This is a genomic window from Halomonas sp. 18071143 (genome assembly GCF_019211725.1).
GTDB classification, from domain to species: Bacteria; Pseudomonadota; Gammaproteobacteria; order Pseudomonadales; family Halomonadaceae; genus Vreelandella; species Vreelandella stevensii.
Window position 1 is genome coordinate 964074 of the sequence record NZ_CP078120.1, and the last position, 57671, is coordinate 1021744.

General features: G+C 59.5%; 46 protein-coding genes, 2 pseudogenes and 1 riboswitch (2 of these 49 cut by a window edge). Of the genes and pseudogenes, 27 read left to right on the forward strand and 21 right to left on the reverse strand.

Features of this window, described 5'->3' with window-relative positions; all coding sequences use genetic code 11:
• From KVY02_RS04665 to KVY02_RS04675, 3 genes and pseudogenes are all read left to right on the forward strand, one after another.
• Window positions 1-384: pseudogene (locus tag KVY02_RS04665) on the forward strand (TniB family NTP-binding protein); it begins 419 nt to the left of the window's first position.
• A complete protein-coding gene (locus tag KVY02_RS18525) occupies window positions 384-1472 on the forward strand; it encodes a TniQ family protein (RefSeq protein WP_081139052.1) in 1089 nt (362 codons plus the stop codon). The pseudogene KVY02_RS04665 and the gene KVY02_RS18525 overlap by 1 nt, the downstream one beginning before the upstream one ends.
• Window positions 1473-1990: 518 nt before the next feature.
• Window positions 1991-2896, forward strand: a complete 906-nt coding sequence (locus KVY02_RS04675) for a hypothetical protein (RefSeq protein WP_016916423.1) — start codon at window positions 1991-1993, stop codon at window positions 2894-2896.
• A 126-nt stretch (window positions 2897-3022) separates the two neighbouring features.
• On the opposite strand, the gene KVY02_RS04680 is transcribed toward KVY02_RS04675, so the two are convergent.
• Genes KVY02_RS04680 through KVY02_RS04695 form a run of 4 tightly spaced genes read right to left on the reverse strand, consistent with a single transcriptional unit; the run spans window position 3023 to window position 8343 of the window.
• Entirely contained in the window at window positions 3023-4066 is a 1044-nt protein-coding gene (locus KVY02_RS04680; RefSeq protein WP_016916424.1) for a L,D-transpeptidase family protein, read from the reverse strand.
• Between the two features lie 53 nt (window positions 4067-4119).
• Window positions 4120-5652: an apolipoprotein N-acyltransferase gene (lnt, locus tag KVY02_RS04685; protein ID WP_016916425.1), complete on the reverse strand. Its 1533-nt coding sequence runs from the start codon at window positions 5650-5652 to the stop codon at window positions 4120-4122.
• Between the two features lie 4 nt (window positions 5653-5656).
• A complete protein-coding gene (gene lspA / locus KVY02_RS04690) occupies window positions 5657-6160 on the reverse strand; it encodes a signal peptidase II (RefSeq protein ID WP_016916426.1) in 504 nt (167 codons plus the stop codon).
• Window positions 6157-8343, reverse strand: coding sequence for a heavy metal translocating P-type ATPase (locus tag KVY02_RS04695; RefSeq protein WP_016916427.1), 2187 nt, complete (start codon window positions 8341-8343; stop codon window positions 6157-6159). The genes lspA and KVY02_RS04695 overlap by 4 nt, the downstream gene beginning before the upstream one ends.
• Window positions 8344-8429: 86 nt before the next feature.
• Here KVY02_RS04695 and KVY02_RS04700 point away from each other — a divergent pair, with 86 nt between their 5' ends.
• Window positions 8430-8888 carry a MerR family transcriptional regulator gene (locus KVY02_RS04700; protein WP_022521290.1) on the forward strand — a complete coding sequence of 153 codons (459 nt, stop codon included), beginning with the start codon at window positions 8430-8432 and terminating at the stop codon, window positions 8886-8888.
• Window positions 8889-8916: 28 nt separating this feature from the next.
• On the opposite strand, the gene KVY02_RS04705 is transcribed toward KVY02_RS04700, so the two are convergent.
• From KVY02_RS04705 to KVY02_RS04725, 5 genes and pseudogenes are all read right to left on the reverse strand, one after another.
• A complete protein-coding gene (locus KVY02_RS04705) occupies window positions 8917-9699 on the reverse strand; it encodes a ZIP family metal transporter (protein WP_035556053.1) in 783 nt (260 codons plus the stop codon).
• Between the two features lie 112 nt (window positions 9700-9811).
• Window positions 9812-10801, reverse strand: a complete 990-nt coding sequence (locus tag KVY02_RS04710; RefSeq protein WP_052196326.1) for a M23 family metallopeptidase — start codon at window positions 10799-10801, stop codon at window positions 9812-9814.
• Window positions 10801-11478 carry a DsbA family protein gene (locus KVY02_RS04715; RefSeq protein WP_022521292.1) on the reverse strand — a complete coding sequence of 226 codons (678 nt, stop codon included), beginning with the start codon at window positions 11476-11478 and terminating at the stop codon, window positions 10801-10803. The genes KVY02_RS04710 and KVY02_RS04715 overlap by 1 nt, the downstream gene beginning before the upstream one ends.
• Window positions 11479-11555: 77 nt before the next feature.
• Window positions 11556-12697 (reverse strand): IS3 family transposase gene (locus KVY02_RS04720; RefSeq protein ID WP_256357566.1). Its coding sequence is split into 2 segments (ribosomal slippage): window positions 11556-12436 and window positions 12436-12697, totalling 1143 coding nucleotides; the frame shifts between segments, so codons are not numbered across the junction.
• Between the two features lie 132 nt (window positions 12698-12829).
• Window positions 12830-13745 (reverse strand): annotated as a pseudogene (locus tag KVY02_RS04725) (cation diffusion facilitator family transporter).
• A gap of 205 nt (window positions 13746-13950) precedes the next feature.
• On the opposite strand from KVY02_RS04725, the gene KVY02_RS04730 reads away from it, so the two are divergent.
• On the forward strand, window positions 13951-14871 hold the full coding sequence (locus KVY02_RS04730) for a bile acid:sodium symporter family protein (RefSeq protein ID WP_039175778.1): 921 nt from the start codon (window positions 13951-13953) through the stop codon (window positions 14869-14871).
• 110 nt (window positions 14872-14981) lie between these two features.
• On the opposite strand, the gene KVY02_RS04735 is transcribed toward KVY02_RS04730, so the two are convergent.
• Complete coding sequence (locus KVY02_RS04735; protein ID WP_128082404.1) at window positions 14982-16751, reverse strand: hypothetical protein; 1770 nt, start codon at window positions 16749-16751, stop codon at window positions 14982-14984.
• A gap of 446 nt (window positions 16752-17197) precedes the next feature.
• Between KVY02_RS04735 and KVY02_RS04740 the strand changes: the two genes are divergently transcribed.
• A complete protein-coding gene (locus tag KVY02_RS04740; RefSeq protein ID WP_084123732.1) occupies window positions 17198-17620 on the forward strand; it encodes a CopM family metallochaperone in 423 nt (140 codons plus the stop codon).
• A gap of 88 nt (window positions 17621-17708) precedes the next feature.
• On the forward strand, window positions 17709-18443 hold the full coding sequence (locus KVY02_RS04745; RefSeq protein WP_218314546.1) for a trimeric intracellular cation channel family protein: 735 nt from the start codon (window positions 17709-17711) through the stop codon (window positions 18441-18443).
• A 14-nt stretch (window positions 18444-18457) separates the two neighbouring features.
• On the opposite strand, the gene KVY02_RS04750 is transcribed toward KVY02_RS04745, so the two are convergent.
• Window positions 18458-21415: a hypothetical protein gene (locus KVY02_RS04750; protein WP_218314547.1), complete on the reverse strand. Its 2958-nt coding sequence runs from the start codon at window positions 21413-21415 to the stop codon at window positions 18458-18460.
• 107 nt (window positions 21416-21522) lie between these two features.
• Between KVY02_RS04750 and KVY02_RS04755 the strand changes: the two genes are divergently transcribed.
• The 5 genes from KVY02_RS04755 (at window position 21523) to KVY02_RS04775 (ending at window position 26893) form a co-directional block, all read left to right on the forward strand.
• The gene (locus KVY02_RS04755; RefSeq protein ID WP_039175785.1) at window positions 21523-22230 is read left to right on the forward strand and encodes a DUF3581 family protein; all 708 of its coding nucleotides are present in this window, start codon (window positions 21523-21525) and stop codon (window positions 22228-22230) included.
• Window positions 22231-22626: 396 nt separating this feature from the next.
• Window positions 22627-23784: an RNA-guided endonuclease TnpB family protein gene (locus tag KVY02_RS04760; RefSeq protein WP_016916442.1), complete on the forward strand. Its 1158-nt coding sequence runs from the start codon at window positions 22627-22629 to the stop codon at window positions 23782-23784.
• Between the two features lie 297 nt (window positions 23785-24081).
• The gene (locus tag KVY02_RS04765) at window positions 24082-25068 is read left to right on the forward strand and encodes a TRAP transporter substrate-binding protein (protein ID WP_218314548.1); all 987 of its coding nucleotides are present in this window, start codon (window positions 24082-24084) and stop codon (window positions 25066-25068) included.
• Between the two features lie 20 nt (window positions 25069-25088).
• On the forward strand, window positions 25089-25631 hold the full coding sequence (locus KVY02_RS04770; protein ID WP_016916444.1) for a TRAP transporter small permease: 543 nt from the start codon (window positions 25089-25091) through the stop codon (window positions 25629-25631).
• Window positions 25628-26893 carry a TRAP transporter large permease gene (locus KVY02_RS04775; RefSeq protein WP_218314549.1) on the forward strand — a complete coding sequence of 422 codons (1266 nt, stop codon included), beginning with the start codon at window positions 25628-25630 and terminating at the stop codon, window positions 26891-26893. Before KVY02_RS04770 ends, KVY02_RS04775 begins: the two co-directional genes overlap by 4 nt.
• 38 nt (window positions 26894-26931) lie before the next feature.
• On the opposite strand, the gene KVY02_RS04780 is transcribed toward KVY02_RS04775, so the two are convergent.
• The 3 genes from KVY02_RS04780 to KVY02_RS04790 form a co-directional block, all read right to left on the reverse strand.
• Complete coding sequence (locus KVY02_RS04780) at window positions 26932-27810, reverse strand: transglutaminase-like domain-containing protein (RefSeq protein WP_218314550.1); 879 nt, start codon at window positions 27808-27810, stop codon at window positions 26932-26934.
• Entirely contained in the window at window positions 27807-30215 is a 2409-nt protein-coding gene (locus tag KVY02_RS04785) for a circularly permuted type 2 ATP-grasp protein (protein WP_218314552.1), read from the reverse strand. Before KVY02_RS04785 ends, KVY02_RS04780 begins: the two co-directional genes overlap by 4 nt.
• Window positions 30216-30287: 72 nt before the next feature.
• Window positions 30288-33641, reverse strand: coding sequence for a transglutaminase family protein (locus tag KVY02_RS04790; RefSeq protein ID WP_193461277.1), 3354 nt, complete (start codon window positions 33639-33641; stop codon window positions 30288-30290).
• Between the two features lie 429 nt (window positions 33642-34070).
• Between KVY02_RS04790 and KVY02_RS04795 the strand changes: the two genes are divergently transcribed.
• Both KVY02_RS04795 and KVY02_RS04800 read left to right on the forward strand, forming a co-directional pair.
• Entirely contained in the window at window positions 34071-35555 is a 1485-nt protein-coding gene (locus tag KVY02_RS04795) for a circularly permuted type 2 ATP-grasp protein (protein WP_081135171.1), read from the forward strand.
• A 4-nt stretch (window positions 35556-35559) separates the two neighbouring features.
• Entirely contained in the window at window positions 35560-36558 is a 999-nt protein-coding gene (locus KVY02_RS04800) for an alpha-E domain-containing protein (protein ID WP_016916450.1), read from the forward strand.
• On the opposite strand, the gene KVY02_RS04805 is transcribed toward KVY02_RS04800, so the two are convergent.
• Entirely contained in the window at window positions 36559-37620 is a 1062-nt protein-coding gene (locus KVY02_RS04805) for a zinc-binding metallopeptidase family protein (RefSeq protein WP_081135172.1), read from the reverse strand.
• A 223-nt stretch (window positions 37621-37843) separates the two neighbouring features.
• Between KVY02_RS04805 and KVY02_RS04810 the strand changes: the two genes are divergently transcribed.
• Window positions 37844-39340 (forward strand): CoA-acylating methylmalonate-semialdehyde dehydrogenase, encoded by a 1497-nt coding sequence (locus tag KVY02_RS04810; protein ID WP_081135174.1) that lies wholly within the window; start codon window positions 37844-37846, stop codon window positions 39338-39340.
• A gap of 60 nt (window positions 39341-39400) precedes the next feature.
• Here the strand turns inward: KVY02_RS04810 and KVY02_RS04815 are convergent, their stop codons facing one another.
• Window positions 39401-40090 (reverse strand): hypothetical protein, encoded by a 690-nt coding sequence (locus tag KVY02_RS04815; RefSeq protein ID WP_016916454.1) that lies wholly within the window; start codon window positions 40088-40090, stop codon window positions 39401-39403.
• Between the two features lie 174 nt (window positions 40091-40264).
• On the opposite strand from KVY02_RS04815, the gene KVY02_RS04820 reads away from it, so the two are divergent.
• The 4 genes from KVY02_RS04820 to KVY02_RS04835 all read left to right on the forward strand — a co-directional run bounded on the left by KVY02_RS04820 (window position 40265) and on the right by KVY02_RS04835 (window position 44906).
• Window positions 40265-40852 carry a peroxidase-related enzyme gene (locus tag KVY02_RS04820; RefSeq protein ID WP_081135175.1) on the forward strand — a complete coding sequence of 196 codons (588 nt, stop codon included), beginning with the start codon at window positions 40265-40267 and terminating at the stop codon, window positions 40850-40852.
• Window positions 40853-40920: 68 nt separating this feature from the next.
• A riboswitch (TPP riboswitch) is annotated at window positions 40921-41024 on the forward strand.
• Window positions 41014-42405 carry a sodium:solute symporter gene (locus KVY02_RS04825; RefSeq protein WP_016916456.1) on the forward strand — a complete coding sequence of 464 codons (1392 nt, stop codon included), beginning with the start codon at window positions 41014-41016 and terminating at the stop codon, window positions 42403-42405. Its footprint overlaps the riboswitch before it by 11 nt.
• Before the next feature lie 84 nt (window positions 42406-42489).
• Window positions 42490-43941, forward strand: coding sequence for a diguanylate cyclase domain-containing protein (locus KVY02_RS04830; RefSeq protein ID WP_081192332.1), 1452 nt, complete (start codon window positions 42490-42492; stop codon window positions 43939-43941).
• A complete protein-coding gene (locus KVY02_RS04835) occupies window positions 43938-44906 on the forward strand; it encodes a magnesium transporter CorA family protein (RefSeq protein ID WP_081135181.1) in 969 nt (322 codons plus the stop codon). The genes KVY02_RS04830 and KVY02_RS04835 overlap by 4 nt, the downstream gene beginning before the upstream one ends.
• A gap of 37 nt (window positions 44907-44943) precedes the next feature.
• Here KVY02_RS04835 and KVY02_RS04840 read toward each other — a convergent pair whose 3' ends face one another.
• The gene (locus KVY02_RS04840; RefSeq protein ID WP_218314553.1) at window positions 44944-46125 is read right to left on the reverse strand and encodes an MFS transporter; all 1182 of its coding nucleotides are present in this window, start codon (window positions 46123-46125) and stop codon (window positions 44944-44946) included.
• 307 nt (window positions 46126-46432) lie between these two features.
• Here KVY02_RS04840 and KVY02_RS04845 point away from each other — a divergent pair, with 307 nt between their 5' ends.
• Together KVY02_RS04845 and KVY02_RS04850 are read left to right on the forward strand one after the other, a co-directional pair.
• A complete protein-coding gene (locus KVY02_RS04845) occupies window positions 46433-47611 on the forward strand; it encodes an alcohol dehydrogenase catalytic domain-containing protein (RefSeq protein WP_218315043.1) in 1179 nt (392 codons plus the stop codon).
• Window positions 47608-48669, forward strand: coding sequence for a proline racemase family protein (locus KVY02_RS04850; protein WP_218314554.1), 1062 nt, complete (start codon window positions 47608-47610; stop codon window positions 48667-48669). The genes KVY02_RS04845 and KVY02_RS04850 overlap by 4 nt, the downstream gene beginning before the upstream one ends.
• Here KVY02_RS04850 and KVY02_RS04855 read toward each other — a convergent pair.
• Both KVY02_RS04855 and arfB read right to left on the reverse strand, forming a co-directional pair.
• The gene (locus KVY02_RS04855; RefSeq protein ID WP_218314555.1) at window positions 48659-48859 is read right to left on the reverse strand and encodes a DUF1289 domain-containing protein; all 201 of its coding nucleotides are present in this window, start codon (window positions 48857-48859) and stop codon (window positions 48659-48661) included. The two genes, KVY02_RS04850 and KVY02_RS04855, sit on opposite strands and share 11 nt — an antisense overlap.
• Window positions 48860-48907: 48 nt before the next feature.
• Window positions 48908-49321, reverse strand: a complete 414-nt coding sequence (arfB, locus tag KVY02_RS04860; RefSeq protein ID WP_016916463.1) for an alternative ribosome rescue aminoacyl-tRNA hydrolase ArfB — start codon at window positions 49319-49321, stop codon at window positions 48908-48910.
• A gap of 186 nt (window positions 49322-49507) precedes the next feature.
• Here arfB and KVY02_RS04865 point away from each other — a divergent pair, with 186 nt between their 5' ends.
• The 5 genes from KVY02_RS04865 to KVY02_RS04885 all read left to right on the forward strand — a co-directional run bounded on the left by KVY02_RS04865 (window position 49508) and on the right by KVY02_RS04885 (window position 54829).
• Entirely contained in the window at window positions 49508-50119 is a 612-nt protein-coding gene (locus KVY02_RS04865; protein ID WP_218314556.1) for a flavin reductase family protein, read from the forward strand.
• 78 nt (window positions 50120-50197) lie between these two features.
• Complete coding sequence (locus tag KVY02_RS04870; protein WP_218314558.1) at window positions 50198-51364, forward strand: ABC transporter substrate-binding protein; 1167 nt, start codon at window positions 50198-50200, stop codon at window positions 51362-51364.
• A 56-nt stretch (window positions 51365-51420) separates the two neighbouring features.
• On the forward strand, window positions 51421-53562 hold the full coding sequence (locus KVY02_RS04875; protein WP_256357567.1) for a methyl-accepting chemotaxis protein: 2142 nt from the start codon (window positions 51421-51423) through the stop codon (window positions 53560-53562).
• Window positions 53563-53686: 124 nt separating this feature from the next.
• Window positions 53687-54313, forward strand: a complete 627-nt coding sequence (locus tag KVY02_RS04880) for an SDR family oxidoreductase (protein WP_039175834.1) — start codon at window positions 53687-53689, stop codon at window positions 54311-54313.
• A 135-nt stretch (window positions 54314-54448) separates the two neighbouring features.
• Window positions 54449-54829 carry a hypothetical protein gene (locus tag KVY02_RS04885; RefSeq protein WP_218314567.1) on the forward strand — a complete coding sequence of 127 codons (381 nt, stop codon included), beginning with the start codon at window positions 54449-54451 and terminating at the stop codon, window positions 54827-54829.
• A gap of 1 nt (window position 54830) precedes the next feature.
• Here KVY02_RS04885 and KVY02_RS04890 read toward each other — a convergent pair whose 3' ends face one another.
• Window positions 54831-55043 carry a DUF3820 family protein gene (locus KVY02_RS04890; RefSeq protein WP_016916469.1) on the reverse strand — a complete coding sequence of 71 codons (213 nt, stop codon included), beginning with the start codon at window positions 55041-55043 and terminating at the stop codon, window positions 54831-54833.
• A gap of 147 nt (window positions 55044-55190) precedes the next feature.
• Between KVY02_RS04890 and mqo the strand changes: the two genes are divergently transcribed.
• The gene (gene mqo / locus KVY02_RS04895) at window positions 55191-56879 is read left to right on the forward strand and encodes a malate dehydrogenase (quinone) (RefSeq protein ID WP_218314568.1); all 1689 of its coding nucleotides are present in this window, start codon (window positions 55191-55193) and stop codon (window positions 56877-56879) included.
• A 61-nt stretch (window positions 56880-56940) separates the two neighbouring features.
• Here mqo and KVY02_RS04900 read toward each other — a convergent pair whose 3' ends face one another.
• Window positions 56941-57671: the 3' portion of a LysR family transcriptional regulator gene (locus KVY02_RS04900; RefSeq protein ID WP_218314569.1), read on the reverse strand. 142 nt of this gene lie beyond the right edge of the window; only the last 731 of its 873 coding nucleotides appear in the window; the start codon falls outside the window, past its right edge — the gene reads right to left on this strand; its stop codon occupies window positions 56941-56943.

Here is a 57671-nt window from a genome sequence, read left to right on the forward strand (position 1 = left end):
AAGCTTTTATGCAATGAGCTAATGATTCCCATCGTTGGTGTGGGGACGCAAGATGCTGTGCGTGTGCTGCATTCAGACCCACAGCATGCGAGTCGCTTTGATGTGGTCGCGTTACCAAAGTGGGAGCTCAATCAGGAGTTTCAGAAGCTGCTCGCTGGCTTTGAGAAGATATTACCTCTCAAACATCCTTCCCAACTGCATGAGCCCCAATTGGCGACCCAGCTCCACGCGATTTCTGGCGGTAATTTGGGTGACCTGCACCGGCTGCTGATTGAGTGTGCAAATGCCGCTATTTTGTCTGGAGCTGAGTGCATCGATGAGAAAATTATTCAGAGTAAATCATGGGTGCGGCCCACCCGTGGCATTAGGGAAGTGATGCTGTAATGACCTGGGCGCTGAGTGTGCCCCTGCTGCCTGAGGAGTCCCTTTCATCATGGCTCGTTCGGGCGGCGTTGCGACAGGGGTGTGATCCTTTGTCGCTCACCGGGGCTATTTGGCCAACATGGCGTATATGGACGAGGGACATTGATAGGGAAATACCCCTCGCAAGAATGCGCCCATTAGTGAATGCCTCGGGGATATCTTCCGCTAAGTTTCAGAAAGCGGGGATGCGGGACGATTGTGAGAAAGTGGTCGGTTACTCGTTACCGGAAACCCGGACTTGGCCCTGGTTGTTGGCACTCGGCAGCCGAAATCGAACCCGCCATGGAGGACAACAGGTATGCACGTTGTGCTTGGCAGAGGACTCAACCCCCTACTTGCGCCGGCACTGGCGATTCGCTTGGCACACTGGGTGCCGCTTTCATGGGGTGCAGCTGGTAGATGAGTGCCCAGCATGCAAGGCCCCTATAGAGCCCCATCGCCTGACAGCGGAAGATCAACATTTAGCTCAATGCAGCCGGTGTCATAACGATTTTAGAAAGGCGGTATGCACGTCGCCTTTACCTGAAGCGTTCAGTGTTCAAGTGATGGCTGATCGTGTGTTAGAACAGGATAAGGTGACGTTTAGGCAGGCCTCTATCGCACCCGCCGATTGGTTTTCTATGGTGGCCTTTTTTATTGGCGTTATACGGCGTGCAAGTCGGCGGCCTGTGTCACCCCTGGCCGATGCGCTTCTTTCATTGGGCATTTCGGTTACGGATTGCCGAATGCCTGTGTCTGGCCTGGCGTTTGAGCTGCTGGCTGTCAGCGAGCGTAGTGCCTTATTGGTAGCGTTGGAACGCTTGCTCAGTATGGGCCTTGAAGAAACGTTCAGCGTTCTGGTCGCGTGCAATGTCAAAACGAGCGCGCTTCATGATCCCCGAAGGTCGCCCCCCGTTGTGTTGTTGCCGCTGCTATCACGGTTATCTCACCACCCTCATGGGCCGCATCGCCGCCGTGTTCCCCCGGCTTGTCGCCCCATGTCGGAACGCGCTGTTAGAGCCTCATGGGCGCGTTTAAAACGCAGAATGAAAGCGGAGCCAACCTCTTGAATCAACACCAAACGGTCGACTGCGATGAGTGTGGCCGAGAAGTCTCCAAATTGTGGCGACGCCATAAAGGGCACGGCTACTGTTCAACTTGCTATGCTCGTGTGTTTAAGCGGCGGATGTGCCCACGATGTGGTGAGTTAGCCCGTCTGCCTAAGAATGACCCAGACGCCGTCTGTCGTCAGTGCAACGTTGACAAACCGTGTGCACGATGTGGAAAAGCCAGTTCAGACTACAACATCGGCAAGGTCACTCCCTACGGCCCTGTCTGTATCGCCTGCGCTCCCTATTTCAAAGAACCAGAGCCCTGCGAGGCGTGTGGGAAAGCATCTCAACGTCTTACCCGAGTGGCGCGTATGGGGCATGATCATCGCTTATGTCCACGCTGTTCGACAGCAGACCACGGTACCTGTTCTGCATGTCGTCGACATCGTTTATTGGTGGTGGCACCCAACGGGGATGCGTTGTGCAAAGCCTGTAATGAGCAAGGGGAAATTGCCTGCCCATCGTGTGGTAATCCCATGCCAGCGGGTCGAGGTGATGCCTGTGAGCCCTGCTATTGGACGCGAACATGCCGTAAACGCATCACCATTGGCCAAGCCGGTATCACTACCAAAGCGTTAAGTGAGGCCTTTGGGGAATTTGGTGAATGGCTGATTCGTATCACTGGGCCGCATAAGGCTGCCCTCAAGATCAATCATTTCTTCTCGTTCTTCCTTGAGCTCGACCAGGCATGGTCACGGATACCGAGCTATTCGGAGCTACTTCATCACTTCGGGGCGGAGGGCTTGCGGCGTGTGAGGCTTCCCATGCGATGGTTGCATGAAGAGCAAGGGGTAGAGCCGGATCACCAAGCAAAGCGGATCGACTCAGAGAAAAGACGTATTCAAGCGTGTCTCAGTTCTATGCCGTTCGCTTCGCTATCAGACCAAGTGCTGCAAGCCTATTGGCTGCAATTGGAAACCCGTATAGAGGCGGGCAAAACGTCCCACACCTCCGCACGACTTGCACTAAGAGCGGCAGCCGCATTGCTACTCGCTACTGACCGGGAGGGGCAGCGACTGCCTCAACAGGGCGATGTGGACAACTATTTGCATGCGGTGCCCGGACAAGCAGCCTCGGTCACGGGGTTTACTAATTTCTTAAATCGCCAACATGCCACCACGTTGGCTCCTCGGGTGGATGTAAAACGGGCAAGAAAGCGGCGAAAAGAAACACTAGCCCGCACCCTGATGACGATGGCCCGGTGTGCTGATCAAGGAGAGGCCTGGAGGGAGGCATGGATCGTTGCTGCCATGGAGTATTTCCATGACACAAAATTAACGCAGAAAATGCTTCGACAACAGACCGTAGAGCGGACGACAGACGGGATACAGGTGGTAGTGGGTGGCGTTACCTACTGGCTGCCTCTGGATATTGAGTGCTAAGACACTGATAGCGCGCAGTCACTTGGAGGGCCCCGCGACTCTGTAGGCGAATGTCGCCCCGCCGTTTGGACGGGGCTATGGCTCTCTACCTATATGCCAGGGCTCAACGGGGTGCCAAAAGGCGTGTCATGACCGTTGAGATGACGTCAAAACCAGGTCTTCATAAATGCCCTTGATAGCCTTCTCTTCTGGGCTGTGGCGCTGTGGCTCCTGTTCCTGCTTTGGATGTAGTGGGGTTATAAGCCCGTTAGAGAGTGACAGGACATCGCTGAGCTGCTCGTAATCGAGGTTTACGTTATCGACATTGTATTGGTTAAGGCGTGTCATGGTCTCTGTGAGTGCGGTCATACTGTGCTCTTCTTCTCCAAGCGGCGGAAAGGCTTGAATCAGCGGCTGACCGCCTTCCCAACCTATCTTGATCGGCTGATTGATGATGTTGACTTGGGTGCCGGGTGGAATGCGGTCAAATATAGATTCGATGTCTTTGGGTAACATGCGGATACAACCTCGGCTTGCGCGCATGCCAATGCCATCGGGCTGGTTGGTGCCGTGAATCAAATAGCCATCGAAGCCTAGGATGATGGCATGGTCTCCTAGCGGGTTATCGGGGCCGGGCGGTACAACGCTTGGTGCGGTTTCGCCGCGTGCTTCCGCTTCACGTTTTACCGACTCAGGCGGGTACCATGCGGGGTTTTTAATGTTCATGGTGGTCTCGGTCACACCAAGGGGTGTATCAAACCCTTCGCGACCGATGCCGATAGGATAGGTCTCAACGCGCGGTGTCTCACCGGTTTTGACATCTGGGTAGTAGTAAAGCCGCAGCTCGGCGATATTGATGACGACCCCAGTACGCTCGACATTCGGCAGGATGAAGCGTCCTGGAATGGTTACTTCAGTACCCACTCCGGGCACCCAAATACTGACCTCTGGGTTAGCACGTACAATCTCCTGGTAGCCAAGGTTGTGACGTCTGGCAATATCAATCAGAGTATCCTCGTAATTCTTCACGATGAAGGTGTCAGCCTCTCCGATAATATTGCCTTCCTCAGGTAGCGGGTAATGCCCCTTGGGCCATTCCGTCTCCTGGGCAGTGGAAGGTTGTGCCGCCATGGCGACAGGGAGCCATGCCAGAAACGAAACCATCACACTCACGATGAAGCCGATCTGCATTGGCCATGGGAGGAATCTCTTAAGTATTGCTGCGTTCTTTGCCAAGAGCATCGCTAGGTTCCTTTTTCATCTAATGCGTCGTTTTTTGATCGAGATAAGTTCAGTTGTAACCCGAGCAGTGTCAGCACCGCAGCGAGTATCCAAGCGGGGCCACTACCGGTGCGTGTGAAAGGAGTTAGGCCCTGCATCGGGGTCACCTCGCCCGTTAAACTGGCCTGTTCAAACTGTGGGGCACGGGCTGTGACGTGACCTTGTGAATCGATGATGGCCGTCACGCCATTACTGGTAGCTCGAAGTAGGTGACGACCATTTTCTAAGGCACGTAGACGCGCCATTTGAAGATGTTGGTGTGGGCCAATGGAGCGCCCAAACCACGTATCGTTGGAAACCGTTAATAGCAGCTCGGCATTACGCGCCTGTTGGGCGACATGGTCGGCAAAAATGATTTCGTAACAAATGGCATTGCCAATGGTGGCTCCAGCCACGTGTAACGGAGCCTGTTCGCCTGACCCTGGGGTCAGGCGAGGTACTGGCAAGTCGAAAAAAGCAAGGGTGCCAGCGAGGAGACTTTGGAATGGCAAATACTCGCCAAAGGGCACCAAGTGCGCCTTCTGGTATTCGCCCTGCACATCATTTAGCCCTATGACGCTGTTATAAGAGCGCCCTTCACTGTCGCGTTGCAAAATGCCGGTCAACAAGGCGGTGTCAGGCCCCAGGTCGGACGCTACTTGCTCAAGTATTTGCTGTGCTTCCTGCTCAAGCATGGGAAGGGCTGCCTCAGGCCAAACGATGAGATCGATATCCCTTGCTTGCTCCCGTGTCATCGTCGTGTAGATACTGATCGCTTCGCGCTGCCCTTGGGCAGTCCACTTAATGCGCTGGTCAAGATTCCCTTGCAGCAATGCCACCCGGATGGGCTTGCCAGCCGGGGTTGTCCATTGGGCGGGCAATAGGAATGGAACGATCCACAAGGCGGCCATTGGGACAAGGAAACTCCAGCGGCGACGCAGTACCTCTACCCCTAACGTACCTGTCAGCGCGGTCATGAGTGACAGCAAGTACACACCACCAACGGGCGCCCATGGGGCTAGTGGAGAATCAATCTGAGAGGTGCCCAGCAATAACCAGGGAAAGCCGGTGAGCATCCAAGTGCGTAGCCATTCGCTCACCACCCACATACCGGCAAAGCTAAGAAAGGCGAACCGTGGCCCCGTGATGCGTCGATAGAGCCCAAAGGGGACTGCAAAGAAGAGCGCCAGGACGCTGACAAAAAGAGTGGTGAGGAGCATCGCCACCAAGGCCCCGGTGCCACTGAAATCGTGAATAGCAACGAAGACCCACGACGTGCCTGAACCGAACAGGCCTACCCCATAGCACCACCCACGCAGGGTGGCCATGGCGGGCGTTAGCGACGCTATTCTCCAATAGACCAGTGCCACGCTCACTGGGCCAAGCCACCATAGGGAAAAGGGGGCGGCACTCAAGGTGGTCAGCACCCCAGCGGCGAGCGCTACAACGCAATCGACTATTGGTGAGGAGCGCCCAGCAAAAAGCGTATATTCTTTATCTTTATCGACCACATCCATAGCGTTACTCAGAGCGCTTAAAAGCAGGACTTTCACGCCATAACGCCACCGCGAACATCAATACACCGGCAAATAGCGCGATATCGGCCATGTTAAAGGCGGGCCAATGCCATTCGCCCCAGTAAATGTCCAGATAGTCGACGACGTACCCTCGCGCTAAGCGATCAACAGTATTACCGAGCGCGCCGCCAAGAATCAGGCTGTACGCACAGGCCTCCAAGCGCGACAGGGGTTTGCATAGCTGCACAACCAATACGACGACCACCACCAACGCTAAACCAAGAAAGAGGTAGCGCTGCCAACCCCCTGCTTCTGCGAGAAAGCTGAAAGCGGCTCCTGTGTTCCCGGTATAAACCCAGTTAAAAAACGGCGTTAGCGGAATGACTTGGCCAAACGACATCTGGGCATGCACAATTTCCTTGACCAGTTGATCGGCTAGAGCCATCACGCAAGCTAATGTGAACCATGGCCAGCGACGTGAAGGGCTATCGTTTGGCGCTGTTCTCATGACGTTGTTTTTCCTTGTGACAGGCCTGTCATTGCGGTACTGGGCGAAAAGCGGTAACCCAGCAGTCGCATGGCGTTCAACGTCACCAGGACGGTAGCACCGGTATCGGCCATCACCGCAATCCACATGCCGGTAATACCCAGCGCCGTTGTAACTAGGAAAATGGCTTTTAAGCCAAGGGCGAGAACAACGTTGGTTTTCACATTGCGCAGCGTGGCACGAGAGAGGTCTATCAGCTCAGCGATGCCGGTAACGCGGTTCTTGAGCAAGGCTGCATCGGCGGTTTCCAACGCCACATCCGTGCCACCCCCCATCGCGATACCCACATCGGCTGCCGCGAGTGCCGGTGCATCGTTGATGCCATCACCTACTTTACCGATGGGGCCACGGCCTGCCGCTTGCCAGTCTCGAACATACGCTGCCTTGTCTTCAGGCATTAGTTCGCCGTACGCTTCAATGCCTAAGCGACCCCCCGTGGCAGCGACGGTGCGGGCATTATCACCGCTGAGCATGACCGCCTGTACGCCTAAACGGGATAGCGCCGCTAGGCCTTCAATGGCATCTTCGCGTGGCTCATCGCGAACCGCGATCAAGCCCAGTAAACGCTCGCCTTCGACGAGGAGAGCGAGGCTCTTACCGGCTTCTTCTAACGCGACAATTCGAGCACTGAGACTTTCCTCAAGGATGACTTTCTCGTGAAGGTGACGAGGCGTCATTAAGCTCAGCTCGCGACCCTCCACCTGGCCGGAAACACCGCGCCCCGCCAGAGCGCGGCTGCCAGTGACGGTGGGGAGGTTGATGCCCGACTGTCGGGCATGCTCAACGATAGCCGTGGCGATAGGGTGACTGGAATCCCGCTCTATTGCGGCGGCGAGCCGCAATACGCTGTTATCGTCTTCCTCAGCAATCCAAGACTCCACATCTGTGACTCTTGGGGTACCCGCAGTGAGGGTGCCCGTTTTATCTAATGCCACCAAGCGAAGCTTACCTAACTGTTCAAGAACGGCTCCCCCTTTGATCAGTAGTCCGCGCCGAGCGCCCGCCGAGAGACCTGCGGCGATGGCGGCTGGGGTAGAAATGACCAACGCGCAGGGGCATGCGATTAACAGCAATGCTAACGCACGGTAAATCGACTCCGACCATGCCATGGTCGATACCAGCGGTGGCACTATCGCCATCAGTAGGGCGAGTAAGACGACGGCGGGCATATAGTAATACGCAAAACGATCAATAAAGCGTGCTATCGGTGCCTTGGCGGCCTGTGCTTCTTCAACCAGACGAATAACGCGAGCGATCGTATTGTCATCAGCGCCTCGTGTTACCTCCACCTCCAGGGCGGCATCAAGATTCACTGTGCCAGCAAAAATGTCATCACCAGGCGCTCGCGAACGGGGTATGGACTCGCCGTTTACCGGCGACTCGTCAATGTCGGAGGTGCCCACCAGGATGCGTCCATCGCAGGGTACGCGATCACCGGGCCGCACCAGCACACGCTGCCCGGGTTTAAGTGACTCCGCCGAGACGTCACGCAGCTGGCCATTGTCCATCAGCCTCGCCGTTGAGGGTGTTAAATTTGCCAAGGCTGAGATACTGCGGCGCGCTCGTGAAGCAGCTACCCCTTCGAGTAGCTCACCTACGGCGAACAAGAACACGACCATCGCAGCTTCAGCGGCAGCATTGATGGCCAATGCGCCAAGCGCAGCGATGCACATCAGCATCTCGATGGTAAAGGGATTGCGCATTTTGAGGGCGCCCCAGGCACTCTGCGCAATGGGTATTAAGCCGACTAGCGTGGCCAAAATGAAAGGCATATTACCCAGCGCAGGCCATGCTAAACGAAGCGCGAAGGCCACTATCAGCAGATTTCCTGTGATAATGACCAAGCGCCCTTTAGCGGTTTGCCACCAAGAGGATGAAGCACCAGATGCGCGTGTTTGGCCATCATGGGAAGCCACTTGATAGCCTAGTTCGTTCAGGATGCCCTCAATGGTCTTTCGCGAGGGGGCCCCGTGATCGTGGTGGTGAATCTTCACTGATCCCGTGACCGAGCTTGCCGTGACTTCCTCAATGCCTTCCAGTCGCTCTAGCGCCGATACAACCTTGCGCTCACAACCGCCGCAGTCCATGCCTTCAACACGCAGCGTCAAGGTGGTAGGCGCTGTTGTCGGCGTTGATGTTTTCATGGTGCCTCTCCTGCCAATGGGCTATGGTTTTTAAGTGTAAACCTTGTAGCAACTACAGCTTCAAGCCCTGCCTAAGGAGTTTTACCATGTCGATGATCGGCCAAAGTATCAGCATTGGTGAGTTAGCACGACGAGCCGATTGCAAACCTGAAACGGTTCGCTATTACGAGCGTATTGGGCTGTTGCGCGATGCGACACGAACCGGTGGGGGGCAGCGCCGCTATGGAGACGACGCTGTGCGGCGCTTGACCTTTATTCGTCATGCCCGAGACTTTGGCTTTTCGGTGGAGTCAGTGCGAGAGCTTTTGGCCATGTCAGATCAACCTGATATGCCTTGCCAAGAAGTCGATGCCATCGCCACGCATCACCTAAAGAAAGTGGAGTCCCGCCTTCAACGACTGTCCATACTGCGTGAGGAGCTTCAACGGATGGTCACGCAGTGTGCCGGTGGTAAAGTGGAAAGCTGCCGAATCATTGAGGTCATCAGTGATCATCAGCTCTGTATCACTGAAAAATCGCACGGAGGGGCTCACGACTTAGGTTAGCACTAACGCTACGCCCCACGCCCAATGGTTAGCCCAGCGAAACATCCAAAAACAGCATGAGTACCAATCCGATAGAGAGGCCCAGCGTGGCCTTTTTTTGGTGCCCGCTTCGATGAGTTTCGGGAATAATCTCATGACTGATCACATACAACATCGCCCCCGCTGCAAAGGCCAACCCCCAGGGCAGTAGCGCTTGTGACATGCTGATGACTCCAGCGCCTAATAAGCCACCCAACGGCTCAACAAGCCCCGTAAGGGCGGCAATCGTCCATGACCGCCAACGTGAATAGCCCACGCCTAGCAGTGATACTGCTACGGCCAGTCCTTCTGGGGCATTCTGAAGTCCAATGCCAATCGCTAGTGGAATGCCTCCTTCGCTTCCCCCTGCGCCGAAGGCCACGCCAACGGCCAGCCCTTCTGGCAGGTTGTGTATCGTAATGGCAATAATAAACAACCAGATACGACGTAGTGAGGCAGCCTCTGGCCCTTCTCGCCCCTGTTCGAAGTGCTCATGAGGTAAGAGTTCGTTCAGTAGTGCGACCATTCCAATCCCTAGCAAGATGGCCGCACAGGCAATGGCAGCAGGTACCACGCTACCTCCGTAACGCAGCTCCGAGGCTTCTAAGGAGGGTATGATCAGTGAGAAGAAAGAGGCCGCTAGCATGACGCCAGCGGCGAACCCCAACGCTAAATCGCGAACACCACGATTCGGTCTTTTGGTAAACAAGACAGGAAGCGCCCCGACAGCCGTCATCAAGCCCGCGGCAAGGCTTCCCAATACCCCCATGGTGACGAGAGAAACCTCTTCCATACCGATTACCTGTCTTGTGGTAGATGAGTGATCACAGCGCTAGGATTCCATAACGAGGCAAGCACACGTTCACGTTACTAACAATCCATGCAACGTTGCTAAGCACGGGTGGTTACGGCTCGTTAAACGAGATCAAGTCATAAATGGACGCCGTGCCGATAGCTTGTTCCAAGCGATCTCTTGCCTCGTAAAGTGACGCTTGATATTCACCTTGAGTCGGCTGCTCACCCAACATGATGCGTTGACCTTGACCAAGGGGATCAACAGGCTGGTTATTGACTCTCACTTCGTAATGCAGGTTGGGGCCCGTGGCGACCCCGGAGGAACCTACCTCTCCGAGCGACTCTCCCGCATTGACTAAATCCCCAACCACTAGCTGTGGGGAGAATCGGCTAAGGTGTGTGTAGCGACTAATGGCCCCTGTGTCGTGCTCCACCTCGATCACCTGCCCATATCCCCCTTGGCGACCCATAAAGAATACGCGCCCAGGTGCGGTGGCAATGACCGGCGTTCCTGTCGGCGCAGCCAAGTCAATTCCATTATGAGGACGCATCCCTCCATACACAGGATGTCGCCGATTCCCAAAGCGAGACGTTAAGCGGGCACTAAGCACGGGCAACCGCAACGTGCCTAGCAGTGTGTCGCTTTTGAAAAGAGCTACGTCCCCCTTTTGGGTGACCGGCCATATGACCTCCAAGGGCTCTGCCTGATCAGGCAGAGCGGCATAACTGAGGCGTGGTGGCCCAACACGGGCGCCGTCCTGGCGTCGATCTTCCTCCCACACTAATTGAATACGTTCACTGCCAGAAAACTCCAGCGGCGCTGCTATAAACTCGCTGAGCAGTGTTTCCAGTTTAGTGGCGAAACGCGTTGGGACACCTTCTGCTGCCAAGGCCTCGTAGAGAGTGGTATTAATGACGACATCACGCCCAAAGGTTAGGGTATCAACGCTATCGAGCGGTAATGTGCCTTCTTGCTCGCTAGCCGCCTGTAACTTGACAGGGCTAAGTTCAGACGGAGGCAATGACAGATGCGTTTGCCAATTGGCTTCGGCTAGCAAGGGGTAAAAGCCCACCAAGCCTAGTAACCACCAGCGCTGCATCACTGGCCATCCTCTTCCCCAGAGATCTCCGCTACTTCACTCTCGACGGCATCAATCAGCTCTTGCATACCAAAGGGGTCTAAAGGCTCGCCATTGACAAAAAAGGTAGGTGTTTGGCGAATCTGATTGGCTCTGACATCCGCCATGTCTTGGTCAATCACCGCCTGCACCTCAGCAGAAGTCAGTTGCTCTTCGGCAGCCGCTAAATCAAGGCCTCCTTGGCTCGCGATATCGAGGATAGCGGATTCATCAAAACTGCCATGTGAAGCCCATTGATCCTGGCGAGCCAGCAGCCTCTCCAGTACCGGTTCAAAGACGCCCTGACGACGAGCAACTTCTAATACCCGAATGGCCTTGTCCGATACGTCGCCGTGGAAAGGAGTGTAGCGCACGATGAGCCGCACTTTTTCTGGGTAGGTTTCCAGAATACTTTTTGTCAGGGGATAGAAAGCACGGCAGGCTTCGCAAGCCGGATCGAAGAATTCCACAATCGTCACCGGCGCGTCTTCTCGTCCCAAGATGGGGGAGTGTGAACGCACCAAGGAGTCCTCGGCCTGGACACCGCTCTCTTTTGCTGCCTGAGCTTGCATGTCTAAGAGGGCAGGCTTCGATACGGCGACGATCGCAGCGGTCAGCATTAACGTACCGGCCAATATAAAAGACGCTTTTTTGAACATGTTTCTCTCTCTGTCTCAACGATGGGGTGGAAAAGTAGGGTTGAAAATGTTCTGGTCAAGTCAGAGCGGACACATTTTCAAGCTGCAGCCGCCAACTCGATTTCCCTTGGCGTTTGGTAGCCCAGGGTCGAGTGGAGCCGGCAGCTGTTGTACTCCATCTCGATGTATTCGATCACGTCCCGCCGTGCGGCCTGTCGGCTTCCGTATCGCTGGCCAGCCAGCCACTCGCTTTTCAGTGAGCCGAAGAAGCGCTCCATGACGGCATTGTCCCAGCAGTTCCCTTTCCGGCTCATCGAGGCCTGGAACCCGTGCCGATCCAGCGTGGATCGATAGTCATGCGACGCGTACTGGCTGCCGCGGTCGCTGTGATGTATCAGTCCTTCCTCGGGCTGCCGGCGTCCCACGGCCATCTCCAGGGCGTCCAGGACCAACTGTGTGCGCATGTGCTCCGCCATTGCCCAGCCCACCAGCTGCCGGTCGTAGAGGTCGAGCACCGCCGCCAGATAGAGCCACCCTTCCAGCGTCCAGATCGCGGTGATATCGGCCACCCAGGCCCGGTTCGGTTCAGCCACCATGAATTGGCGGTTCAACAAGTTAGGCGCCACCGGTAGGCTATGCTCACTGTCGGTTGTATGACGCCAGCGGCGCCGCTGCCGTGCCTCTACACCAGCTTCCCGCATCAGGCTGCAAGCCTGGTAACGGCCGACATCGTGGCCTCGGCGTCGCAGTTCTCTGGCCATGCGGCGGCTGCCATAGCTGCCACGCTTCTGGAGATGAATCTCTCTGACTTCGTGGTACAGGGCCTGGCGCGCCTCATCAGGGCCACGTCGTCGCCAGTCATAGAAACCACTCCGGCTGACCTGCATAACCCGACACAGCACGGCCACGGGATAAGTGGCCTTCTCCGACTCGATGAACTGGTATCTCAGCTCGACTCTTTGGCGAAGAAGGCCGCCGCCTTTTTTAAAATATCCTTTTCAATCTGAAGCTTACGAACTTCTTCGCGGAGCTTCTTGATCTCGGCATCGCGATCGTCCTCCTGCCGCCCTGGGATGCCGGAGACCTGCTGACGGTGCTTGCGGCACCAGCGGTCCAGCACGCTGCGCTCCACGCCCAGGCGCCGGGCAGCCTCGGATACGGAATACCCCTGATCGATCACCAGGCTCACCGCATCCGCCTTGAATTCATCGGAAAACCGACGTCGAGTCTTCTTGGTCATGAACACCTCCATGGCCTCCATTATGAGGCTTATCGGGGTGTCCGCTCCAATTGGACCACTTCAAAAATAAGCCAATCGCTATGGGAGTAAGCTGCTCGCTATCTACCTGAGCTGGGAGCCGGCCTCGGTCTGTCACTCATGCCCATATAGATTGGCATTTTGATGCGCGTGGTCACTATGCTCAAACTCTAGGCTGGAATGAGCAATACTGAAGCGCATTTATAAGCTGCTCCTTGATCTCTGCTTTGACGGATTCAAGCTGCTGCCAGCCGGTTTCTGTCAGAACCACGTGGCAGTCAAGGGCTGCCATGTTTTCCTGCATCTGCCATAGATGCACATGGTGAATATCCTGGACTCCCTCGATATCTCGTACGGTCTCAACGACTGCCTGCCCGTCAATGTCCGGGGGAGATCCCAGCATTAGCGTACGGATAGGGCCGCCAATTTCAGAGAAGGCTAGGTAAAGAATATATAGCGCAATCCCTATCGTGATCGCGGGGTCTACCCAGCGCATGTCGTACAGTAAAATAAGCGAACCACCGATAATCACGGCGATGGAGGCAAACGCATCCGATAAGTTATGCAGAAAAAGGGCGCGGATATTGACACTCTCTTTTTGCATTGACCACGTGAGCATGGCGGTAAGGGCATCGACGACGAGCGCGACGCCACCAATAATCACGATCGTCCATCCCTCTATCTCAGGGGGATCGACCATCCGCATAGCGCCTTCGTAAATCAGGTAGACACCGACAATAATGAGGGTGGTGTAATTGATGAGTGCTGCCACTATCTCGATGCGGCCATAGCCAAAGGTCATATGCACATCGGCAGGCCGTCTGGCGATTTTACGAGCAGCAAAGGCAATGACTAATGCTGCCATGTCAGAAAAGTTATGTAACGCATCAGCGATCAGCGATAGGCTCCCCGCCATAATGCCACCGACGATTTGAGCGATGGTTAAGAGCCCATTGGCCCAAATGGAGATGCTGACGCGCCGGTCGCCAGAGGCAGGATCAATGTGGGGATGATCATGATGATGTCCCATCTGTTACCTTCTCTCGAATTATCTGTTCTTGGTACTATAAAACCTCTAGCAACTAAAGCTTCAACCCTTGAGCATTATCTATTTGCATCGCTGGATTGGGAAGCACGTCCCTAGCTACCAAGCGAGCCATGGCGCGCTGGGCCGAAGGTGATCATGTTTTAGGTGCGGGGCTCAATCCACTTCAACCGGTAACGTCTAATCCACCATGGGTAGATTCATTTATTTTGTCGAGGCGCACCTTGTCTGGTTTGTAATCGTCGTCGCGGGGGGAGGCTTACTCTTTCCGGCCACCGGAATAATGCTTAAGTTCGCGATTGGGCCATTACTGGCATTACTGATGTTGATTATCAGCCTCACATTCGATGCGCATGCAGTGCGCATCGTGTTCCGAAAGCCGTCACGGCAGTTGTTGGCATTGGGGCTGGTCTATGGGCCTATGTCGATTGCCGGGTGGCTAACGGGCCGTCTATTTTTTGGAAGCGGCCCGCTGGCTGCTGGCCAAACCTTGCTCGGCACGCTGCCGACAGATGTGTCCTCTCCTCTTTTGGTACTGATGGCAAAAGGCAATGTGGCGCTTGCCGCTGTTTTCAACGCAGTCAACACCGCGTTATGTCCGTTTATTGTTCCCTTCCTGTTTTTATGGCTCACCGGCCTTCAGTTAGACGTGCCGCTTGGATCAATTATTCTTGAATTAACACTAATCGTGCTTCTTCCTACCGTGATTGGGGTCAGCTTGCGTACAAAGTTCTCGGCTTTCTTTGCACGGCATGATTCAGCGTATGCAGGGATAGGGTCGATTCTGTATCTGCTGATCCTACTCGCCGTGGTCGGGCCGAATGCCACCACGATCATTGGCTATGGCTGGTATGCGTTTGTGATTGCGGGCGCGGCCCTGTGCCTCAATTTGATTGGGTACCTGGTAGGTATGTCCTCACGGTTACTCACCTCTGATCGCAAAGAGGTGATTACCTATCTTTTCACGGTCAGTAAAAAGGAATTCAGCATCGCTGCAGCGTTTGTCGCTGTTTCCGGCTTGCCATCAGAGATCGCGATTCCAGCCGCTTTTTTTGCCGTGATTCAAATGATCACTTCGCCCATCGCAGCGAAGATCCTCGCCCGCCACTGAAGGGATGGCCGTATCGGCTCTTCGTCAGAAGAGCAACCTGCACACGGGGTGTACAGGTTGCTCTTAGCGACAAAACAGACACCGCTACTCATAAAGGTGGCAAATAGTACCTATGCTAAGTCACTGCGACCAATACTGACCTTGCTAAAAGCATTTAACACAGAGGCTTCGCAGGGTATCTGTTCCTTTTTGGATTTAGGGTGCTTGAACGTATCGGCGAATCCTGGGCAGTGACCAACTAGTTTTTGGACAACACCTTCTACGTGCCGCACGTTAGACAGCACTTGGCGTAACCACTGCTCGAAGCTGCCTTGGTGGCTCAGCGTGAAGACTAAACCTTTATAGGAAGGAGGCTTGGATGCCTCCTCGCTACCGCCAGCTCTGGGTTTTGGAGGGCGTCGTTGGATCTCCATGAGATAGAGCGTTTGATCTAACACATGCACCCGAACGACGAGCACCCCGCGAGGTACCTTGGTCTGAGTATCAATGTAAACCCAATTAGCGACTGACGTTTCCACCTCCTCGTCTATTTCGAAAGGTTCGAGGCTGATCAACCGAGGGTCGGGGGAAGTGCTAAAGCCGTCTTCAAAGGTAAACCAGCTAACGCCACGAATCGTTTCGGGATAGGCCGATTGCAAATAGAGAAGCGCATTCCACATATCACGTAGAAAGCCCTGTGATTCCAGTGTAATAGGAGCATGAATAGAGGCCTGTCCGACCCCTTTTCCTGATCCATGCGGCTCCCCAGTGGAGAAAATAGTTTCGTCACCCGGAACGGGGACGCCTCGTGTATCGGGCACATTTTTTCGAGTATATCGTTTATCCAAGACGGCGCGAGGCTTACCTAAAATAACGAATTCGTCCTCAGGAAGGTCTAGCCAAGAAGAGCCATGGTCGGGCTCTTCATCATCCGTCAGGTCAATGACATCGGGGATGTCTTGAAGCTGATGATAGGGAAATTGAGTGGGAGCATCATCGCCATCGGTGGCTGGTACTGTCGTTGACTTCTCTCTTTCGCGGTGGATCGTGGCACCATCGGGCTGCGTACAGCCTAATATCTGCAAGCCTAGGAATGTGTTGCCACCATCAATTGGAACGCCAGAAACAGAGATTTCCCCGCTGCCTTGAAACCATGGGGTGGCTTTTAAAAGCATCTCATCTGGCGTGGAGCTGGTTTCAAATTGTGAATATATATATTTTGCAGCGCGCTTGGCATACGGATCGTACAACATATGCGCGAGCAAAATGGCATCGTGTTTATGAACATGATAGGTAAATTTGACAGGCCACGTACCTGGGGATGCAGGCGCATCAAGCGGTCGATAAAGACGTTTTTTGACTTCTTCCCAAGGGTAAGTGGCGAGCACTCGCTTGATTTCAGAAGATCGGCCGTAAACGCGAATAAAAAATTCTGTGCAAGGGATGAGCAAGTGTTTGCCATCTGGAAGGTCAAATTCAATCAGGTATGTTTTGTGCTGATTTTTCTGGGGTAAGTAGTTCGAGTCATGAAAAGCGGTATAGAGGCTTCGTCCTGATTGTCGTAAATCATCTAAGGTGACAATTCGCCAGCCGCCTGGAGAAAAAGAAACGGAGAATTTTCTTTCCTCGTAGGCAATACGCGAGCTACTCACGCCCTTTTCCCATACTGACCCTATTCTCAATAGCCCAAGATGCGTTAAGACAGTCTCACGTCTCATCACGCCTCCTAAGTTATTTTCATGGTCGATGGTTCTTAAGAAGATATGGATTTTAGGGACGCTTCGTAAGCGATTGTTCTTAAATATAGGCCCGTACCACCAAACGACCAAGCGCTCTGCCTCGTTTTTTAGGGTGCCATCATGGAAGCTAAAGGTTCTGGATTGTTTAAGAGAAACGGTCACAAAGGCGCACTCTATGTAAACTCAACATAGAGATTGTCGCAGCAATTATTGTTTAGTCGCAACAATTGTTGGAAATGACACTGCTTGCGGCCTATCAGGACCGAGCGCCGGAGTTGGTGCGGCACGCGCAACGTCAGAAGCGACACCGCCGGCTGATATTCCCGTTCTATAGCCTGCAGCGGGGCTGGCAACGGCTGTTTGCTCAAGGCCGAAGTGTTTTCTATCCCCTCTGGAGAAGAGCGCCAGACGCCGAGGCACGAATACCAGACTTGTTCACCTCCTCAGGAGGACTATGCCGATGACACGCCGGAAAATGGGGAGACCCTAGACCTTAGGCCTCTTGACCTCTGTGCTGCCCCAAGGTTTTAGACTTTTAATCTATCGTGACGATAGCGTCCTGCCTGACAGAGGCAGGCAAAGCCAATCAGCCATTGAGGAGCACACTGATGTCCAACGCTTGCCAAGGTGTCACCCAGAGCCTTTTACCCGCCATGCCCAGGCCGTACTGGGTAGGCGTCATGATGCTCGCGGGGGCGCTGATCACGCCGCTCAGCCATGCGCAATCAGATAGCCACGCCCACGAGTCCCATGGGCAGGCCGCATCACCTTCAGAGAATCCGGCCGTTGCCGCTTTTCAGGCGGCCAATGACCGTATGCATGAAGATATGAACATGGCCTTCAGCGGAGACCCCGACGTGGACTTTGCCAAGGGCATGATTCCGCACCATGAAGGCGCCATTGCGATGGCCGAGATCGTGCTCGAATATGGCGATGACCCAGAGATTCGCCAGCTCGCCGAGGAGATTATCGCGGCTCAAGAGAGTGAAATTGCGTTTCTGCGCGAGTGGCTCGAGCGTCAGGAACATTAACGTCACCTTGCCCGCATAATCCGCTACGCACCGGCCGCAACAGTGATATTCTGCCCGCCTCTTCAGGGTCGCATCAAAGGAGCGCCGCGTGTCGGGGGTAATTTACGGGTTGGATTTGGCGGGTGTGATCGTGTTTGCCCTGTCGGGAGTCATTTTGGCCTGCCGTTCGCGGATGGACCCGTTTGGCATGCTGGTGCTGGCGGCGGTGACCGGGATTGGCGGCGGCACCTTGAGGGATCTGGTGCTGGGTGTCCGGCCGGTGTTCTGGGTCACCGACCCCACGTATCTGTGGGTCATCCTCGCCACGGTGGGCGTGTCGTTGGTGGGATTTCACTATATCCATCGTCTATCTCGGGGGTTTTTACCCATCGCCGATGCCTTCGGCCTGGCGCTGTTTACCGTGATCGGTACCCACAAGGCGTTGCTGCTGGGCACGTCGGGGGTGGTGGCGGTACTCATGGGCATGATGACCGGTGTGGCGGGAGGCATGATTCGTGACGTGTTGGCTCAGCGGGTGCCCATGGTGCTGCGCGAAGAGATCTATGCCACCGCCGCCATGGCGGGTGGAATCGTCTATGTGGTGCTCCAATCCTTGCAGGCACCGCTGACGCTTGCCATTGCGGCTGCCTTGAGTGCCACCCTGGGGCTGCGCTTGGCGGCGATTCACTGGCACCTGGCGCTGCCGGTGTTTGCCTGGGTGACCGTGCCGCCCAAACACGACGAAGCCGACGACACGACAGAGCCACACACCACCTCGCTCTCGACGCCCCAGAAGGCCAAGGAGCGGGTGCGCATGATTCGCCGCGAGCGTCGTCGTCGCTAAGCGCCTGCCGGTACTTATGGGCGTTGGGTGGCGCGCCATTGATCGAACCAGCGCCGAGGCTGAATGACGCGCAGGGTTGGCTCGCTCTCCACCAGCTCGACGCCGATACCCAGCGCCCCCAGGCGGGCATACAGCGCGCCATTGGCCTGCTGATTGTCCAGGGTGATGTCCGACAGTAGTAACAGGGGGCCACCTGTCAGCGCCAGGTTGGCCAGTCGGATCTGTTCGTCGTCGATGTTCAGTTCAGCGCTGCCCTCGATGGGTTGCACGTCGAGCAGCCGACCCAGCCAGTCGCGCTCTCGGGCGCGGGCTAAAAAAAGCCGCGCCAACAAGCCGGAGTCGCGCATCCCCAAGCGCAGCTGGCTGGTCAGCTGCAGCGGGTCGCCCCACACCAACCGTGCCTGCTGCAGGTCGAGCTGCACCCACCAGCCCGCATCCTGAGTCCCTTCCTCGCTTTGGCGGAACATGTTTTCCAGCCGCACATAGGAGTCGCTGGCGGTGAAGCGGCGAGCATCGAGATCGCCGTCGGTGAGCCTTAGCTGCATTGCGATATCCCCGCGTAGCCGCTGGTCCAGCAGGGCCAGCTCGGTCTCGAAGGCGCGCAGGGTAATCTCCCCTTGTGCCTGGAGCCCTTCCAGCAGCCATTCGCTGCTCAGGCTGGCGTGGCCGGAGAGCAGCTCCACCCCGGCATCGTCAGGAAGAAAACGGTTGTAGCGGGTCATGTCCGGCACTTCGGTGATGGGCAGCACGATGCGGGTCACGAAGTGCTCTGGGGCGGCGGCTTCCAGCACCTCACTGAAGCGGTCTGTCTGCGTGGTCAGCGCCAGGTGGCGGCCTTGAAGATGGGGGCGATCGTCGTCCTGATGGCTCAGGGCAAACTGGGGAATGCCGAGTGAAAGCCGGGCCTGTTCGGGGCTGTCCAGCTGCGCGGTCAGCTCTCCACGCCCTGTGGCGAGATAGTCCAGAAAGGTCACGGCCAGCTCATTGGCGTTGACCCTCAGGCGTGTGGGGGCCTGGAGCTGGTCGTCCTGAAATGCCCCCTGCAAGAAGAGCTGGCCTTCGCCCGAGAGGCTGATGCCATGAGCATCTGGTAAAAAAGCGTTGAGAAAACTGAGCCGTTGAACGCTGCCGTCGACGCTGAACTGCCCGCTGGGCACGCCTGCCCGGCGCTGAAACTGCCCGTCGCGAAGCACGATGATGCTCTCCAGCGGCTCCTCCAGGGCGTGCTCGTCGGCCACCTGCCAGCGCAGCCGTGAGCCGCTGATATCCAGCGCCGTGCCGTCCAGCGCGGCCTGGCGTATCGTCAGCTGCAACTGCGCGTTGCTGACCAGGGTGCCGCGCTGATCGCCCCGCTGCCAGCCGGTGGTCAGCTGATTGCCCGCCAGGTGCAGCTCACCCTGCATGGCCTGTGTGTCGAACTCCAGTTGTCCCCGGCTGGTGGCGCTGCCGCGCTGTAGTGTCAACGGGGCGGGAGAGGGCAGCAGGCCTGCCAGGTAGGGTTGCAGTACGCCCAGATCGGGGAGCGTGGCTTCTGCCCAGCTCAGCCGTGCCGTGGCCTGCTGCCTGGCCTGTTCGGGGTCGAGGGGGCTGGTGGCGTCCAGGGTCAGCTGCGCGTTGGCCATCAGTTGGCGCGTCTGGTGATACAGCTCGGCATCACGCAGTGCCAGCGTGGCGTGCAGCTGCTCATCTTCGTTCAATTGCGCGTTCAAGGTGCCTCGGCCCTGGGTGGTGAAGTCCAACAGCGCTGCACCCAGCGCTGGGGCCTCGATGGCCAGCTCGGCCTGGTAGGGGCGTGCGTCGCGCAGGGCAAGCTGGGCATCGATACTCCCCTCGCCAGTGAGCCTGATGCCCTGGCCTTCCAGCGCGGTGGCCAGGTAGCGGTCCAGCATGTCCAGCCTAGTGACCTGGCCAGAGAGGGCCAGCGTGGCATGGGTAGGGAGCGCCAGCTGGTCCAGGCGCTGGTTGGGAAGCTCGGTGGCCAGGGTCAGTTGGGTATCGGTGGCATAGGGGCGGGTGTCGGAAGGTGTGGCTTCTGCCAGCGTCACCTGTGCCAGACGGGTGGAAAAGCGCAGTTGCTGCTCTTCCACCGCAAGACGTACCTGGCCTTCGCCGGTGGCGGTGTGGCGTGGGGGCGAGGCATCTGCGAGCAGCCAGCGGCGTGCTTCATCGCGGCGCGCCAGGCGCTGCTCATCCAGCGCAAGCTCCAGGACGGGCGCGGTCAGTACCAGCTCGCTGTCGGGCTGTAGTTCGCCTGCCACCAGCGCAAGGTCACCCTGCAGCTCACCGCGGCCCGCCAGGCTGAGCCACGGCAACGCTTCCAGATAGGGCATGAACACGTCCCAGGCATCGGCCTGGGCGGTCAGCGACAGCCGCGCATCCAGGGCGCTCAAGAGCGCTTCTTCGAGGGCCTCCCCCCGTAACGCCTGGGTAGCGGTCTCGGCCAGCGACGCCGTACTGCGCAGGTCGATCTGCTGGATCAAGGTGGTCTGATCACTGAGCCGCACCAGGCTGCCCTGGGTAATGTCCAGCGAGACATGCGGCAAGGCCAGCCGATCCTGACTAAGCTGGGTATCCATGACCTGCAGCTGGCCTTCGGCCTCCAGCGCCAGATCGCCAACCGTCAGGCGGCGAATGCCGTCGGCATTCAGGGCGTGAAGGTAGAGTTCGCCACGCAGCAGGGCCAGTAGCGAGAGCGACAAGGTGGCCCGTTCGGCTTCTACCGAGAGGGGCAGGGCGGCATCGTCCCGGGCCAAGTAGAGGTTTTCGACTTCCCAGCGGCCGGGGTGCAGGCTCTGGGCACTCGACCAGCGCACCTCTACGCCGTCGATGGTGGAGATCTGGCGCGGCAACCACTGGCTATTGAGCAGCCAGTAGCTGCCCGCCAGCCACACTAGAGCAACCAGGATCACGGCCACCAAGGCATAGATCAAGGGGGGACAGCGGCGCGGCGTGGGGGGCGTCTCGTTGGTCATACAAGCATCCTGGCAGATGACTCCTGTTGGCGCGTGTTTTATGGCATTATGCGCGACGTAGGGCAGTTATGGGTTTTCGATTTCAACGCTAGGCAGGCAGCAAAGCCATGTTCAAGGATTTTTACGCGCAGCGCGGAGAGTACGTGGTGATCTCCGCCGAGCAGGCCAGTCGCTTCGCCAAGGGCGTGGCCGGCGATTACAACCCGATTCACAACCCGGACGCACGGCGTTTCTGTGTGCCCGGCGACTTGTTGTTCACGCTGGTACTGGTGAAGTTCGGGCTGTCGCGACAAATGGAATTTCGCTTCACCAATATGGTAGGCGCTGATACACCGCTCAAGTTTAGCGAAGCCGACAACGGCGATATCCATGTCTGCGACGAGAGCGGAAAGTGCTATTTGCAGGTGGTACGCCGAGGGGAAGTCACCCGTGACGAAGCGGCCGTGGAAGCCTTCGCGCGTTGCTACGTGGCCTTCTCGGGCAAGAATTTCCCGCACTATCTGAAGCCCTTGATGGAGCAGCACGGGGTGATGTTCAACCCCAAGCGCCCGCTGGTGATCTACGACAGCATGGGCTTCTGTCTGGACCGGCTGGATGCGCTGTCACCGGATCTCGCCTTGACCCAGTCGTCTCTCGAAGTCCAGGGCAAGCGTGCCGATGCGCTGCTGGAGTTCTCCATTCAGTCCTCTGGCCAGCCCGTGGGCGTGGGTTCCAAGAAGCTGGTGGTCAGCGGCCTGTGCAACTACGACGACAGCGAGATGGCGGCCATCGTGGCTGAGTTCTATCGTCTCAAGGCCGCTTACGAAGCCGCCTGAAGCGCGACGTCAAAGCCCCCATGGCGGTGTGACGCCATGGGAGCGCTGCTCTCAAGTTTCCGGTGGTTGCGTGGCCAGCTGTAGCGCCACGGTGGTAACGCGCTCCCCCAGAATCCCTTCGACACTCAGCGTCATGCCGTCCAGCTGCAGCGTGTCGCCCGCTCTCAAGGGCTCGTCGAGCGCTTTGTGAAACGGCGTGTCCAGCGCCCTCTCATCGGGATCAAGTGTATGCAGTTGGTGGAAAACGGTAGCGCGCGGTGTGCGGAGTGGGGCGGCATGGCTTCGTCCTGATCAAATTGCGCGTCAAACCTCGGCCTTCCAGGCCGGGGAAGGATAGCGCGAGGCGCGCAGCGCCTCCTGGTTGACAGGCTATATTTACCGCGCTAGATTCAAGTCATGATGACCGTACACCGCGCCTACCGTTATCGTTTTTATCCTACGCCTGAGCAAGCCGATCAGCTTGCCCGGACGTTTGGCTGTGTGCGGTACGTCTACAACCACTTCCTACGCCAGCGCACCGATGCCTGGTTCGAGCGTCAGGAGCGCATGGGCTACAACGCCACGGCCAAAGCGCTCACCAGCCTCAAGAAAGAGCCGGACACCGCCTTCCTGGCCGAGGTGTCCAACGTCTGCTTGCAACAGTCGCTCCGGCATCTGGATCGGGCCTTCAGCAACTTCTTCAAAGGCCAGGCGCGGTATCCCACCTTCAAGAAGAAGCAGCGCAAGCAATCGGCCACTTACATGGCCAACGGCTTTCGCTGGCGCGACGGCAAACTGTGGCTGGCCAAGCAAAAAGACCCGCTGGCTATCCGCTGGAGCCGGTCTTTTTCCGGCACGCCGAGCAGTATCACGGTGAGCTGTGACACCGCTGGCCGTTACCATGTCAGTTTTTTGGTGGAGGAAGCGGCCACACCACTGCCGGTCACCCCCAAAATGGTCGGCATTGATCTGGGGCTGACGCACCGCGTCATCACCAGTGACGGCGACAAAATCCCCAACCCGCGTTTTTTGCGGCGCACTGAGCGTAAGCTGGCACGGGCGCAACGGAACCTGTCGCGTAAACAGAAAGGATCGCAGAACCGCGCCAAAGCGCGGCATCGGGTCGCCAGGGTGCATGCCAGGCTGGCCGACCAGCGTCGTGACGCCACCCACAAACTTTCCACGCAGCTTATTCACGAGAACCAAGTCATTGCTGCCGAGAGTTTGCAAATCAAGAACATGGTCAAAAACCGCTCACTGGCCAGGGCCATCAGCGATGTGGGCTGGCATCAGCTCACCCAACAACTGACGTACAAGGCCGAACGATACGGGCGTGATTTCGTCCAGATCGACAAGTGGTATCCCAGCTCGAAGCGTTGTTTTCACTGTGGTCATATCACCGAGAAGATGCCACTGAACGTCCGCACCTGGGACTGCCCTGGCTGTGGCACCCAAGGCATTGACCGCGACGTAAACGCTGCCCGCAACATACTGCAATCGGGCAAAGCCATTCTGGCCGGGGCTGACAAGCTTCGCCAGCATGAGAAAACTACCGTGGGGCTCACGGGAGGTTAAGCCTGTGGAGCTTGTGTAAGACCTGAGGTGCTATCACCAGGGGCAACGGGCTGCGAAGCAGGAACCTGGAAGGCAACAACCAGGGAATCCCCTTCCTTTCCATCGTCAGACGGCAGCGCAAGCTGAGGGAGGGGAGGAGGTCAAAAGAACGCCTATCATCCTGTCTTTTGCGCCGGAGCGTCAAGCGGGATACCAAAAGCACGGGTGTTATCAACGAAGTAGCTGGGGTATTCTCAAGGCGCTAACGAAAATAACGCAAGACGCTGGTCTTGCCGCTGGGATCCCGAGAGGCTTTGCATGAAACGACTCAAAACGCTGACACTGGCCTGTGCGGCGGCTGCTTTGGCCGTCACTTCCCTGAGCGCCCAGGCGCGGGACTTTCGCTTGGGGCTGATCACGCCCGCCCAGCACCTCTGGTCGACGGAAGCCGAAGCCTTTGCGCAAACCGTGCACGAGCGCTCGAACGGCGAGCACAGCGTAAGCGTTTTTCCTGCCCAGCAGCTAGGCAACGAAGCGCAAATGGTGCAGCAGCTGCAGACCGGTGCCCTGGACATGGCATTTTTGACTATCGCCGAAATCTCCAACCGGATACCGGATTTTGGTGCACTGTATGCGCCCTATCTGGTGGATGACGTCAACCATGCCGCGCGCCTGCTGCGCTCCGAGGCGGCCGCCGAGCTGCTCGAGCTGATGCCGGAAGGCGTGGGCCTGGTAGGGCTGGGGTATGGCATGGTCGGTATGCGTCAAGTACTCAGCCGCAGCTCCATCGAGAGCGCCGCTGATTTTCGCGGCCAGCGCCTGCGCATCACGCCCTTCGAGCCAATCCGTGATTTCTACACGGCCACTGGCGCAGCGCCTGCGCCCATGCCGCTGCTGGAAGTCTACGATGCCCTGGCCAACGGTCAGGTCGATGCCATCGACATGGATTTCGATTCCATCCTGATCCTGAAATTTCATGAGCAGGCGCAAAACCTGCTGATCTCCAACCATATGATGTTCCCCATGGTCGGCGTGGTATCGGGGCGCGTGTGGCGTGAGCTGTCGGAACAGGATCGCGAGCTGTTCGAAACCGCCATGGCCGAGCATCTCGACAATGTGCTGAGCGGCTTCGAAGCCATGGACGCCGCCCAGGAAGAGGAAATTCGCGCCCTGGATATCAACATCGTGGAAGCGGATGCCGAGTTCTTTGCCGATGCCATTGCTCAGTGGGAGGGCATCTGGGCTCCCAAGGCTCCGATGCTGGAAACCCTGCGGGCGGAAGCTGACCGCTTGCGCGACGAGTAGCGCTGAACCAGAGGCTTTCGATGATCATGCTGCAACGCCTCTCCCTCAGGCTTGCCCGTTACGAAGAGATGACCGCCGCTGCCCTGGCAGCGGCGGTCACGTGTCTCATCCTCGCCAACATTGCCTTTCGGGCGCTGGGCAATCCGCTTTACTGGGTCAGTGAACTGGCCATCTACGCCATGATCTGGATGACGTTTTTGATTGCCGGGGCGGTCTTGAAACGCCGCCAGGGCATTGCCGTGACGCTGCTCAGCGATCTGTTGCCCGCCACGGGGCAGCGTGCCATTACCTTGGCGGTGGACGCCATGGTGCTGCTGTTTGCGCTGCTGTTGGCGTGGCTCTGCTGGCGCTGGTATCAACCCTGGGCGTTGGCCCAGGCCGGGTTCGATGTGCGCGCCTTCCAGGGCCAGACCTTCAATTTCATCTACGCCGAAAACACCTCCACGCTGGGCATCAAGAAATTCTGGGCGTGGCTGATCGTGCCCTGGTTTGCGCTGTCGCTCAGCCTGCACGGCGTGGCCAACCTGCTGCAATCCGTTCAGGGGCTGAGGGAACGCACATGACCGTTGTGGTATTTCTGATTCTGCTGCTGGGGGCGGTGCCGATTGCGCTGGTGCTGGCGCTCACGGCCATGTGGTATATCCAGGCATCGGGCAATGCGGTGCTGTTCGATTCGTACCCTCAGCAGCTGTTCAGCGCCATCGAGAGTTACGGACTGCTGGCCATTCCGCTGTTCATGCTGGCGGGCGAGCTGATGAACGAAGGCGGCCTGACCAAACGGCTGATCGCCCTGGCGCGGCTGCTGGTGGGCGGGTTTCGCGGTGGGCTGGCGTATATCAACCTGGTGGCCAACATGATGATGGCGGCGATCATTGGTTCTGCAGCGTCGCAAATCGCCATCATGTCGCGGGCCATGGTGCCCGCCATGGAGCAGGAGGGGTATGACAAGCCCTACAGCGCCGCGATTACCGCCGCCGGTGGTTTGCTATCGCCGATCATTCCGCCCTCGATGCTGTTCGTACTGTTTGGCGTCATGGCGCAGGTGCCGATCGCCGAAATGTTCATTGCCGGACTGCTGCCCGGGCTGCTGTTAGGGGCCAGCTTTTTCGTGGTCATTGCGCTGGTGGGGCTGGTCCAGCAGTACCCCAAGGGGGAGTGGCCCAGCCGCCAGCAGGCGCTTCACGACGCGTTCTGGGGGCTGCCCGCGCTGCTGATTCCGGTGATCATCATTGGCGGCATTCTGCTGGGCATTGCGACGCCCACGGAGTCGGCTGCCCTGGCATCGCTGGCGGCCCTGCTGATGGGGCGCTGGGTGTATGGCGACCTGCGCCTGGCGCAGCTCCCGCAGGTGTTGGCACGTACGGCCATGAATGCAGGGCTGGTGATCATGCTGATTGCCGCCGCCGGGGTGTTTGGCTGGGTGGTGGTATACGAGCGCTTGCCGCAGATGGCCGCCGCGTGGATTGCTGCGCTGACCAGTGATCCTTTCGTTTTCCTGCTGCTGGTGATTGCGGCGCTGCTGCTGGTGGGCATGATCATCGATGGCATTGCCGCGCTGATTCTGGTGGTGCCCATTCTGATGCCCATTGCGCAGAGTCAGTTTGCGATCAGCCCATATCAGTTTGGCGTGGTGGTGTGCCTGACGCTGGTGATGGGGCTACTGACCCCGCCAGTGGGAGCGGGGCTGTTCATCGCCTCCTCCATGACCGGCGCGCCGCCGCTGAAAATTTTTCGCGCCTTGCTGCCGTTCCTGCTGGCCACATTGGCCACGCTGGTGCTGCTGGCCTGGCAGCCGTGGCTGACCAATGGCCTGATTCAGCGCTGACTTGCTGGGGCGTGCCGCCGACGGCCAGCGCAGGCGGTTCAGGCGACGCTGTGCTCGGTGAGCGGCATGACATCCACTTCCACTTCGAGCTGGTGCTCACCGCCGCCGTTCATTACGCCCTTGAGAGGGGCTACATCGGCGTAGTCGCGCCCCCAGGCCAGCACCGGGTGCTGTTCACCGGCCAGCGTACCGTTGGTCGGGTCCAGGGCTAGCCAGCCCCAATCGGGGATCCACACGGCCAGCCAGGCATGGGAGGCATCGGCGCCAATCAAGCGGGGCTGGCCGGGGGGAGGCTGGGTTTCCAGATAGCCGCTGACATAGCGGGCAGGCAGGCCCACCGAACGCAGTGCGCCAATGGCCAGGTGGGCAAAGTCCTGGCAGACGCCCCGGCGGTTGGCCAGTACATCACTCAAGGGGGTGGCCAGGGTGGTGAAACTGGGGTCGTATTCGAAGGTATCGTAGATGGTCTGGTTGAGGGCCATGGCGGCTTCTACCAGCGGGCGGCCGGGCGTGAAACAGCTGCGGGCAAAGTCGGCCAGCTCATCGTTGCGGCGAATGAATGGCGAATCCAGCCGATACAGCTGCATGTCGAAACGGCTGTCCTGGCGCAGTTGCGCTGCCACGTTTTCCCAGCTGGGCGAACTGGCAGGCAGCGGCCCCAAGGGTTGAGTGTTCAAAGGCGTGACGACCGTCACGTCCAGCGTCTGGTGCACCTCTTCCATGGCGAAGTAAAGTACCCGATTGCCAAACACGTCCCGCCGCTCTGCCTGCACGTGAGGCATGGGGCTGATGGTCAGCTCGGAGGCCCCGCACTGCTGGTGCTGCGTCTTGCGAGGCAGCACGCGCGCCTCGCTGTGGCACAGGGTCACGGGCGCGCTGTAGTGGTAGCGCGTGGTGTGCCGCAGGGTGTAATTCATTCGTCGGGCTCCATGCTGACAAGTTGGCGCGGTCGCTCTACATGGCTGAAATGACTGTGGCTGATGGCGTCCGAGAGGGCGCTGAGCGGCGCAATCAGCTCATCCAGCAGCTGTTCCAACGCGGCCTGGGCATCGGGCGTGTCGGCCAGGTGGCTCAGGCGGTCGATGTCGGCCAGGTGCAGGGCGGCATTGGCCTGGATCAGCAGCCGCCGTTCGGCGTTGCGGTAGGGCGACGAGCTGCCGGGTAGGCGATCCATCTGCCGCTCCAGGCGCTTGAGCATGTAGCCCACCGAGCGAGGGTTGGTCTCGTCGAACAGCAGCAGGTCGAGAATGGCCTCGGGGTGCAGCTCGCTGCGGTAGCGGCGACGATAGGCGGTGAAGTTGTCCGTGGTGGCCAACACGACTTCCCAGAGCGCCAGCCCCGGCGAATGGGGCGCGTTCAGGGTCAGCTTGAGCAGCGATAGCAGCCCCAGCACGCGGTCCAGAAAGCGCCCGATGTCCATGAACCGCCAGCCGTAGTGATGGGGCATGGTTTCGTTGCACAGCCCAAAGAAAGCGGCAATTTGCGCCGATAATCCTTCACAGGCGCGCCGTGCGGCGCTGGCGCCCAGGCTGGGGCTGAACGTATCCACCCGCTGGCGTAGCTGGTGCACCACCCGCCAGGAGTCGTCGCCCAGATGGTCACGCACGCTTCGAGCGTTACGTAGCAAATGAGCAAACAGCGGCTTGAGGGCCTGAGCGTCTTGCTCGTCGAACTGGGCCAGCAGCGCCGTGCGTTTTTGGGAAAAACCCACCAGCGGGGGTTTGGCGCCTTCGCCGTCGCCGTTCAAGGTAGTGATTTCCAGCGCCAGCAACAGCTCGTCCAGTAGCTGGTCGGCAATTTCGTCCTGGTCGTACTCCATCAGACGCATCAAGGCTTCGCGTAGCAGGCGGGCACGGGCATCCAGCCGTTCGCCGTAGCGACCCAGCCAGAACAGGCTTTCCGCCACTCGGCTGGGCAGGTCGGTGCCATCGCGGGTAGCCACCACGGGACCGCGTGCCTGACGCAGTTGGCTGACGTGAGGCTGGGGCGTGTTGGCGGTCACCCAGACGTCCTTGACGATGGGGCTGCTGAGCGACGGCGAGCCGGGAGTGCCCACCCAGGCAAGCCCCCCCGGCATGACGTGATAATCGCTGGGCTGTTGGCTGCGGGTCGCGACGCTGCCCGGGGCTCTGGAAACGAAACAGCGCAGGTTCAGGGTGGTGGGCGACAGCCGCTGCATGTGCGGGTCGAACAGGGGGGCCGTGGCAGAAGGCGTCTGGGCATTGGCGCTGGGCAGTAGCAGTGCTTCCCCCAGCAGGTGCTGGCAGAGTGCTGGCAGGTAGTCAGCCAGCTCCGGCAGCTCCAAAGCGCCTACGCCCAGCGCATTCGACATGGCCACACCGCTGGCCCGAGCGGCTTGCAGTAGGCCCGGGACGCCCAGCTGGGAGTCACCGCGTAGTTCCAGCGGGTCGCAGTAGGCGTCGTCGCAGTGGCGCAGCACCACGTCCACCGGCTGCAGGCCGCCCAGGGTACGTAACCAGAGCTGGCTGTCGCGCACGACCATGTCCTGACCTTCCGCCAGGTCGATGTTCAGGTAGTTGGCCAGGTAGGCATGCTCGAAATAGCGCGGGCTGCCCGGCCCCGGGGTCAACAGCACCACGGTCGGGTTGTCGCGGTGCTGGTAGGCCAGTGCGGTCAGCGTGCGGTGGTATTTATCCAGAAAGCCCGCCAGGCGCTTCAGCGGCGCGTTGCGGTACATTTCAGGCAGCGCGCGGGCCATGAGAATACGGTTTTCCAGCGTGAAACCGGTGCCGGAAGGCGCTTGCAGCCGGTCGCCAATGACGCGCCATTGGCCTTCGGCATCCTGGATGACGTCGATGCCGTGAAAACTGATCGCAGGGCGGTCACTGGGCTGAGAGCCGTGGCAGGGCAGCAGGAAGTGGGGCGAGGCCAGCAGCGCCTGGGTGGGCAGCAGGCCCGCATCGAATAGCGTGCGCGGGCCGTACAGGTCGTCATACAGCGCATTGAATAGCCGCGTACGCTGGGTCAGGCCGATTTCCAGCGCTTGCCACTGCGCCTGGTCGATGACCCAGGGAAGCGGGTCCAGCCGCCAGGCGCGCCCCTGGGTGTCATCGTGCATATTGAAGATGACGCCGTTCTCGGCCAGCAGGCGCTGAAGCTCTTCATGCTGCTGATAGCGGCCCTCGGCACCCAGGCTTTCCAGAGCGCCAAGCAGGCCCTGCCAGCCGGGGCGCAGTTGGCCCTGACGGTCGAGCATCGCATCAAACGTGCCGGGCTGTCCCTTGCCTAGCTGATTCAAGTAGTCCTCGATGAGCCCGGCAGCGCCGAGCTCAAGCAGTGAGGGAGAGACAGGGGCAGTCATGATCCTGAGAGTCCTGAGCGAGTAAGGGGCGGATTATCCTGCAGCTAGCGCCGATAGGAAAGCATTACTACCTCATCGGCGCGGGCTCCAGCGTAGGTCAAGGGTACACGGCAGTTCCTGACTGAGGGCTTCTGGCATGGGCGCCTGGTAGCCATGGCCGTGGCCACTGTCGCTAAAGCGGCCCAGGCGTCTGGCTTCGGCTTCGAAGGCATTGACCGGGAACGTCTCGAAACTGCGCCCCGTGGGATGCACGACGTGATAGGTGCAGCCCGCCACCGAACGCTGGTTCCAGGTGTCGATGACATCGAATACCAGCGGGGCGTGAACGGGAATCTGGGGGTGCAGGGCCGACGGCGGCTGCCAGGCCCGGTAGCGCACGCCTGCGACGGCTTCGCCGTTGCGTCCGGTGGGGGAAAGCGGTACCCGGCGGCCATTGCAGGTCACCACGTAGCGGTCGCCGCTCATGCCGTTGACCTTCACTTCCAGGCGTTCCACCGAGGAGTCCACATAGCGGGCGGTGCCCCCTGCCGTGGCTTCTTCACCCAGCACGTGCCAGGGCTCGATGGCCTGACGCAGCTCGATGGAGAGCATGGGAGTATGCAAGCGGCCATGCACCGGGAAGCGGAACTCCCGGAACGGCGCAAACCACTCCAACTCGAAATCGAACCCATGGTGGCGCAGGTCGTGCAGCACATCGTTCAGGTCTTCCCACAGGTAGTGGGGCAGCATCCAGCGGTCCTGCAGGGCGCTGCCCCAGCGTACCGGGCGCGCACGGTAGGGCGTCTTCCAACAGCGCGCCACCAGGGCGCGAATGAGCAGCGTCTGCATCAGGCCCATACGCGCGTGGGGAGGCATTTCAAAGCCGCGCAGCTCCAGCAGCCCCAACCGGCCGCTGTCGCTGTCCGGTGAGTAGAGCTTGTCGATACAGAACTCGGCGCGGTGGGTGTTGCCGGTCAGGTCGGTGAGCAGGTGACGCAGCAGTCGGTCCACCAGCCAGGGCTGAACGACCTCGCCTTCGGGCATCTGTTGCAGGGCGATTTCCAGCTCGTAGAGCGCCTCGTGGCGGGCTTCATCCACCCGCGGGGCCTGACTGGTCGGGCCAATGAATAGCCCGGAAAACAGATACGACAGGCTCGGGTGGTGCTGCCAGTAGGTCACCAGGCTGGCCAGCAGGTCCGGCCGACGCAGAAAAGGTGAATCCTCCGGTGTCATGCCGCCCAGCGTGACATGGTTGCCGCCGCCGGTGCCGGTATGGCGGCCATCGACCATGAATTTTTCGGTGCCCAGCCGCGCCTGGCGGGCTTCATCGTAGAGCCGTTCGGTCTGGGCGACCAGCGCTGGCCAGCTGTCGGCCGGCATGATGTTGACCTCAATGACACCGGGGTCCGGGGTGATCTGGAAGCTGGACAAGCGCGGGTCTCGGGGCGGCGCATAGCCTTCGATCATGACCGGGCACGCCAGCGCCTGGGCGGTTTCCTCGATGCTGCTCAACAGGTCTAGATAGTGCTCCAGGTGGGTCAGCGGCGGCAGGAAGACGTGCAAGCGGCCCTCGCGGGGCTCGACGCACAGGCTGGTATGGATCACCTTGTGTTCGCGGTCATCAGCGGCGCTTGGCTGCTGCTGAACGGCTTCGCCTTCCGGGTGGCTATGGCTGGGGTGCAGGCTCTGGCCATGGCGCTCGGCGCTGGTGAAGCGATGCTGTTCGGCATTGCGGCGCGCCACTTCGCCGTGAATGTCGCCCAGCGCAGGCCGTGGTGCAAACAGCGACTGGGGCTGTGGCTGCTCTTCCGGGTCGGCCCAGGGGAGCGCCGACAGCGGCAGACGCAGGCCCATGGGGGAGTCGCCTGGCACCAGGAACAGGTGATCGCGTTTGAGCGGCCAACGGCCGCTTTCCCAGCGATGAGACTGGGAAATCGAGTGACGCAACGGGAGCGCATAGCCCACGACGGCGCCCAGGTCCTGCTCCAGCAGCCGTGCCAGGCGGCGGCGTTCGGCATCGTCTTTCAGGTCGGCATTACGCGGGTCGACGCTGACCGGTAGGGTCTGCTCTTTCCAAAGGTAGTAGTAGGCATCTTCGTAGGCGGGAATCCAGTGGCGCTGCGCCACGCCCAGGCGTTCGCCCAGCGTATGGATGAAGCGCTCTACCATGGCGTTGTCGACCTTGGCGTGGGGCGCGCCTTCGGTGCTGGCCAGCCACTTGGGGTCGCGCCACAGGGGCGCGCCATCCTTGCGCCAGTAACAGGCCAGCGCCCAGCGAGGCAGCGGTTCGCCAGGGTACCACTTGCCCTGTTGCTGCTGAATGACGCTACCGGCCGCGTAGGCTTCCTGCAGTCGGGTCAGCAGCGCCTCGGCGCGCTCACGCTTGTGCTCGCCCAGCGCTTCGGTGTTCCACTGGGGGCTCTCCATGTCGTCGATGGAAACGAAGGTCGGCTCGCCCCCCATGGTCAGGCGAACATCCTGCTGCTGGAGGACTTCATCCACCTGGTCGCCCAGCGCCAGAATGGCCTGCCACTGCTGATCGCTGTAGGGGCGGGTGACGCGCGGGTCTTCATGGATGCGCTCCACGCGCATCTCGACATCGAATTCCACTTCGCACTTGTCGGAAAAACCGGTAATGGCCGCGGCGCTGCCGGTGGTGGGGGTGGCGGCCAGCGGAATATGCCCTTCACCAGCGAACAGGCCGGAGGTGGGGTCCAGGCCCACCCAGCCTGCGCCCGGCAGGAAGACTTCGGTCCAGGCATGCAGGTCGGTAAAGTCAACCTCGGTACCGCTGGGGCCATCCAGCGCTTTGACGTCCGGGGCCAGCTGAATCAGATAGCCGGATACAAAGCGAGCCGCCAGCCCCAAATGGCGCAGGATCTGTACCAGTAACCAGGCGCTGTCGCGGCAGGAACCACTGGCCAGAGTTAGGGTTTCTTCACAGCTTTGTACGCCGGGCTCCATACGCACCAGGTAGCTGATGTCCTGTTGCAGACGCTGGTTGAGCGCCACCAGAAAATCGACGCTGGTGGTGGGCTCCCGAGGTACTTCCTTAAGCCATGCTTTTAGGCGCGGCCCTGCTTCGGTGACTTCCAGATAGGGGCCTAGCTCCTTGAGAAGCTCATCGGAATAATGGAACGGAATTTTTTGCGCGGCATCGTCGAGAAAAAAGTCGAAAGGGTTGATGACCGTCATGGGGGCCACCAGCTCGACGGCAATGGTGAGTTCCTTGCGTGGCTCTGGAAACACGATACGCGCATTAAAGTTGCCAAAGGGGTCTTGCTGCCAATTCAGAAAGTGGTCATCCCCTGAAATATTCAGCGAGTAGGCATCGATATGAGTACGGCAGTGGGGGGCCGGGCGCAGGCGGACGACATGGGGTGACAGTTTGACGGGGCGGTCAAATCGATAGGTTGTGCGGTGATGCAAGGCAACGCGAATGGTCATGAGCCACCCTCAAATAAAAGCGTAAATTCTCGCAGCTACTGATGAACTGCGACGCAACAAGACATTTACCCAAGAGTATCGTTGGAGTTGAACTTTTTTGCAGCTGCAATATGCCCAAGGGCGTTTAAGAAGTGTGGAAAATTGTGATCGCATCGCTTTTAATTAAATCTTGCACCAAATTGGTGCTTTTTTTCGAGAGTTTTTTTGTCAAGGCACAAGTTTGGTTCAGTGAGGGGGTGGGAAGGTATCGCGGCATTACAAAGTGGCCGCGTTTTATCAAACGTGGATGCCATAGCGTTGAAATATCGGGAAAGGTGGTACGAGTATTGCGTGGTTATATAGCTCAATAAATACGTCGATTGCACGCGGCAGGCCTACACTATTGTTCAAGGAAGTTGCCGCTTCCACCCCAGCGCCAGGAGAGCGCCCATGAGCCAAGTCAATTGGAACAACTATGCGTGCCGTGATTTTTACGATGAGTTGCTAGAAGCGCCAGGTAAACCCAGAGCTTCTGCCGATGAGCTTTGTAATATGCTGGCTCGGTTTAGCGCCGAAGAGTTAGCGGAAAGAAAAACCGCTGCGGAAATCGCCATTCGTACCATGGGGATTACGTTTACCGTGTATTCCGAAGGGGCAATGATCGACCGCGCCTGGCCATTCGATATTGTGCCCCGGATCATACCGGCCCATGAGTGGCGCAAGACGGAAGCCGGTTTAAAACAGCGCGTCCAAGCACTCAATCTCTTTATCGACGATCTTTATCACGATCAGAAAGTGGTCAAGGACAAAGTGCTGCCTGCGGAAGTGCTTGCTCAGTCGGCTAATTTTCGCCCGCAGTGTGTGGGCATTAACCCGCCCCATGGTATCTGGGCGCATATTTGTGGCTCTGATTTGGTACGCGGCGGCGATGGCACACTCTACGTGCTGGAGGATAATCTGCGGATTCCTTCCGGGGTCTCCTACATGCTGGAAAACCGCAACGTCACCAAACGGGTGCTACCTGAGCTGTTTGCGTCGGGCAAAATCCTGCCAGTAGACGACTACGTGGCGCAGCTGTATGACATGCTGGCGGCCATGTCTCCCCGTCCCGGCGATGACCCTCAGGTCGTGGTATTGACCCCCGGCATCTACAACTCGGCCTATTTCGAACACGCCTATCTTGCCCAGCAGATGGGGGTCGAGCTGGTGCAGGGTAGCGACATGCTGGTGGACGACGATGACGTGGTCTACATGCGTACGGTGGAGGGGCTGCGACGGGTGGATGTCATTTATCGTCGTGTGGATGACGAGTTTCTGGACCCTGAAGCCTTCAATCCGCATTCGATGCTGGGCGTGCCTGGGCTGATGCGCGCCTGGCGGGCGGGCAAGGTGGCGTTGGCCAATGCGCCAGGGGCAGGCGTGGCAGACGACAAGGTGGTCTACGCCTTCGTGCCCGAGTTGATTCGCTACTATCTGGATCAGGAGCCGCTGCTGCCCAACGTGCCCAGCTACCTGTGCATGTTCGATGACGACCGCAAGTACGTACTGGATCACCTCGACGAGCTGGTGGTGAAGCCTGCCAATGAGTCCGGGGGCTACGGCATGCTGATCGGGCCTCGCTCCACCAGGGAAACCCGCGACGAGTTTGCCCGCCTGATCAAGGAGAACCCGCGCAACTACATGGCCCAGCCTACGCTGGCGCTCTCCACCACGCCCACCCTGGCCAACGGCTTGCCGCAGCCGCGTCATGTGGACCTGCGCCCGTTCATTCTCTCCGGCCCCGAAACCCATGTCACCACGGGTGGTTTGACCCGCGTGGCACTGGTGGAGGGGTCGCTGGTGGTCAACTCGTCCCAGGGGGGCGGCAGCAAGGATACCTGGATCGTCGAGGTCGATGAGAACGCGGCTGATGCCGCCGAGCAGGAAGGAGTCTAACGCCATGCTGTCACGCGTAGCTGAAAACCTGTACTGGATGGCGCGCTACATCGAGCGGGCCGAAGACACCGCGCGGCTGCTGAGCGTCAATAGCCACCTGATGCTCGACCTGCCGCGCCACCTGCCGTTGGGCTGGGCGCCACTGATCGAAATGACCGGTACTCTGGATGCGTTTAACGAGCGCCATTCCAGCTTTGACGAGCGTAGCGTAGTGCATTTTTTGTGTGCCGATGCGCAGAATGGCAGTTCGATTCTTTCGGCGCTGGCCAGTGCTCGGGAAAACCTGCGCACTACCCGAGACGTGGTGCCCAGGGAGATCTGGGAGGAGGTCAACCAGCTCTATTTGAGCGTGGCCGACCATGCGGAAAACGGTGTCAGCCCGCGCCGTCGCGATGCCTTCCTGAAGAACGTGATTCGCGGCTGCCAGACGCTGACTGGCCTGATCGAAGGCACCTTGAGCCATGGGCCGGCCCGTACCTTCATCCAGTTGGGCAGACATCTGGAGCGGGCCGACATGACCACGCGTATTGTGGACGTACGTTCCGCGAGCCTGCTGCCCCAGAACCCCGAAGAGCTATTGCCGTTCGAAAACCTTCAGTGGATGAGCGTGCTCAAGTCGCTGACGGCCTATCAAATGTACCGTCAGGAAGTGCGGCTGAGAGTGCGGGGCCCCGATGTGCTGCGCTATCTGCTGCAGGACCCGAACCTGCCGCGCTCGATTGCCTGTAGCCTGGAAACGCTGGGCCATGAGCTACAGCTACTGCCCAGGCAGGACCGGGTGGCCGCCACGGTGTCGCTGGTGCGTGCCGATGTGGTCGATGCCGATATCCAGGCGTTGGCTCACTCCCCCAGCAAGTTGCATGCGTTCGTGGATGAGCTACAGATTGGCTTTGCCGCGATCCATGACACGCTCAGGGCAACGTACTTCGTGAATAGCGACAACGTGCCCAAGGTGACCCAGCGACAAAGTCAGGGCCACCTGGGGGATCATGATAACGATTGATCAAGTAGATCGAGCGTTAGCGCTGGCGCTGTGTACTAACTCATGAAGGTACGCCAGCTTGTCACGCACCGGGGGAGGCAGTACCCCCGGTGCCAGGTCCAGTAGCCCCATATCACGGTTGAGCTCATTGACGACCATCCCCACCTGATGAAACGCTCTTAACATGCTGTCCAGCGTGCCGTCATATTCGGCCCGTGAAATCCCCATGTGTAGAGCGGTGTCCAGCACGGCCACCATGTCCAGATAAAACGCAAAGGTTTCGGCGAAGTCCTCCCACGGGTGCATGGCGGCATAGGCAGAAATGAACCGTGTTGGCCAGTCGGCCGGCGCGCCTTGCTGATAGTAGGTTTCCAGCGCATCACCGTAGGTGGGGGCGTTATGGTCGCCAAACACTCGGACGCTGGCGGCCTCATCCTGATCCTTGACCAACAAGTCCCAGTAGTAATGCCCCACCTCATGGCGAAAATGACCGATCAGGGTGCGGTGGGACTCGTTCATGTCCACCCGCAGTCGCTCACGCTCGACGTCGTCGGCTTCCTTGACGTTGATGGTGATATGGCCGTTGGCATGGCCGGTATAGACCTTCTCCTGATTCGCCGTGGAGCGCCAGAGCCCTTTGTCAGGGAGGGCGTCGGCCATGAACGAGAAGCTCAAGGGGACGCGAATATCATCGCCCTGGGTTCCGTGGGGGAGCTTGAGAATCTCCAGGGTGTGGAACAGACGACGCTTGGCAGCTTCCAGTGCGGCCCAGCGCTCGCGGTGACCCTCTACGTTCAGGTCGGGAATCACATCGTTGTAGCGGCAGCAGTCGCACAGCGTGTCGGCTTCGCCTTCGGTCATGATCACCATGCGGTTGCATACGTTCTCTACCGCGTAATTATGGCACTTCATCAAGAGGGTGCCGCAGCCTTCGTGGGTGCAGCGGTATCCGCCGCCTTCCAAAGGGGCCAAGGCAACGATATTGCTGCAGGCCGGGCACCAGCCGACTTCCGACTCACAGGCAACACAATGGGTGTTCTCGAAGAACAGCGGGTTGCCGCACTGGCAATTGAACGCTTGCATGGATACCTCCTTGTGGAAAGCCACGTTATGCATCGTCGATAGGCAGGTTGAGAAGGCGCCCTGACAGCATAGCGAGGCTCTTTCCTTGAGGGAAAGGCTATTTCCCCAGTGCGGTGAATTTAGCTTTATCGAGTGGCTAATTGACGTTTACGTCAACTTGCTGATATACCCTAGGGGCTCCTTATTCAACCCCATAACAAACACAACCACGAGGAACGTCTGTATGTCCGTTCGCCAGATACCCATGTATATCGATGGCCAGCCGGTCGAGTCGCAAAGCCAGGAGTGGCGCGATGTCGTCAATCCGGCGACCCAGCAGGTCGTGGCCCGGGTGCCTTTCTGTACCCCTGACGAGGTAGAGCGTGCCATTGCCAGTGCCAAAACCGCGTTCAAGGAGTGGCGCAAGGTGCCGCTGGGCAAGCGCATGCGCATCATGCTGAAACTTCAGGCCCTGATTCGTGAGCATACCGCGGAACTCGCCGCGCTGATCACCGAAGAGCATGGCAAGACGCTGCCTGACGCAGAAGGCGAAGTAGGCCGCGGGCTGGAAGTGGTCGAGCACGCCTGCTCGATTGCGTCTCTGCAACTGGGTGAACTCGCCGAAAACGCGGCCAATGAGGTCGATGTGTATACCATGCATCAGCCGCTGGGCGTGGGCGCCGGGATCACGGCGTTCAACTTCCCCATCATGCTGCCTTGCTTCATGTTTCCGCTGGCCATTGCCACGGGCAATACGTTCGTTCTGAAGCCTTCCGAGCAGGACCCCAGCTCGACCATGCGGCTGGTGGAACTGGCCCATGAGGCGGGTATTCCGGCGGGCGTGCTCAACGTGGTGCATGGCGGGCCCGAAGTTGCCAACCAGATTGCCGACCATCAGGACATCAAGGCGCTGTCGTTCATTGGCTCTACCCATGTGGGATCGCTGCTGTATGGCCGTGCGGCGGCGGCAGGTAAGCGTATGCAGTCCATGATGGGGGCCAAGAACCACTGTGTGGTGATGCCGGATGCCAACCGTAGTCAGGCCATCGACAGCCTGCTGGGGTCGGCCTTTGGGGCAGCGGGTCAGCGCTGTATGGCCAACTCGGTGGTGGTGCTGGTAGGCGAGGCGCAGGAGTGGCTGAGCGATATCGAAGCAGGCGCCCGTAGCATGAAGGTCGGCCCCGGTACCCAGCGGGATGCCGACCTGGGGCCGCTGGTGTCTCCTCAGGCCAAGGAGCGTGTCGAGCGCTTGATCACCGCCGGTGAAAAAGAGGGGGCCACGCTGCTGGTGGATGGCCGAGGCTACACAGTAGAAGGGTATCCGGAGGGCAACTTCGTGGGGCCGACGCTGTTTGCCAACGTCACGCCGGAGATGACCATTTACCGGGAAGAAATATTCGGTCCGGTGCTATGCGTGGTGGGGGTCGAGACGCTGGATGATGCCATCGACTTCATCAACGCCAACCCGAACGGCAACGGCACGTCGATTTTCACCAACTCGGGCTGGGTGGCGCGCCGATTCGAAACCGATATCGACGTTGGTCAGATCGGTATCAACGTGCCGATTCCGGTGCCGGTGGCCTATTTCAGCTTCACCGGCTCTCGGGCTTCCAAACTGGGGGATTTGGGCCCCAACGGCAAGCAGGCCATCGCGTTCTGGACGCAAACCAAAACGGTGACCGCACGCTGGTTCGAGCCCGAAAACGTCTCCAGCGGCATCAATAGCACCATTGCGCTCTAGATATTTGGCGAACCGCTGACGCATCAGGGGCCCTCTGCCACGGCAGAGGGCCCCTGGGGATCAGACGGGTTCGAAAAGTGGCAGGCTGTCGCGCAGGAGCTGTTCTATAGGCTCCAGTTGGCTTTCATGCAGCACCAGCAGGTAAGGAGCATCCTGTTCATCGTTGAGTGGCGCAAGGAGTGCAAACTCGCCCTCTTCAAGATGGAACTCATGGATTTCTCGCAGCCCGTGGGGAGTTTCGCACTGAGAGCAGCGGTAAGTATCGTCTTCGCCATAGACCAGGCGGTGATACATCTTGAACAGCGTGTACAGCGCTAACCCCCCTTCGAACGCTTGCCAGCGAGCGGGTGTTTCTCGAATGTCTTCGTTCAAGACCAGACCTTCGGCCTCGGCATCGGCAATGGCGTCGGCCAGCGGTTCTGCCAGAATGGCGCTGCCATCGGCGGGCAGCGGTGCATTTTGCTGATTCGCCGCCGTAAAGCGCGCAGCAGCAGCATGAAAATCTGCCAGGCTGTTGAGATGGAAGTCCGCATGTTGCAGGTCGGCTGGCTCGAAACCGCCGTTCTCCCAGCCGTGAATGACACGTAGCGTAATTTGACCCCGGGCGATGGGGCGGGCCAATAAGGCATGAAGCATGATACGGATATGCAGCTGGCGTTCATCCGTGTCGTTTTCGAACGCACGGTAAGGGTCGGCGAACAATGCATGCAAACGCCCCGGCGTGTGCTCTCTTGCTTCAGAATAAGACATGGTGGTTTCCCTGTTACAGACGCCGTTTGCTCAACGCTGCCTTTTTTATGAAATACAGTCGATAAGAGTATGGCGAGCCTCAAGGTGTAATGAAAGTCTAATCCGTTAGCATTTTGTTAACCATGACCCCGTATCGCGCAAGGCGTTTATCAACACGACAAAAAAGAGGTAAGCATGTCTGCGTCATTAAGCCGTTTTAAAATTCCCGAAACCCTGGACGACCTGCCTGACGACATTCGCACGGCCATATTGGCGGTTCAGGAAAAAGCCGGGTTCGTGCCCAATGTGTTCCTCATGTTGGCCCACCGTCCAGCGGAGTTTCGCGCCTTCTTTGCCTACCACGACGCCTTGATGGAGCGGGAGTCCGACACTCTGAGCAAGGCCGAAAAGGAAATGATTGTGGTCACTACCAGCGCGCGCAATCGCTGCCTTTACTGCGTTGTGGCACATGGCGCGCTGGTACGTATTTACACCAAAGACCCTCTGTTGGCCGATAACGTTGCCATCAACCACCAGGCGGCGGGGTTGAGCGAGCGGCATCGGCGCATGCTCGATTTTGCGCTACACAGCGCCATCGAGCTGGGCGAGCTGACGCCCGAATGGCAAACCCGGCTGGCGGAAGTGGGCTTTACGCTGGAGGATTGCTGGGACATCGGTGCCGTGGCCGCCTTCTTTGGCATGTCGAATCGTCTGGTCACCCTGGCAGGCACGCCGCCCAACCCGGAGTTCTACCTGATGGGGCGCGTGCCCAAACCTGCTTAGGCCAGAGCGCAGTACGCACGGCAGCGCTTTACCGGGGCGCTCCTTTCAGTGAAGATACCGCCTTCATTCACTGTCGCCAGGGGAGCCCTTCGTGGGCTGAGAATGCACGCCATGCAGACCCTGGAACCTGATCCGGATAGTACCGGCGGAGGAAGCGCGACATGCCGTACCTGACGTCTGCAGTGCTGGGCGCAGCGCTGTGCTGCTTTGCATTTTTAGGCCTTCGGGCGCGTTTTGGGGGAAGCTCGCTGGATGACTACGTCACGGCGCGCAACTCGCAAACGGCAACGACCCTGGGGTTCTCTTTTCTGGCCTCGGGAATGGGGGCCTGGATTCTCTTTGCGCCGCCTGAAATTGGCGCCTTCGTGGGGCCGGTGGCGCTGCTGGGCTATGCCGTGGGCTCGGCGCTGCCCTTCCTGGTGCTGGGGCTTTATGGCCCCAGAATACGTCGTGCGCTACCCGCCGGGCGCAGTATCGCCGAGTTTGCCGAAGCGTGTTATGGCAAGGGGGTCCGTCACTATGTCACGCTGGCCTCCGTGGCGTATATGGGGTGCTTTCTGGCAGCTGAGCTGACGGCCATCGGCGCCATTACCGCGCTACTGTCAGACGTTCCGCCTGCCTGGGTCATCATTGGTGTGGCGCTGACGACTCTCATCTATACCGTGCTCGGTGGCCTGCGCGCTAGCCTGGCCACCGACCGCTGGCAGGCCTGGCTGCTCTTGATACTGTTATGCGCCGTGGCGGGCGTCACGTTATGGCGCCTGCCTTCCATGCCCAGCGATGCGGCGCTACCGGACGTCCCCCTCGGGGCGTCGCTGAGCGTGGCGCTGACGCTGATCATTGCCGTGACCGCGGCCAATTTGTTTCACCAGGGCTACTGGCAGCGGCTCTGGGCGGCTCAGGATAGCGCCAGTCTTGGCCGTGGCGCGTGGCTGGGGGCCGTCATGACGGTGCTGGTGGTCATGGTGATTGGTGGTGTCGGCATGATGGCGGCACTCAGTGGGGTGAGCCTGGGCGAGCCACCGATGCCCTTTTTTGCCCTGTTGGCAGAGGCTCCTGTCTGGATCACACTCCCGGCTCTGGTGCTGGCCGTCACGCTGGTGACTTCCAGCGTGGATACGTTGCAAAACGGCATTGCCTCGCTGTGGGCAACGGGAGATCAGCCAAAAGCGTTGCATGCAGCGCGCTGGATCACGGTGCTGCTGATGGTGCCGGTGATCCTCATCGCCTTGCAAGGGCTATCGGTACTGAGGCTGTTTTTGATAGCCGACTTGCTGTGTGCGGCCATCGTGGTGCCAGTGCTGCTGGGCCTGTGGCAACGCATGTCGCCGCTCGCGGCGATCAGCGGTGGCGTGGCGGGGCTGGTGGGGGCGGTATTGCCGGGCTGGCTGGGGCAAGGCTCCTTGATGGCGGGCATCATGGCCGCCACGTTTCCTGGCAGTATTCCTACCCTCGGTCCCTTCGTGGGGGCGCTGATGCTCTCGAGCCTGGTGAGTATCCTCGTGGCGTGGTGGCTCCCTTCGGGCAAGGTGTTAAAAAAATCAACGCGTTAGGCAGACTGTGTAGTTTCGCGCTATGATGTCGAAAGGGTTTGAAATACACAAAGGAGTGTTAACTATATATCGGGTGTAACCACCATGAGCCACCTGTTGCCATCCAATGAAGCGTCGCGCATTGCTGCTTTGCAAGAGCTGGCGTTACTGGACACCCCCAATGAGCCGGTATTCGACCGAGTGACTCGGTTGGTCACCGTGCTGTTGGGGGTACCACTTTCCACGGTGACGCTCGTGGATACCGACCGACAGTGGTTCAAGTCTCAGGTGGGGCTGGAGCTTTCGGAAACTCCTCGCGACGTGGCGTTTTGTGCCTATACCGTGCTGGCGGAAGCGCCGTTGGTCGTCAACGATGCACGCCTGGACCCCCGCTTTGCCAATAATCCTTACGTCGATAAGCCCGACGGCATCCGCTTCTACGTCGGCATCCCTCTGAAAACCACCCAGGGGCTGGTGTTGGGGTCACTGTGTGCCATGGATACCCGGCCCCGCGAACTAACCCCCCAGGAGTTCACCGCGCTACAGGACCTGGCCGATGTGGTGTCCGGTGAAATTCATTTGCGCGAGCGCTTGATTCAGCAAGAGAAGCGCAATGCCAGCTTCAAACGCGACCTTGCGGCGCTGCATCGTAGTCTGGAGCAGCAGATCGAGCGACGTACCCGCGAGCTCAACCTGGTCATCGAGTCGGCTTACGATGCCTACCTGAGTATCGATGATCGTGGTCGGGTGCTGGACTGGAATCGCGCCGCACAAGCCATGTTCGGCTGGTCGCGCAAGGAGGCGTTGGCCCGCCCCATTACCGACCTGATGTTTCCCGTAGGCGTGCCCGGGCAGGACGATCCTTCACCCATCGAATGGGAAGCCCGGCGTCGAGATGGTGGGCGCTTGCCGGTAGAGATTCGCCACCAGCGCTACGAACTCAGTGGGCGATGGCGGCGCAGCCTGTTTATCCACGACATTACCGAGCGCCAGCAGTTGGCGCGCCTGCGAGACCAGGAGGCCAGACAAGATGTCTTGACGGAGCTGCCTAACCGCCGCGCCCTCGACGAACGCTTGCCAGAGGCCATGGCGCGTACTCGGCGGAGTCTCGTACCGCTGGCGGTCATGTTTCTCGACCTGGATGGGTTCAAACGAATCAATGACCTGTATGGACATGCCATGGGCGATGAGCTGCTGCGCGACATCGCCAGACGCTTGCAAGCTGCGCTGCGTGAAACGGACTTCGTGGCCCGTTGGGCGGGGGATGAGTTTGTGCTGATACTGGAGAACATGGACAGCGACGCTATCGAACCGCTGGCGCAGAAGCTGATCCGCACCATTGAAGATCCGCTGACCATGGGCGACATAGTGCTCGAGGTCAGCACCAGTATCGGCGTGGCCGAGTATGTGCCTGGCGGAGAAGAAACCCCGCAAGAGTTGTTGAAGCGAGCCGATGTGGCGATGTATGAAGCCAAGCGGGCAGGCAAGGCGCAGGCGCGGCTAGCAAGCCCTGTGCTGCCGTCAACCAACGCCAGCGAAGTCAAGGAATGCACATGATTCGATGCCTGATGACCACCCCCGAGGGAGAAGTGCGCGAAGGCGACCTTTCGCTGATCGATGTCTGGAAACGCCTGGAGGGCGCGCATATCTGGGTGGACATGCAGGGTGAAAGCGAAGCCAGCGAGCGTGAGGTGCTCGAAGGGTTTGCGTGCCACCCCATGGCGATTCAGGATGCCCACAAGGTGCGTCATCCTCCCAAGATCGAGGAATTCGAAAACCATACGCTGATTATCTACCGAGGCATTTCCTCCTTCGATGCTCAGCTCAACTTCGTGCCTCAACCGATGTGCTTTTTCGTGGGCGAACGCTTTCTGGTCACGCTGCATCCTGGCCTTGCGCTGAGCATCGAACGGTTACTCAACGATCAGGGCGCGCGGCTGCTGTCGCGCTCTCCCGAGCAGGTTGCCTTGCGTGTCATGTATACCTCGGCGGGCTTTTATATCGACAGCCTGCTGGAGTTCGAGACCGAGCTGAGCGACCTGGAAGACGAGTTGTTGGAGAACGGCAATGACGTATTGATGCGCCGGATTACTGCGTATCGCTCGCGGTTGGTCAAGATGCGTCGGGTATTCAACTATCACAAGGGCATCACTCAAGAGCTGACGGCGTATGACTACGCACATCTCCCTCGCTGGGAGAGTGAAACGCTGCATGCCATCACCGATGTGGAAGAGCGTTTCGAGCGCCTGCATTCGCTGACCCAGATGTATTACGACATTTGTGGCGACTTGATAAATGGTTACATCTCGATTTCATCGCATCAGCTGAATATCACCATGCGTGTGTTGACCGTCATTACCGCCATTTTCGTGCCGCTGACCTTTATTGCCGGTATTTATGGCATGAACTTCGAATACATGCCCGAGCTTGCCTACCCGTATGGTTATTTCTTCGTACTGGGGTTCATGCTGGGCATTGGCGTTGTGCTGATCTGGTGGTTCAAACGTAAAGCCTGGTTCTAGACGTTGTCCGAAAATGGGCTGCGTTCGGCCTACGGCGTTAAGGATCGGCAGTAGACTGAGCCAGGATACGCAGGCGTAGCGTCAACAGACAAAGCCCAAGGCCAATCAACAGCCATAGCGAGGCTAGCAGCACGGGAAACGCGCCGGGCCCGGCGGTGTCCAGTAGTGGGCCCGTCAGCGAAGGAATGATCAGTGCCCCGCAGCCCGCGGCCGTAAAGATGGCGCCGGTGGTGCGGCCCCGCATCACCATGGTGTGGTTGCACAGCGCAAACAGGGTGGGGAAAAAAGCCGAGGCGGAGAGGCCAAACAGCAGCGCGCCTGGGGCCAATGAAAGCACCCCTGCATGCCAGCCGCCAGCGGCGCTGAGCCCAATGGCCAGGCAGCCGACCAGTACTTGCCAGGGCGCGCACCAGCGCAGTAGCGGAATGGCCAGCAAGCGTCCTGCCGAGAGCGCCAGCCAGAACAGTGTCGCCAACAGCGTGGCCTGCTCGCCGGACACTCCTGATAGCGCGCCATAGGCCGTCACCCAGCCAGCAAAGGTCACCTCGATGCCCACGTAGAGGGCGAACAACACCATGAAGATGCCCAGCAGCAACGGATCACGATGCTTGTGCTCGCCAATGCTGCTGCTCGGCGAGGAGGGAGCTGGCATGGTGGGGCTGGCAAAGCGTGATAACGGCCACAGCATCCCGGCGACGCAAAGCCCCACCACCCAGAAAGTCCAGTGAAACTGGCCGGTCAGCGACAGCGCTGCCACCATCACCAGCGGGGTCAGCATATTGCCAACGCTGAAGCAGAAGTGCAGCGCGCTCACGTTGGGGCCTGCGGCGTCTCGGTGCAGCCACAGCAATAGCGTATTGCCCCCGGCGTTCAGCGACACTTCAGAAAAGCCTAGCAGCATGAACAGCAGCGCCAGCAACACGAGTAGTGGGCTCAAGGGCGCCAGCGCCAACCCGGCCACGGTGAGTACGCCCATGATGAGCAGCACACGATGCCCATTGAAGCGGTCCATCAGCAGTCCGGTGACCAGGGCACCGCTCATGTTGCCCATGGCCCGAGCCGTGAACAGTACGGCAATCTGACTCATGGAAGAGCCGCTGGCACTGGCCAGGTGGGGCAGGGCAGGCCCCAGCAGCCCGCCGGTCATGCCAATGGAGATGAATAGACCAAAATAGGTCCAGGTCAGGCGGCGGTGATAGGCAGAGCTGAAATGAAGCATACCGTTCCTTGGCGGGGGGGCTGGGAGGTGCCCATGAGGGATGAGCTTGAACCTTTTGGGGGCTGATCACCATTGGCGAAAAGTTGACGCTGCGAGGCAAAGCAAGAGATTGGAGTGGTATGTAAGCGATCCCTCCGCACTGTTGAATCCCGTCGCAACAGGATATCTTGAACCTGGCCCGGCGTTTGTTATTGTCGTGGTATATGCACCGATCAGGAGCCAGCCCATGGCCAATACGGACCGCAGAACCTCACGTGTCACCAACGCTGCCAATGATTCCACCACTTCCATTTCTATCCCCTCCAGCATGTCGGCCATGCTGCTGACCGGTCATGGCGATGTGGACATGTTGCACTACCGGCAGGACGTGCCCACGCCGCAGCCTGGGGCCGGTCAGGTGCTGGTGCGCGTCACGGCGACCGCGAAGAACAACACTGACCGCAAGGCCCGCGAAGGGCTTTACCCCACCAGGGGCAAGGAGGAGGTCACCTCGTTCGCCATGGGCGGTGCCCCCACCTTGAGCTTTCCGCGTATCCAGGGGGCCGATGTGGTGGGGCGCATCGTGGCCGTCGGCGAGGGTGTCGATGCGCAGCGAGTGGGTGAGCGGGGGCTGTTGGATTTCAATCTCTACCCGGATGACCGTCGCGATATCAACCTGATGCCGGATTACTACGGGCATGGTGCCGATGGGGGTTTCGCGGAATATATCGTGGTGCCTGCCGACCAGTTTCATCACATCGCCAATCCTGAATTACCAGATGCCCCTCTGGCGGCCATGGGAATGTGCTCCTATCAGACCGCCTACCACATGATGACGGCGGCCAACGTGCGGGCTGGCGAGCGGGTGCTGGTCAGTGGGGCCAGCGGGGGGGTAGGGACGGCGCTGATTCAGCTGTGCCGCATCATCGGCGCCATCCCTTATGCCGTCAGCCAGCCCAGCAAGGCCGATGCCCTGCGCGGGCTGGGCGCGCAGGCGGTGATCGACCGAGGCGATTTGCCCACGTTCGTTGAGCGCGTGCTGCACGCCACCGAAGGGCGGCCCATCGATGCGGTCATGGACCTGGTGGGGGGCGACATGACCGACCTGTTCATCGACACCATGATCGGCGATATGTCGCAGCGCGCCACGTACCCGCGGCTGGCCATCGCCGGTGCCAGCGGTGGCAATCTCAGCGAAATCATGTGGACGCGCATCTACCTGTATCAGGTGCAAATCGTCGGGGTCTCCCATGGCACCCGTGAAGAGGCCGAACAGCTGATCGCGTGGATTCGCAGCGGCGAGCTGAAGCCGGTGCTGCACGGGACCTTCAAGCTGTCGCAGCTGCACGCGGCGGAGCGCTACTTCGTCAATCGCGGCAGCGACTATCTGGGCAAGATCGTGATCGTGCCCGATGCCCAGTGGGAGGCCCATGGGGAGCCGTTCGCGCTTCAGTCGGCTGATCTTCAATCTGCCGCTCTTCAATCGGAACGGGAGGCTCGCCAGTGAATACCGTGCATACCATCAAGCTGCTGGACACCCACGCGGGGGGCGACGTAAGCCGTATCGTCACCGCCGGGATCGATACGCTGCCCGGTAGCACGGTGCGTCAACAAATGGAGTATCTGCGTGACGACGCCGATGGCCTCCGGCAGCTACTGCTGGGCGAGCCCTATGGCATTCCGGAAATGTCGGTCGACCTGCTGGTGCCTGCCACCCATCCTGAAGCGGTGGCGGGGTACATCATCATGGAAGTGATGGGCTACCCGATCTACTCAGGCTCCAACACCTTGTGCACGGCCACGGCCGTTCTGGAAATGGGTATCGTGCCCAAGCAGGAGGGGCTTCAGCGCTTCAAGCTGGAAGCCCCGGCAGGCCTGGTGCAGATCGAAGCGCGGGTGCGCAACGGCGTCGTCGAGTCGGTGACCTGTGAAGGCTTGCCCAGCTATATCGACAGCTATCGCGATACGATTCTGGTACCGGGCATTGGCGACGTCACCTACTCGGTTGCCTACAGCGGTGGCTTCTATGCGCTGGTCGATGCCGAGGCGCTGGGCTTCAAGCTGATACGGGACGAAGAGGCCGCGTTGGCGGCCTGTGCCCACAAGATCATCGAGGCCATCCAGGCCCACCGAGGGTTTTCCCACTACACTCTGGGCGATGTGGGGCCGCTGCCCTTTCTACACTTCATGGGGCCTGAAGAGCAGGTGGCGCAGGGCTATGTGCGTTCGCGCTCTGCCACCTACGTACACCCCGGCGTGATTTGCCGCAGCACCACCGGCACCGGCACCTCGGCGCGGTTGGCGCTGATGCATCATGAAGGGCGGCTGGCGCCGGGTGACAAGCTGGAAACCGTCTCGTTGAGAGAAACCGGGTTTATCGGCACCTTTACAGGCACCCACCAGGAAGGTGCCTATCAGTTGGTGGAAAATACCATTACCGGGCGCAGCTATGTGCTGGCCGATTCCACCATCGTGATCAACTGCGACGACCCGATGGTCGCCTGTGGCGAGCTGCACCATATCTTGAGTGACCGGCACGCCCAGCCTGCGCCGGTCAAGGAGTAGCGTCATCGCCGAGGTCCAGGTAGCCGGCCTGTTCGATACGCGTCCAGACGGGCGCTTTCTCTGCGTCGGTCATGCTGCCCCAGCAGGCAATCTCATCCAGAGTGCGCCCGCAGCCGCTGCACAGCGCCGTCTCGGGGTTGATCTGGCAAATATGGCGGCAGGGTGACACAGGGCGAGGCTGGTTGGGCATGGGGGAGTGGTATCCGGTTCGAAATGGGGGAGGGTTTGCCGGAGGGCGTCACAGCGGCACTTTACCACGCAGTGACTTGATCTTGCCCTTGCGGGTCTTGTGGTCCACCCGCCGCCGCTGGGAGCCTTTGGTGGGCTTGGTGGGGCGGCGCGTTTTCGGCGTACGGGCCACGCTTTGAATCAACGCCTGCAAGCGGTTCAAGGCGTCTTCCTTGTTCAGCTCCAGCGTGCGAAAGCTCTGCGCCTTGATGATGACCACGCCCTCTTTGCTGATCCGCTGGTCGGACAGCGCCATCAGCCGCTCCTTGTAGGTAGGGGGCAGCGTCGAGCGCGCAATGTCGAAGCGCAGATGCACGGCAGAGGCGACTTTATTGACGTTCTGGCCGCCCGCTCCCTGGGCTCGAATCTGGCTGATATCGATTTCCCAATCGGCCAGCGTGACGCTATTGGAAATAGTGAGCATTCAATTCTCTGGTAACTTATGAACTTACAAGGCTAGCACACTTGACAGCCGCAAGGCTCCACGGCTTGGTAACAGGCGGTCCCTACGACAATGAATACCTCTTATGCAAAGAGAGGTGATTTTTTCTGATGAGTGAGTGGCTTTATGGGCAGCAACGCTGGTCCCATGGCCTGATAAGGAGTTTGCATGGATACCCTGCTGGACACCTCGCCACTGAGTGCCGGAACACTGTATCGCCTGCTGTCGGGCAGCATTTGCCCAAGGCCCATTGCCTGGGTGGCCACCCAGGATGGCCAGGGCAACGCCAACCTGGCGCCGTTTTCGTTTTTCAACGTGGCCAGTATCGACCCTCCCATTCTGGCTTTTGCGCCGCTGCTGGATGGCAGCGCCCAGCCCAAGGACACCCTGCGCAACCTGGAAGACGTCGGCGAGTGCGTGGTGCATGTGGGCACCGAAGGCTTGATCGAAGCGCTCAATACCACCAGCGCCAGCCTGCCGCCCAAGGAAGACGAGTTTGCCTTGGCAGGACTGGAAAAGACGGCCATGCCCGGTGTGCGCGTGCCGCGTATTGCGGCGGCGCCCATCGCCTTTGGCTGCCAGCGAGTACAGGTGATCCGCTTCGGGGATCAGCCGCTGGCAGGCAGCCTGATCCTGGTCAAAGTGGTATCGATCCACGCCGATGAGTCCGTCTGGGATGGCCGCCACGTTCACTTGGATGTGCTGCAGCCGGTAGGCCGCCTGGCAGGCAGTGACTATGTGAGAGTCAGCGACCGCTTTGCCCTGAGCCGTCCTGATTAGAAACATCAGTATCTTTAGGTTGTGACTAAAGTCTTAGGCGTTTTGGCCGATGAAAGGCTAAACCCTGAGGATAAAAAAATGAAAATATCACGAGTATTGGTATTGCTGGCCTGGGGGCTGGTGTCGCCCGTGGCGGCAGCGGAGTTGAAAGTAGGCATCGTCGCGCCGCTGAGTGGTGCAGCCGCTCCCTTGGGGGTCGGCATGCAGCAGGGTATCGAGGCCTACTTTGCCAAGGTAAATGCCGAAGGAGGCGTGAACGGGCAGTCGCTGGTACTGCAGGCCTTCGACGATCAATACTCGCCGCTCCCCGCCGCCGCGCATACCCGGCAGCTGGTTAGTGACAGCTCTCTGCTGGCGGCCATCGGTAACGTCGGCACGCCCACTGCTGCCGTGACCATCCCCATCCATAACCAGCACAGCACGCTGCTGTACGGCGCCTTTACCGGCGCGGGTATCTTGCGTCGTTCGCCCCCCGACCGCTATGTGATCAACTACCGAGCAAGCTATGTGCAGGAAACGGCTGCCATGGTGGCGGGGCTATTGGAAGCGGGTATCCAGCCCGAAGAGATCGCCTTTTTCACGCAGAACGACAGTTTCGGTGACGCAGGTTACAATGGCGCGCTGCGCGCCTTGCACGAAGAGGGCTTCACCGACACCTCACAGCTGGCCCACGGCCGTTTTACACGCGGTACCCGCAATGTTCACCAAGGACTGGCAACCATTCTTCAGGCACCTGTGGTGCCTCGTGCGGTGATCATTGTCGGCACCTTTGGCCCCGCTGCCGATTTTATCCGTGAAGCGCGTCAGGACCTGCCGGATAGCGTGTTTCTGAACGTCTCTTTCGTGGGTAGCCAAGCCCTGCTGGAGGCGCTGGGGCCACTGGCCGAAGGCGTGATCGTGACTCAGGTCGTGCCACCACTGGATGCTGACCTGCCTGCCGTGGAAGAGTACCGTCAGGCGTTGGCAGCGCATGTGCCCGGCAGCGAGCCGGACTTCATCTCGCTGGAGGGATATCTAGCCGCCAAGCTGTTCGTGGAAGGGGTGAAAGCCGCCGGTGAAAACCCGGATAGGCAAGCCATCGTGGAAGGCTTGCTGGGCTTGGGTACCATCGATATTGGCGTGGGTGAGCCGCTGACCTTAGGGCAAGGAGACCATCAGGCCAGCGATGCCGTGTGGGCCACCGTCATTCGTAACGGCCAGTTCGAGCCGGTCGATTGGGCGAGCGTCGCAGCATCCTTTGAATAGCATAACCTCTGACACAGCGAATACTCCTGATGAAAAAGACGATAAGCATACGAGCCATGCTCATTAGCCTATTCGCGGCCGCCGTTTTGGGCGCGGTGGTACTGGCAGGCACTGGCTGGATGACCAATCAGCGGTTGATCAACGTCCAGCACCTCATCACCAGCGATGTACTTCCTTTGCAGGATGCCAGCCGCAGCATGGTGCTGACCATGGGCGCGTTTGGTCAGCGCCATGCCGACCTGCTGGCGGCCGACAGCGTGGAAGAGCTGGACAGCGTGACGTCGCGTAGTGCGTTGAACGAACGCTTTGCCAGCGCACGAGATGGATTGGAGCGCAGTAGCCAATCGGCGCTATCGAGCCAGCTGAGTGCGCTGGATACCCACTATCAGAGTTTGCTGGCGGGTGATGAAACACTGGAAGGGGTACGGCGTGACGTCTTGAGCCTGTCTGCACAAATGGCGGAGCAGCTGCAGAGGATGCAGACCGCCATCACCACGGTGATGCACAGCGCTGAAGACATTGCCGGCCGCACGGCGCTGGCGCAGGTTCGTGAAGAGCGTCGTCAGCGTGAGCTGATGGAAGCCTGGCGTGAAGAGGGCACGACCACGCTACCCACGCAGCTGCTGGATACCATGTTCGCCTCTAGGGTGGACATTGGTCGCTTGAGCGGTAATGCGCGTATGGCGCTGGCCACCTTGTCAGATCTGGGGCGCCAGATGAGGCAGGTGGAGAGTGTGGATGCGCTGGTCAATTTGCGTACCAATGAAATCGCCCAGCAGGTGACGCTGGCGCGCCAGTCGCTGGCCGCCATCGCGGAGGCGCCGAGTACTACCGTCGAACAGCGTGCGCTGATCGGTGAGCTGGACTCGGTGATTGCTGACCTGAACGCGCTGATGGTGGAAGATGCCAACTCCGTTTACGCATTGCGTCAACAGCAGCTTGCCCAACGGGAGCAGGTACAGACGGCTCTCACGAGCGTTGCGCAGGCGTCCAGCGAGATGCGCGACGTGCTGAACGATATCGAATCCTACACCGTCGAGCGTGCCGCCAGTGCCAGCAGCGAAGCGGAAACGTTGGCCAACGCTGGCCGTACGCTGCTAGTGATGGTCACGTTGGCCGTCATCAGCGTGCTGGCCATTTTTGGTTGGCGCACGCTGGTGCGGGTACTGGGTCCGTTGGTCGCCATGCGCCGTCAAATGGAAAGCATCAGCGGTGCTGCGGGTGAAAATGCCGACCTCTCCATGCGTCTGGCGCTGGCCCACAATGATGAAGCAGGGCAAACCGCCCAGGCGTTCAATCAGATGATGGACACCTTCGAAGCCATGGTGGCGCAGATTCGTGAAAGTGCCGAAGCCATTGCTGCCAGTAGCCGCCAGATTGCTGCTGGCAACGAGAACCTGTCTCAGCGTACCGACCAGCAGGCGGCTTCGTTGGCAGAAACCGCGTCCAGCCTCGAACAGATTACCGCCACGGTCAAACAGACGGCGGACTACGCCGACCAGGCCAAGGATGCCAGCACCAACGTCGATGGCCGGGCGCGCTCAGCCGGGGATGTGGCCCAGCGTACCACTGCAGCCATGAGCGACATCCGCCAGGCCAGCGAGAAAATCACCTCGATCATCAAGGCCATCGACGATATCGCCTTCCAGACCAACCTGCTGGCCCTGAATGCGTCGGTCGAGGCGGCCCGCGCGGGAGAACAAGGGCGTGGGTTTGCGGTGGTCGCCCAGGAAGTGCGCAAGCTGGCGGGGCGTAGTGCCGAAGAGGCTGCCCAGATTCGCCATCTGGTCGATGACAGCGTCCAAAAAGTCAGTGAAGGTGAGCAGTTGGTGACGGCCTCCAGCCAGCACCTGCAAGAGATCATTGACAGCCTCACCGAGGTCACCCGTTATGTGACCGAGATCGCCGATGCCACCAAAGAGCAGTCGGCCGGCATCGATCAGATCAATCAGGCGATTTCGCAACTGGATCAGGTGACCCATCAGAACGCACGGCTGGTACAGGAAGCCACCACGGCAAGCCACACGCTGGATGAGCGCGCGGGGGACATGCACTCCTTGGTCAGCCGCTTTCAGGTGAGCCACGATGCCGGGCGTCAGCCTGCGGCGCTGCCCTCTCAGTCATTGTCTCAGTCATTGTCTCAATCACCGTCCCAGTCTCGAGGACATGCTCAATCACAGCCCGCTCGCTTGAAATAAGCGCTTCTCCATCCACCTTTCCCCGACAGCGAACGCCCCGGCGTTCGCTGTTTGCCTCTCAATCGGTTGAACTTTGCTGCACTTGCCTACACTGATAAAGAGTGAATCAAGACAAGGAGGCAAGATGACGACGCTAGTGATAGGGGCCAATGGACAGATTGGCCAGCAGTTTTGTGCCTTGGCCAAACAGGCGGGCACGCCCGTCAAGGCGATGATTCGTCACCGAGAGCAGGCGGCATGGTTCGAAGAACGCGGCATTCCTACCGTGATCGCCGACCTGGAGGGTGAGCTGGAGCATGCCTTCGAAGGGTGTGATCAGGTGGTGTTCACGGCAGGGTCGGGGCCGCACACCGGGCCTGACAAAACCCTGTTGATCGACCTGTTCGGTGCCATCCGCGCAGCGGATATCGCCAGCCAGCGTGGCTTGTCACGCTATATCATGGTCAGTGCGCTGCGCGCTGAAAAACCTCTGGAAGCCCCGCAGAACATGCGACCGTACATGGCGGCCAAGTTCGCTGCCGACGCCCACCTGCGCCATAGCGATATCTCCTACGTGATTCTCAAGCCGGGGCGGCTCACCGATGATCCCCCCAGCCACAAGTTTGCCAGTAGTGTCGAAGAAGCCGGTGATAATCGCATCTCGCGTGCCAATGTCGCCCATGCCCTGCTGAGAGTCGTGCAGACTCCCTCGATCATTGACCGCGACATCACCCTGCTGGATGGCAAGCGGCCCATCGATGCGTTGCTATAGCGTATGGCTCAGATGTTCGCCCAAGGCCTCCTGGAGGCTTTCACTGGAGCACTGGTTTCCCATACATAGCCAGCGATGTGGTAGCGTGGCTACTTTTCCCGCCTGATCCAGGATGCCGCCATGAGGGACGCTGACATGCACTCACCCAGACACTCTTCATCGGATGTGACCGCCACGCAGGCAACGGCTTTGCTCGCCTGCCGAGTGCGCGCGCTGCTCGAGCAAGCGCCTCGGCAGGCCCTGCCCATGACCTACCAGCAAGTGGCGGCTGCCCTGGGGCTCACCCCGCCGGGCACCATTGCGCAAGTGGCCAATGCGCTTGAATGGCTCATGGAGGAGGACGTGGCGGCAGGGCGGCCTCTGGTCGCGGCGTTGGTCATCAGTCGGCGTGGCGAGGATCGTCCGGCCCGCGGATTTTTCGAAAAAGCCGTGGCGCTGGGACGCTTTCCGCAGGACCCCACGGCCCATGCACAGCACTACCTGGCCGAGCGCGAGGAGGCCATGAATCGCCGTTGACTCACGCTTTGCGCAGCGGGTCGAGCAGGCCACTCAGGCCGTTATGGTCGATTTCATGCATCAAGTGCAGCAAGTGGCCAATCTCCCCGGTGGGAAAGCCCTCCCGGGCAAACCAGTTGAGGTAGGGGCCCGGTAAATCAGCTATCAGCCATCCTTCGTACTTACCAAAGGGCATTTTGCGTGAGACCAGCTTTTCGAGGTCTTCGGGTTTCATACGTTAATTCCTTTCATTCTCATTTAAGCGTTCTTTTATGTTTTCGCGCCCGCGGTTTTTTGTTAGACTTTCGTCGACAATATACCCCCCTCGACGCTGGGCGCTCACTGCTCCGGCACGTCATTTCTGTATCGTCAGGGACATGACATGCAAAAACGTTTAAGTCTTTTACTCTGCTCGCCGCTGCTGGCGCTTGCAGCGATGCCCGTGTCGGCCGATGAACCGGTCGATGTCCTGCTGATTGGTGGCGGCATCATGAGCGCTACGCTGGGCACCTATCTCCAGGAGCTGGAGCCGGAGTGGAGCATACACCTCTACGAACGGCTGGACGAAGTCGCCGCTGAAAGCTCCAACGGCTGGAACAACGCCGGTACCGGGCACTCGGCTTTCTGCGAAATGAACTACACCCCCGAGCAACCTGACGGCAGCGTGGCCATCGACCGTGCGGTCAACGTGACCGAGCAGTTCGAGGTGTCTCGCCAGTTCTGGGCGCACCAGGTGGACCGTGGCATGCTCGGCGAGCCAGGCTCGTTCATCAGCACCTCTCCCCATTTGAGCCTGGTATGGGGTGAAGACGACGTGGCGTTCCTGCGCGAGCGTCACGCCACCATGGTACAGAACCCGCTCTACGCCGGAATGGAGTACTCCGAAGATTGGCAGGAGCTGGCCGAGTGGATGCCGCTGGTCATGGCCGGTCGCGAGAACGACGGCACCCCGGTGGCAGCAACGCGCATGCAGATGGGCACCGAGGTGAACTACGGTGCGCAAACGCGCCAGATGATCGAATCTCTGGCCCAGAGCGACAACTTCACGCTGGGTCTGAACAGCGAAGTGCGCGGCTTCGAGCGCAATGACGACGATACCTGGCAGGTTCGTATCGCCGATTTGGCCAGCGGTGATGAGTTCACCGTCGATGCGCGTTTCGTCTTCATCGGTGCGGGCGGTGCGGCGCTGCCGCTGCTGCAGGAAACCGGCATTCCTGAAGTAGAGGGCTACGGCGGCTTCCCGGTGGGCGGCCAGTTCCTCTACACCACCAACCCGGACGTTGTGTCTCAGCACCTGGTGAAAGTGTATGGCAAGGCCGGTGAAGGCTCACCGCCCATGTCGGTGCCTCACCTGGACATCCGCTATCTGGACGGTGAACCCGCGCTGTTCTTTGGCCCGTTTGCCACGTTCTCCAGCAAGTTCCTGAAAGAGGGCTCCTGGACCGACCTGTTCGGCTCCATGACGCTGAACAATACCTGGCCGATGATGCAGGTCGGGGTCGATAACTTTGATCTCGTGCGTTATCTGGTCAGCCAAGTGATGATGTCGGAAGAAGATCGCTTCGAAGCCCTGCAGGACTTCTACCCGGAAGCCAACCCCGATGACTGGTCGCTATGGACAGCGGGTCAACGCGTGCAGATCATCCGTGACGATGAAGAGCAGGGCGGTGTGCTGCAGTTTGGTACCGAAATCATCAGCTCTGCCGATGGCAGCATGTCGGCGCTGCTGGGTGCCTCGCCTGGCGCTTCCACCGCTCCGTCGATCATGCTGAACCTGCTGGGTCGTGTGTTCCCCGAACAGGTAGCTAGCGAGGAGTGGCAGTCTACCCTGACCGCTATCGTGCCGTCCTACGGCCAGAAACTGGCGGAAAATCCGGAGCTGCTGCGTGACGTGCGTGCCTATACGGCACAAACCCTGCAGCTTGACGAGCCCATGAACCTGCAGGCGGGTGATGCCGTCGAGGCAAGTGACGTCGAAGAGACCGCTGACGAGGCAGAGCAGGACGCCGAGCCCGCTGACGAGGCGGAAGCTCAGGACAGCGAGCAGGAAGAAGAGGTAACGCAGGCGTAAGTACAACGCCTGTCGTTGGTCGATACAACGCCAGCCTTCGGGCTGGCGTTGTGCGTTTTATTCAGCCCTGAGGTGCGTATTCCATCAGTAACGCGGTCAGGGCGCGGGCGGCCTCGTGGCCTGGGCTATCGCCGCGATACACCACTCCGATGTCCCTGTGAAAGGTGTGCTCACCGAGGCTGACCGCTCGCACACCGTCGGGCCACTGGCCAAGGGCGCGGGGCTCTGGCACCAGCGCCACGCCCACGCCGTTGGCCACCAGCCGAACGATGGCATCCAGCTCATCGACTTCACACACATCGCGCACCTGGCAGTGCTGATCGCGCAAGAAGCGCTCGACCTGCCGCCCCCCAAAGGATGTCCGGTCGTAACGCACGAACGGATGACGCTCCAGCAATGCTCGCCAATCGCTCCCTGACCAGCCCTGCGGTACCAACAGGCGAAAGGGTTCATGGGCCAGCGGCTGCCAGCGCAGGTCGCTATGCAGCGAGAAGGGCGGCCGAATGATCACGGCCATGTCGAGCTCTCCTGCATCCACTTGGCTCATCAGCCCCAGTGACAGCCCAGGCACCACCCGGCTGCGGCAGTGGGGAAAGTGGCGGTGAAAATGTGCCAGCACGTCCGGTAGCAGCGTACGTTGATACGAGGCAATGGCGCCTAGCGTGATGAGCGTGCCGGGGGCTTGGTCGGTGCCCGCTGCCCCCAGCGTTCGGTACAGGGCCAGCAGGGTGCGGGCCTGCTGCAGGGTTTCCTGCCCTCGCGGGGTGAGGACGGCATGGCGGCCGCTGCGCT

What these genes read in the sequence shown, in the direction of transcription:
- KVY02_RS18525 (WP_081139052.1), top strand. Translation starts at nt 384, where the DNA reads ATGACCTGGGCGCTGAGTGTGCCCCTGCTGCCTGAGGAGTCCCTTTCA.
- KVY02_RS04675 (WP_016916423.1), top strand. Translation starts at nt 1,991, where the DNA reads ATGCCAGCGGGTCGAGGTGATGCCTGTGAGCCCTGCTATTGGACGCGA.
- KVY02_RS04680 (WP_016916424.1), bottom strand. Translation starts at nt 4,066, where the DNA reads ATGCAGATCGGCTTCATCGTGAGTGTGATGGTTTCGTTTCTGGCATGG.
- lnt (WP_016916425.1), bottom strand. Translation starts at nt 5,652, where the DNA reads ATGGATGTGGTCGATAAAGATAAAGAATATACGCTTTTTGCTGGGCGC.
- lspA (WP_016916426.1), bottom strand. Translation starts at nt 6,160, where the DNA reads ATGAGAACAGCGCCAAACGATAGCCCTTCACGTCGCTGGCCATGGTTC.
- KVY02_RS04695 (WP_016916427.1), bottom strand. Translation starts at nt 8,343, where the DNA reads ATGAAAACATCAACGCCGACAACAGCGCCTACCACCTTGACGCTGCGT.
- KVY02_RS04700 (WP_022521290.1), top strand. Translation starts at nt 8,430, where the DNA reads ATGTCGATGATCGGCCAAAGTATCAGCATTGGTGAGTTAGCACGACGA.
- KVY02_RS04705 (WP_035556053.1), bottom strand. Translation starts at nt 9,699, where the DNA reads ATGGAAGAGGTTTCTCTCGTCACCATGGGGGTATTGGGAAGCCTTGCC.
- KVY02_RS04710 (WP_052196326.1), bottom strand. Translation starts at nt 10,801, where the DNA reads ATGCAGCGCTGGTGGTTACTAGGCTTGGTGGGCTTTTACCCCTTGCTA.
- KVY02_RS04715 (WP_022521292.1), bottom strand. Translation starts at nt 11,478, where the DNA reads ATGTTCAAAAAAGCGTCTTTTATATTGGCCGGTACGTTAATGCTGACC.
- KVY02_RS04730 (WP_039175778.1), top strand. Translation starts at nt 13,951, where the DNA reads ATGGGTAGATTCATTTATTTTGTCGAGGCGCACCTTGTCTGGTTTGTA.
- KVY02_RS04740 (WP_084123732.1), top strand. Translation starts at nt 17,198, where the DNA reads ATGTCCAACGCTTGCCAAGGTGTCACCCAGAGCCTTTTACCCGCCATG.
- KVY02_RS04750 (WP_218314547.1), bottom strand. Translation starts at nt 21,415, where the DNA reads ATGACCAACGAGACGCCCCCCACGCCGCGCCGCTGTCCCCCCTTGATC.
- KVY02_RS04755 (WP_039175785.1), top strand. Translation starts at nt 21,523, where the DNA reads ATGTTCAAGGATTTTTACGCGCAGCGCGGAGAGTACGTGGTGATCTCC.
- KVY02_RS04760 (WP_016916442.1), top strand. Translation starts at nt 22,627, where the DNA reads ATGATGACCGTACACCGCGCCTACCGTTATCGTTTTTATCCTACGCCT.
- KVY02_RS04765 (WP_218314548.1), top strand. Translation starts at nt 24,082, where the DNA reads ATGAAACGACTCAAAACGCTGACACTGGCCTGTGCGGCGGCTGCTTTG.
- KVY02_RS04770 (WP_016916444.1), top strand. Translation starts at nt 25,089, where the DNA reads ATGATCATGCTGCAACGCCTCTCCCTCAGGCTTGCCCGTTACGAAGAG.
- KVY02_RS04775 (WP_218314549.1), top strand. Translation starts at nt 25,628, where the DNA reads ATGACCGTTGTGGTATTTCTGATTCTGCTGCTGGGGGCGGTGCCGATT.
- KVY02_RS04780 (WP_218314550.1), bottom strand. Translation starts at nt 27,810, where the DNA reads ATGAATTACACCCTGCGGCACACCACGCGCTACCACTACAGCGCGCCC.
- KVY02_RS04785 (WP_218314552.1), bottom strand. Translation starts at nt 30,215, where the DNA reads ATGACTGCCCCTGTCTCTCCCTCACTGCTTGAGCTCGGCGCTGCCGGG.
- KVY02_RS04790 (WP_193461277.1), bottom strand. Translation starts at nt 33,641, where the DNA reads ATGACCATTCGCGTTGCCTTGCATCACCGCACAACCTATCGATTTGAC.
- KVY02_RS04795 (WP_081135171.1), top strand. Translation starts at nt 34,071, where the DNA reads ATGAGCCAAGTCAATTGGAACAACTATGCGTGCCGTGATTTTTACGAT.
- KVY02_RS04800 (WP_016916450.1), top strand. Translation starts at nt 35,560, where the DNA reads ATGCTGTCACGCGTAGCTGAAAACCTGTACTGGATGGCGCGCTACATC.
- KVY02_RS04805 (WP_081135172.1), bottom strand. Translation starts at nt 37,620, where the DNA reads ATGCAAGCGTTCAATTGCCAGTGCGGCAACCCGCTGTTCTTCGAGAAC.
- KVY02_RS04810 (WP_081135174.1), top strand. Translation starts at nt 37,844, where the DNA reads ATGTCCGTTCGCCAGATACCCATGTATATCGATGGCCAGCCGGTCGAG.
- KVY02_RS04815 (WP_016916454.1), bottom strand. Translation starts at nt 40,090, where the DNA reads ATGTCTTATTCTGAAGCAAGAGAGCACACGCCGGGGCGTTTGCATGCA.
- KVY02_RS04820 (WP_081135175.1), top strand. Translation starts at nt 40,265, where the DNA reads ATGTCTGCGTCATTAAGCCGTTTTAAAATTCCCGAAACCCTGGACGAC.
- KVY02_RS04825 (WP_016916456.1), top strand. Translation starts at nt 41,014, where the DNA reads ATGCCGTACCTGACGTCTGCAGTGCTGGGCGCAGCGCTGTGCTGCTTT.
- KVY02_RS04830 (WP_081192332.1), top strand. Translation starts at nt 42,490, where the DNA reads ATGAGCCACCTGTTGCCATCCAATGAAGCGTCGCGCATTGCTGCTTTG.
- KVY02_RS04835 (WP_081135181.1), top strand. Translation starts at nt 43,938, where the DNA reads ATGATTCGATGCCTGATGACCACCCCCGAGGGAGAAGTGCGCGAAGGC.
- KVY02_RS04840 (WP_218314553.1), bottom strand. Translation starts at nt 46,125, where the DNA reads ATGCTTCATTTCAGCTCTGCCTATCACCGCCGCCTGACCTGGACCTAT.
- KVY02_RS04845 (WP_218315043.1), top strand. Translation starts at nt 46,433, where the DNA reads ATGTCGGCCATGCTGCTGACCGGTCATGGCGATGTGGACATGTTGCAC.
- KVY02_RS04855 (WP_218314555.1), bottom strand. Translation starts at nt 48,859, where the DNA reads ATGCCCAACCAGCCTCGCCCTGTGTCACCCTGCCGCCATATTTGCCAG.
- arfB (WP_016916463.1), bottom strand. Translation starts at nt 49,321, where the DNA reads ATGCTCACTATTTCCAATAGCGTCACGCTGGCCGATTGGGAAATCGAT.
- KVY02_RS04865 (WP_218314556.1), top strand. Translation starts at nt 49,508, where the DNA reads ATGGATACCCTGCTGGACACCTCGCCACTGAGTGCCGGAACACTGTAT.
- KVY02_RS04870 (WP_218314558.1), top strand. Translation starts at nt 50,198, where the DNA reads ATGAAAATATCACGAGTATTGGTATTGCTGGCCTGGGGGCTGGTGTCG.
- KVY02_RS04875 (WP_256357567.1), top strand. Translation starts at nt 51,421, where the DNA reads ATGCTCATTAGCCTATTCGCGGCCGCCGTTTTGGGCGCGGTGGTACTG.
- KVY02_RS04880 (WP_039175834.1), top strand. Translation starts at nt 53,687, where the DNA reads ATGACGACGCTAGTGATAGGGGCCAATGGACAGATTGGCCAGCAGTTT.
- KVY02_RS04885 (WP_218314567.1), top strand. Translation starts at nt 54,449, where the DNA reads ATGCACTCACCCAGACACTCTTCATCGGATGTGACCGCCACGCAGGCA.
- KVY02_RS04890 (WP_016916469.1), bottom strand. Translation starts at nt 55,043, where the DNA reads ATGAAACCCGAAGACCTCGAAAAGCTGGTCTCACGCAAAATGCCCTTT.
- mqo (WP_218314568.1), top strand. Translation starts at nt 55,191, where the DNA reads ATGCAAAAACGTTTAAGTCTTTTACTCTGCTCGCCGCTGCTGGCGCTT.